The 56,442-nt window shown below is 43.1% G+C and carries 61 protein-coding genes, 9 tRNA genes, 5 rRNA genes and 2 other annotated features (2 of these 77 running past the window's edge); all 75 genes read right to left on the bottom strand.

Annotated elements, in window-relative coordinates:
• Positions 1-745, bottom strand: partial view of a DNA-directed RNA polymerase subunit alpha gene (locus AAEM60_RS00875; protein ID WP_034765941.1) — the 5' portion only. Its footprint begins 200 nt before the window's first position; 745 of the gene's 945 nt are visible here — the first part of the coding sequence; the start codon lies at positions 743-745; the stop codon falls past the left edge of the window.
• A 171-nt stretch (positions 746-916) separates the two neighbouring features.
• Positions 917-1,306: a 30S ribosomal protein S11 gene (gene rpsK, locus AAEM60_RS00870; protein ID WP_032085294.1), complete on the bottom strand. Its 390-nt coding sequence runs from the start codon at positions 1,304-1,306 to the stop codon at positions 917-919.
• Between the two features lie 25 nt (positions 1,307-1,331).
• Entirely contained in the window at positions 1,332-1,697 is a 366-nt protein-coding gene (gene rpsM, locus AAEM60_RS00865; RefSeq protein WP_034765943.1) for a 30S ribosomal protein S13, read from the bottom strand.
• Between the two features lie 24 nt (positions 1,698-1,721).
• Positions 1,722-1,835, bottom strand: a complete 114-nt coding sequence (gene rpmJ, locus AAEM60_RS00860; RefSeq protein ID WP_003156543.1) for a 50S ribosomal protein L36 — start codon at positions 1,833-1,835, stop codon at positions 1,722-1,724.
• Positions 1,836-1,873: 38 nt separating this feature from the next.
• A complete protein-coding gene (infA, locus tag AAEM60_RS00855; RefSeq protein WP_034765945.1) occupies positions 1,874-2,092 on the bottom strand; it encodes a translation initiation factor IF-1 in 219 nt (72 codons plus the stop codon).
• A complete protein-coding gene (locus AAEM60_RS00850) occupies positions 2,085-2,408 on the bottom strand; it encodes a KOW domain-containing RNA-binding protein (protein WP_201716425.1) in 324 nt (107 codons plus the stop codon). The genes infA and AAEM60_RS00850 overlap by 8 nt, the downstream gene beginning before the upstream one ends.
• A 15-nt stretch (positions 2,409-2,423) precedes the next feature.
• A complete protein-coding gene (map, locus tag AAEM60_RS00845) occupies positions 2,424-3,170 on the bottom strand; it encodes a type I methionyl aminopeptidase (protein ID WP_341357230.1) in 747 nt (248 codons plus the stop codon).
• Complete coding sequence (locus tag AAEM60_RS00840) at positions 3,170-3,820, bottom strand: adenylate kinase (protein WP_299746202.1); 651 nt, start codon at positions 3,818-3,820, stop codon at positions 3,170-3,172. Before AAEM60_RS00840 ends, map begins: the two co-directional genes overlap by 1 nt.
• Positions 3,821-3,881: 61 nt before the next feature.
• Complete coding sequence (secY, locus tag AAEM60_RS00835) at positions 3,882-5,174, bottom strand: preprotein translocase subunit SecY (protein WP_044340534.1); 1,293 nt, start codon at positions 5,172-5,174, stop codon at positions 3,882-3,884.
• Entirely contained in the window at positions 5,174-5,614 is a 441-nt protein-coding gene (gene rplO, locus AAEM60_RS00830; RefSeq protein WP_113970897.1) for a 50S ribosomal protein L15, read from the bottom strand. Before rplO ends, secY begins: the two co-directional genes overlap by 1 nt.
• Positions 5,615-5,646: 32 nt before the next feature.
• On the bottom strand, positions 5,647-5,829 hold the full coding sequence (gene rpmD, locus AAEM60_RS00825) for a 50S ribosomal protein L30 (RefSeq protein WP_044340532.1): 183 nt from the start codon (positions 5,827-5,829) through the stop codon (positions 5,647-5,649).
• A 13-nt stretch (positions 5,830-5,842) separates the two neighbouring features.
• Positions 5,843-6,343 (bottom strand): 30S ribosomal protein S5, encoded by a 501-nt coding sequence (rpsE, locus tag AAEM60_RS00820; RefSeq protein ID WP_044340531.1) that lies wholly within the window; start codon positions 6,341-6,343, stop codon positions 5,843-5,845.
• Between the two features lie 23 nt (positions 6,344-6,366).
• Positions 6,367-6,729 (bottom strand): 50S ribosomal protein L18, encoded by a 363-nt coding sequence (rplR, locus tag AAEM60_RS00815; protein WP_044340530.1) that lies wholly within the window; start codon positions 6,727-6,729, stop codon positions 6,367-6,369.
• A 33-nt stretch (positions 6,730-6,762) separates the two neighbouring features.
• A complete protein-coding gene (gene rplF / locus AAEM60_RS00810) occupies positions 6,763-7,302 on the bottom strand; it encodes a 50S ribosomal protein L6 (RefSeq protein WP_044340529.1) in 540 nt (179 codons plus the stop codon).
• A 30-nt stretch (positions 7,303-7,332) separates the two neighbouring features.
• Positions 7,333-7,731: a 30S ribosomal protein S8 gene (rpsH, locus tag AAEM60_RS00805; protein WP_299746197.1), complete on the bottom strand. Its 399-nt coding sequence runs from the start codon at positions 7,729-7,731 to the stop codon at positions 7,333-7,335.
• Between the two features lie 30 nt (positions 7,732-7,761).
• Positions 7,762-7,947, bottom strand: coding sequence for a type Z 30S ribosomal protein S14 (locus AAEM60_RS00800; protein WP_044340528.1), 186 nt, complete (start codon positions 7,945-7,947; stop codon positions 7,762-7,764).
• 24 nt (positions 7,948-7,971) lie between these two features.
• A complete protein-coding gene (gene rplE, locus AAEM60_RS00795) occupies positions 7,972-8,511 on the bottom strand; it encodes a 50S ribosomal protein L5 (protein ID WP_034765967.1) in 540 nt (179 codons plus the stop codon).
• A gap of 26 nt (positions 8,512-8,537) precedes the next feature.
• A complete protein-coding gene (rplX, locus tag AAEM60_RS00790) occupies positions 8,538-8,849 on the bottom strand; it encodes a 50S ribosomal protein L24 (RefSeq protein WP_341357229.1) in 312 nt (103 codons plus the stop codon).
• A gap of 39 nt (positions 8,850-8,888) precedes the next feature.
• A complete protein-coding gene (rplN, locus tag AAEM60_RS00785; protein WP_032085280.1) occupies positions 8,889-9,257 on the bottom strand; it encodes a 50S ribosomal protein L14 in 369 nt (122 codons plus the stop codon).
• 44 nt (positions 9,258-9,301) lie between these two features.
• Positions 9,302-9,565 carry a 30S ribosomal protein S17 gene (rpsQ, locus tag AAEM60_RS00780; RefSeq protein WP_032085279.1) on the bottom strand — a complete coding sequence of 88 codons (264 nt, stop codon included), beginning with the start codon at positions 9,563-9,565 and terminating at the stop codon, positions 9,302-9,304.
• A gap of 20 nt (positions 9,566-9,585) precedes the next feature.
• Positions 9,586-9,789 (bottom strand): 50S ribosomal protein L29, encoded by a 204-nt coding sequence (gene rpmC, locus AAEM60_RS00775; RefSeq protein WP_032085278.1) that lies wholly within the window; start codon positions 9,787-9,789, stop codon positions 9,586-9,588.
• Positions 9,779-10,213: a 50S ribosomal protein L16 gene (gene rplP, locus AAEM60_RS00770; protein WP_044340527.1), complete on the bottom strand. Its 435-nt coding sequence runs from the start codon at positions 10,211-10,213 to the stop codon at positions 9,779-9,781. The genes rpmC and rplP overlap by 11 nt, the downstream gene beginning before the upstream one ends.
• A 2-nt stretch (positions 10,214-10,215) precedes the next feature.
• Entirely contained in the window at positions 10,216-10,872 is a 657-nt protein-coding gene (rpsC, locus tag AAEM60_RS00765) for a 30S ribosomal protein S3 (protein ID WP_034765973.1), read from the bottom strand.
• Between the two features lie 3 nt (positions 10,873-10,875).
• Positions 10,876-11,217, bottom strand: a complete 342-nt coding sequence (rplV, locus tag AAEM60_RS00760) for a 50S ribosomal protein L22 (protein WP_034765976.1) — start codon at positions 11,215-11,217, stop codon at positions 10,876-10,878.
• Between the two features lie 19 nt (positions 11,218-11,236).
• Positions 11,237-11,515, bottom strand: coding sequence for a 30S ribosomal protein S19 (gene rpsS / locus AAEM60_RS00755; protein ID WP_044340526.1), 279 nt, complete (start codon positions 11,513-11,515; stop codon positions 11,237-11,239).
• A gap of 60 nt (positions 11,516-11,575) precedes the next feature.
• Positions 11,576-12,406 (bottom strand): 50S ribosomal protein L2, encoded by an 831-nt coding sequence (rplB, locus tag AAEM60_RS00750; protein ID WP_044340525.1) that lies wholly within the window; start codon positions 12,404-12,406, stop codon positions 11,576-11,578.
• 31 nt (positions 12,407-12,437) lie between these two features.
• The gene (gene rplW, locus AAEM60_RS00745) at positions 12,438-12,722 is read right to left on the bottom strand and encodes a 50S ribosomal protein L23 (RefSeq protein ID WP_098353388.1); all 285 of its coding nucleotides are present in this window, start codon (positions 12,720-12,722) and stop codon (positions 12,438-12,440) included.
• On the bottom strand, positions 12,722-13,345 hold the full coding sequence (gene rplD / locus AAEM60_RS00740) for a 50S ribosomal protein L4 (protein ID WP_299746166.1): 624 nt from the start codon (positions 13,343-13,345) through the stop codon (positions 12,722-12,724). The genes rplW and rplD overlap by 1 nt, the downstream gene beginning before the upstream one ends.
• Positions 13,346-13,375: 30 nt before the next feature.
• Positions 13,376-14,005, bottom strand: a complete 630-nt coding sequence (gene rplC, locus AAEM60_RS00735) for a 50S ribosomal protein L3 (protein ID WP_044340523.1) — start codon at positions 14,003-14,005, stop codon at positions 13,376-13,378.
• Positions 14,006-14,040: 35 nt separating this feature from the next.
• Positions 14,041-14,349 carry a 30S ribosomal protein S10 gene (gene rpsJ / locus AAEM60_RS00730; RefSeq protein ID WP_007085291.1) on the bottom strand — a complete coding sequence of 103 codons (309 nt, stop codon included), beginning with the start codon at positions 14,347-14,349 and terminating at the stop codon, positions 14,041-14,043.
• 732 nt (positions 14,350-15,081) lie between these two features.
• The gene (gene tuf / locus AAEM60_RS00725) at positions 15,082-16,272 is read right to left on the bottom strand and encodes an elongation factor Tu (RefSeq protein ID WP_299746155.1); all 1,191 of its coding nucleotides are present in this window, start codon (positions 16,270-16,272) and stop codon (positions 15,082-15,084) included.
• A gap of 130 nt (positions 16,273-16,402) precedes the next feature.
• A complete protein-coding gene (gene fusA, locus AAEM60_RS00720) occupies positions 16,403-18,481 on the bottom strand; it encodes an elongation factor G (RefSeq protein ID WP_299746152.1) in 2,079 nt (692 codons plus the stop codon).
• Positions 18,482-18,532: 51 nt separating this feature from the next.
• A complete protein-coding gene (rpsG, locus tag AAEM60_RS00715) occupies positions 18,533-19,003 on the bottom strand; it encodes a 30S ribosomal protein S7 (protein WP_034765993.1) in 471 nt (156 codons plus the stop codon).
• A gap of 44 nt (positions 19,004-19,047) precedes the next feature.
• Positions 19,048-19,470 (bottom strand): 30S ribosomal protein S12, encoded by a 423-nt coding sequence (rpsL, locus tag AAEM60_RS00710; protein WP_032085266.1) that lies wholly within the window; start codon positions 19,468-19,470, stop codon positions 19,048-19,050.
• Between the two features lie 99 nt (positions 19,471-19,569).
• Positions 19,570-19,818: a 50S ribosomal protein L7ae-like protein gene (locus tag AAEM60_RS00705; RefSeq protein WP_148971237.1), complete on the bottom strand. Its 249-nt coding sequence runs from the start codon at positions 19,816-19,818 to the stop codon at positions 19,570-19,572.
• Positions 19,819-19,978: 160 nt separating this feature from the next.
• Positions 19,979-23,578, bottom strand: a complete 3,600-nt coding sequence (gene rpoC, locus AAEM60_RS00700) for a DNA-directed RNA polymerase subunit beta' (RefSeq protein ID WP_219166393.1) — start codon at positions 23,576-23,578, stop codon at positions 19,979-19,981.
• Between the two features lie 51 nt (positions 23,579-23,629).
• The gene (rpoB, locus tag AAEM60_RS00695) at positions 23,630-27,187 is read right to left on the bottom strand and encodes a DNA-directed RNA polymerase subunit beta (RefSeq protein WP_299746140.1); all 3,558 of its coding nucleotides are present in this window, start codon (positions 27,185-27,187) and stop codon (positions 23,630-23,632) included.
• A 232-nt stretch (positions 27,188-27,419) separates the two neighbouring features.
• Positions 27,420-28,028 carry a class I SAM-dependent methyltransferase gene (locus AAEM60_RS00690; protein ID WP_299746137.1) on the bottom strand — a complete coding sequence of 203 codons (609 nt, stop codon included), beginning with the start codon at positions 28,026-28,028 and terminating at the stop codon, positions 27,420-27,422.
• A gap of 157 nt (positions 28,029-28,185) precedes the next feature.
• The gene (rplL, locus tag AAEM60_RS00685; protein ID WP_299746135.1) at positions 28,186-28,545 is read right to left on the bottom strand and encodes a 50S ribosomal protein L7/L12; all 360 of its coding nucleotides are present in this window, start codon (positions 28,543-28,545) and stop codon (positions 28,186-28,188) included.
• A 57-nt stretch (positions 28,546-28,602) separates the two neighbouring features.
• Positions 28,603-29,103 carry a 50S ribosomal protein L10 gene (gene rplJ / locus AAEM60_RS00680; protein WP_299746133.1) on the bottom strand — a complete coding sequence of 167 codons (501 nt, stop codon included), beginning with the start codon at positions 29,101-29,103 and terminating at the stop codon, positions 28,603-28,605.
• Positions 29,104-29,145: 42 nt separating this feature from the next.
• Positions 29,146-29,290 (bottom strand) — a sequence feature (ribosomal protein L10 leader region).
• Between the two features lie 50 nt (positions 29,291-29,340).
• A complete protein-coding gene (gene rplA, locus AAEM60_RS00675) occupies positions 29,341-30,087 on the bottom strand; it encodes a 50S ribosomal protein L1 (protein WP_299746265.1) in 747 nt (248 codons plus the stop codon).
• A 74-nt stretch (positions 30,088-30,161) separates the two neighbouring features.
• The gene (gene rplK, locus AAEM60_RS00670) at positions 30,162-30,587 is read right to left on the bottom strand and encodes a 50S ribosomal protein L11 (protein ID WP_032085258.1); all 426 of its coding nucleotides are present in this window, start codon (positions 30,585-30,587) and stop codon (positions 30,162-30,164) included.
• 175 nt (positions 30,588-30,762) lie between these two features.
• Positions 30,763-31,296: a transcription termination/antitermination protein NusG gene (gene nusG, locus AAEM60_RS00665; protein ID WP_098353402.1), complete on the bottom strand. Its 534-nt coding sequence runs from the start codon at positions 31,294-31,296 to the stop codon at positions 30,763-30,765.
• Between the two features lie 171 nt (positions 31,297-31,467).
• Positions 31,468-31,647, bottom strand: a complete 180-nt coding sequence (gene secE, locus AAEM60_RS00660) for a preprotein translocase subunit SecE (RefSeq protein WP_044340513.1) — start codon at positions 31,645-31,647, stop codon at positions 31,468-31,470.
• A gap of 48 nt (positions 31,648-31,695) precedes the next feature.
• On the bottom strand, positions 31,696-31,842 hold the full coding sequence (gene rpmG / locus AAEM60_RS00655) for a 50S ribosomal protein L33 (protein WP_079534455.1): 147 nt from the start codon (positions 31,840-31,842) through the stop codon (positions 31,696-31,698).
• Between the two features lie 72 nt (positions 31,843-31,914).
• Positions 31,915-32,520 (bottom strand): RNA polymerase sporulation sigma factor SigH, encoded by a 606-nt coding sequence (gene sigH, locus AAEM60_RS00650; RefSeq protein WP_229597131.1) that lies wholly within the window; start codon positions 32,518-32,520, stop codon positions 31,915-31,917.
• Between the two features lie 116 nt (positions 32,521-32,636).
• Complete coding sequence (locus tag AAEM60_RS00645; RefSeq protein WP_299746109.1) at positions 32,637-33,146, bottom strand: NYN domain-containing protein; 510 nt, start codon at positions 33,144-33,146, stop codon at positions 32,637-32,639.
• A gap of 6 nt (positions 33,147-33,152) precedes the next feature.
• Positions 33,153-33,896, bottom strand: coding sequence for a 23S rRNA (guanosine(2251)-2'-O)-methyltransferase RlmB (gene rlmB, locus AAEM60_RS00640; RefSeq protein WP_148971229.1), 744 nt, complete (start codon positions 33,894-33,896; stop codon positions 33,153-33,155).
• Between the two features lie 2 nt (positions 33,897-33,898).
• Complete coding sequence (locus AAEM60_RS00635) at positions 33,899-34,318, bottom strand: Mini-ribonuclease 3 (RefSeq protein WP_113970873.1); 420 nt, start codon at positions 34,316-34,318, stop codon at positions 33,899-33,901.
• Positions 34,318-35,718 (bottom strand): cysteine--tRNA ligase, encoded by a 1,401-nt coding sequence (gene cysS / locus AAEM60_RS00630; RefSeq protein ID WP_299746090.1) that lies wholly within the window; start codon positions 35,716-35,718, stop codon positions 34,318-34,320. The genes AAEM60_RS00635 and cysS overlap by 1 nt, the downstream gene beginning before the upstream one ends.
• Positions 35,715-36,365 (bottom strand): serine O-acetyltransferase, encoded by a 651-nt coding sequence (gene cysE, locus AAEM60_RS00625; protein WP_148971226.1) that lies wholly within the window; start codon positions 36,363-36,365, stop codon positions 35,715-35,717. Before cysE ends, cysS begins: the two co-directional genes overlap by 4 nt.
• A gap of 72 nt (positions 36,366-36,437) precedes the next feature.
• Positions 36,438-36,659 (bottom strand) — a binding site (T-box leader).
• 43 nt (positions 36,660-36,702) lie between these two features.
• Entirely contained in the window at positions 36,703-38,160 is a 1,458-nt protein-coding gene (gene gltX, locus AAEM60_RS00620; protein WP_299746086.1) for a glutamate--tRNA ligase, read from the bottom strand.
• Between the two features lie 87 nt (positions 38,161-38,247).
• Positions 38,248-38,724: a 2-C-methyl-D-erythritol 2,4-cyclodiphosphate synthase gene (gene ispF, locus AAEM60_RS00615; protein ID WP_299746083.1), complete on the bottom strand. Its 477-nt coding sequence runs from the start codon at positions 38,722-38,724 to the stop codon at positions 38,248-38,250.
• Positions 38,717-39,421 (bottom strand): 2-C-methyl-D-erythritol 4-phosphate cytidylyltransferase, encoded by a 705-nt coding sequence (gene ispD / locus AAEM60_RS00610; protein WP_299746080.1) that lies wholly within the window; start codon positions 39,419-39,421, stop codon positions 38,717-38,719. The genes ispF and ispD overlap by 8 nt, the downstream gene beginning before the upstream one ends.
• Positions 39,422-39,497: 76 nt before the next feature.
• A complete protein-coding gene (locus AAEM60_RS00605; protein ID WP_299746078.1) occupies positions 39,498-40,589 on the bottom strand; it encodes a PIN/TRAM domain-containing protein in 1,092 nt (363 codons plus the stop codon).
• 214 nt (positions 40,590-40,803) lie between these two features.
• Positions 40,804-41,877 carry a DNA integrity scanning diadenylate cyclase DisA gene (disA, locus tag AAEM60_RS00600; protein WP_113970866.1) on the bottom strand — a complete coding sequence of 358 codons (1,074 nt, stop codon included), beginning with the start codon at positions 41,875-41,877 and terminating at the stop codon, positions 40,804-40,806.
• A gap of 3 nt (positions 41,878-41,880) precedes the next feature.
• Positions 41,881-43,257 carry a DNA repair protein RadA gene (radA, locus tag AAEM60_RS00595; RefSeq protein WP_044340501.1) on the bottom strand — a complete coding sequence of 459 codons (1,377 nt, stop codon included), beginning with the start codon at positions 43,255-43,257 and terminating at the stop codon, positions 41,881-41,883.
• A gap of 607 nt (positions 43,258-43,864) precedes the next feature.
• Positions 43,865-46,312 (bottom strand): ATP-dependent protease ATP-binding subunit ClpC, encoded by a 2,448-nt coding sequence (gene clpC, locus AAEM60_RS00590; RefSeq protein ID WP_299746073.1) that lies wholly within the window; start codon positions 46,310-46,312, stop codon positions 43,865-43,867.
• Between the two features lies 1 nt (position 46,313).
• On the bottom strand, positions 46,314-47,396 hold the full coding sequence (locus AAEM60_RS00585; RefSeq protein ID WP_299746070.1) for a protein arginine kinase: 1,083 nt from the start codon (positions 47,394-47,396) through the stop codon (positions 46,314-46,316).
• Entirely contained in the window at positions 47,393-47,941 is a 549-nt protein-coding gene (locus AAEM60_RS00580; protein ID WP_299746067.1) for a UvrB/UvrC motif-containing protein, read from the bottom strand. Before AAEM60_RS00580 ends, AAEM60_RS00585 begins: the two co-directional genes overlap by 4 nt.
• A gap of 19 nt (positions 47,942-47,960) precedes the next feature.
• Entirely contained in the window at positions 47,961-48,422 is a 462-nt protein-coding gene (locus AAEM60_RS00575; RefSeq protein WP_148971217.1) for a CtsR family transcriptional regulator, read from the bottom strand.
• Positions 48,423-48,881: 459 nt separating this feature from the next.
• Positions 48,882-48,998 (bottom strand): 5S ribosomal RNA (gene rrf / locus AAEM60_RS00570).
• Positions 48,999-49,102: 104 nt separating this feature from the next.
• A 23S ribosomal RNA gene (locus AAEM60_RS00565) occupies positions 49,103-52,037 on the bottom strand.
• A 202-nt stretch (positions 52,038-52,239) separates the two neighbouring features.
• A 16S ribosomal RNA gene (locus AAEM60_RS00560) occupies positions 52,240-53,791 on the bottom strand.
• Positions 53,792-53,951: 160 nt separating this feature from the next.
• A tRNA-Ala gene (locus AAEM60_RS00555) sits at positions 53,952-54,027 on the bottom strand.
• A gap of 8 nt (positions 54,028-54,035) precedes the next feature.
• Positions 54,036-54,112, bottom strand: a tRNA-Pro gene (locus AAEM60_RS00550).
• Between the two features lie 7 nt (positions 54,113-54,119).
• Positions 54,120-54,196, bottom strand: a tRNA-Arg gene (locus AAEM60_RS00545).
• Positions 54,197-54,226: 30 nt separating this feature from the next.
• A tRNA-Leu gene (locus tag AAEM60_RS00540) sits at positions 54,227-54,315 on the bottom strand.
• A 9-nt stretch (positions 54,316-54,324) separates the two neighbouring features.
• Positions 54,325-54,399, bottom strand: a tRNA-Gly gene (locus AAEM60_RS00535).
• A gap of 9 nt (positions 54,400-54,408) precedes the next feature.
• Positions 54,409-54,493, bottom strand: a tRNA-Leu gene (locus AAEM60_RS00530).
• A 35-nt stretch (positions 54,494-54,528) separates the two neighbouring features.
• Positions 54,529-54,604 (bottom strand) — tRNA-Lys (locus tag AAEM60_RS00525).
• Between the two features lie 33 nt (positions 54,605-54,637).
• Positions 54,638-54,713, bottom strand: a tRNA-Thr gene (locus AAEM60_RS00520).
• A 23-nt stretch (positions 54,714-54,736) separates the two neighbouring features.
• A tRNA-Val gene (locus AAEM60_RS00515) sits at positions 54,737-54,812 on the bottom strand.
• A gap of 12 nt (positions 54,813-54,824) precedes the next feature.
• A 5S ribosomal RNA gene (gene rrf, locus AAEM60_RS00510) occupies positions 54,825-54,941 on the bottom strand.
• 104 nt (positions 54,942-55,045) lie between these two features.
• Positions 55,046-56,442: ribosomal RNA gene (locus AAEM60_RS00505) — 23S ribosomal RNA — on the bottom strand (it continues 1,538 nt past the right edge of the window).
• The 16S, 23S and 5S rRNA genes sit together here with 9 tRNA genes alongside, the layout of an rRNA operon.

The raw sequence follows: 56,442 nt of genomic DNA, 5'->3' as shown, positions 1-56,442 counted from the left end.
GAACTTTCTCTTTTTGGTCTTCTTCTTTTTCTACCATGATTTCAGCATTCTGCGCTTCATCTGTAAGGCCAACGAAAATATTTAAGTGTTCTGTTAGAATCTTAGCACCTAAAGAAATCGCTTCTTTTGGTCCAATACTTCCATCAGTCCATACATCAAGAGAAAGTTTATCGTAGTTCGTCATTTGACCAACACGAGTATTTTCTATTTGATAGTTAACGCGTGAAACTGGAGTGTAAATAGAATCGATTGGGATCACGCCAATAGGAAGATCCTCACGTTTGTTCTGGTCTGCTGGTCTGTATCCACGTCCACGTGATGCGCTTAAACGCACACGGAAGTGTCCACTCTTAGATAATGTTGCGATGTGCAAATCAGGATTTAACACTTCTACATCACTATCATGAGTAATATCAGCAGCCGTTACAACTCCTTCGCCCTGTACATCAATTTCTAGCGTTTTCTCTTCATCAGAGTAAATCTTTAACGCTAGCTTCTTGATATTCAAAATGATGGATGTGACATCCTCTACGACGCCTTCAATTGTTGAAAACTCATGCAGTACTCCATCTATTTGAATAGATGTGACAGCAGCACCTGGGAGTGACGATAGTAGGATACGACGTAAGGAGTTACCCAAAGTTGTACCATATCCACGCTCAAGTGGTTCTACGACGAACTTTCCATATGTGGCATCATCGCTGATCTCAACCGTTTCAATTTTTGGCTTTTCAATTTCGATCATTAATATTTACCCTCCTTCAAAACGTCGAAACTCCGGGCTAAATAAGTTAAAGTCCGAAATTCCCCATGTTTACGTTCCCTATTGTGCACCAACAACTGGTTACTTTTCTGAATGAACGTATCTTGTATCATATCCCATTATAGACAACGATACAAAATTTATACAGAAAAATTAAACGCGGCGACGTTTTGGTGGACGGCATCCATTATGAGGAACTGGAGTAACGTCTCTGATTGCAGTAACTTCTAGACCTGCTGCTTGAAGAGCACGGATAGCTGCTTCACGACCAGCACCAGGACCTTTAACTGTTACTTCAAGAGTTTTTAAACCATGTTCTTGAGAAGCTTTCGCTGCAGTTTCAGCTGCCATTTGCGCTGCGAATGGAGTGGATTTACGAGAACCTCTGAATCCTAGTGAACCTGCACTTGACCAAGCAACAGCATTTCCGTGAACATCAGTAATAGTTACGATTGTGTTATTGAATGTAGAACGAATGTGTGCAATACCAGCTTCGATATTCTTTTTCACACGACGTTTACGAGTGTTTGTTTTACGTGCCATACTAAGAAGTAACCTCCTTTACCTATTATTTTTTCTTGTTAGCTACAGTCTTACGAGGACCTTTACGTGTACGAGCATTGTTCTTCGTATGTTGTCCACGAACAGGTAGTCCACGACGGTGACGAAGACCGCGGTATGAACCGATTTCCATAAGACGTTTGATGTTTAGTGATACTTCACGACGAAGATCACCTTCTACTTTTAATTTATCAACGATATCACGAATCTTTCCTAGTTCGTCGTCAGTAAGATCGCGAACGCGAGTATCCTCAGATACACCAGCTTCAGATAAGATTTTCGCTGCAGTATTTTTACCAATACCGTAGATGTATGTTAATGAAATGACAACACGTTTGTCACGTGGAATGTCTACACCAGCAATACGTGCCATAGTGATAGCGCACCTCCTTTAAGATTAGCCTTGTTTTTGTTTATGTTTAGGGTTTTCACAGATAACCATAACTTTACCTTTTCTACGAATAACTTTACATTTTTCGCAGATTGGTTTAACAGATGGTCTAACTTTCATCTTATTCTAACCTCCTTAATAGTACGGAGTGCAATAGATTATTTATAACGATAAGTGATTCTACCACGAGTTAAGTCATACGGTGATAATTCTACTGTTACCTTGTCACCAGGTAGGATACGAATGAAATGCATACGGATCTTTCCTGAAACATGTGCCAGTACTGTATGACCATTTTCTAATTCTACCTTAAACATCGCATTGGGCAAAGTCTCAGCGACCTTACCTTCAACTTCAATTACATCATCCTTAGCCATCGAACATGTCTCCCTTCTTCTCATCATTTAAAACTTCGTTAACAAACTTTGAAACAGCATAACGCAGTTTACCGTTCGTTACTCTGCCTGATTCAATAATACTGTTTTGAACTTCTGGAGAAACATAGTCACACAAGTGAAGATGAGCGATGTTCTTTCGCTTGGCGCGATCAAACTTTCGTCTATCCCCATCTGCTATGAGTACAAAACGTTCATCCAATTGCTGAACAACGACCGAGTAGCTTCCTGTTTCTCTCCCTTTAAGGGTTTGAACAATCTGACCAATCCTCGGTATCGTCGAATCTGACTCGATCAATCCAATCACCTTCACTTAGGCTTTCGTCAATATCTCATAGCCGTCTTCAGTAATTGCAATGGTGTGTTCAAAGTGCGCACACATTTTATCATCTACTGTGACGACTGTCCAGTTATCTGATAACGTTCTAACATATCGACTTCCTGCATTAACCATTGGTTCAATAGCCAGTACCATGCCAGGCTTTAAACGAGGACCTTTGTTGGGTGGTCCATAATGAGGAATTTGAGGATCCTCATGTAAGTCTTGACCAACTCCGTGTCCCACATACTCTCGAACGATAGAAAAGCCATTAGCCTCAACAAAAGTTTGTATACTATGAGAGATATTCGACAGACGCTCGCCTGGTTTAGCTTCTTTAAGCCCCAGAAATAATGATTCTTCTGTAACATTGAGAAGCTTCTGGGTTTCATCATCTATTGTTCCAACTGGATACGTCCAAGCGGAGTCACCGTGATAACCGTTATATTTAGCACCGATATCGATACTGATTATATCGCCATCCTTCAATACCCGATCGCCTGGAATTCCATGAACCAACTCATTGTTGACTGAAGCACAGATGCTGCCACGAAACCCATTATACCCTTTAAAAGATGGAATTGCATCATGTTTACGAATGAATTTTTCAGCAATTGCATCCAATTCCTTCGTCGATATTCCCGGAGAAATATACTTTCGCAATTCCGCATGAGTTAATGCCACAATCTTTCCAGCCTGCCGCATAATCTCAATCTCTCTCGGAGTTTTAGAAATGATCATTATGAAAGGCCTCCAAGTAGTTCATCAATGTCATCAAACACTCTATGGATGTCTTGTTGACCGTCAATGTTTTTCAGATAGCCTTTGTCTTCGTAGTAAGCCAATAGTGGTTGAGTTTGTTTAATGTTTACGTCTAAACGATTTTGTACCGTTTCTTCGTTGTCATCTGCGCGTTGATATAACTCGCCGCCGCAGCGATCACAAACGCCCTCTTCTGTTGGCGGATTAAAGACAAGATGATAAGTAGCGCCGCACTCTTTACAGATCCTGCGACCTGTCAAGCGCTCCATCAGGATGTCCTTATCTACATTTATATTAATGACATAATTCATTTTTTTACCAAGATCAGCCAGGATGTTTTCAAGTGCTTCTGCCTGAGCAACCGTTCTTGGAAACCCATCCAGTAAGAAGCCCTTTTCACAGTCCTCTTTGCTTAAACGTTCACGAACAATACCGATTGTTACTTCATCAGGAACAAGATCGCCATTATCCATGAATGATTTAGCCTTCAAGCCTAGCTCAGTACCGCCTTTGATAGCTGCACGGAACATGTCTCCTGTAGAGATATGGGGGATACCATATTTTTCTACGATCTTTTCAGCTTGAGTGCCTTTTCCTGCGCCTGGTAAGCCCATAAGAACTATATTCACTCGAACTCCCCCTAATTGTCTATAAAATGGTCTCAGGAACAAAATGTTCCCGAAAACCCTCTTATTTAATAAATCCTTTGTAGTGACGTTTCACTAACTGTGCTTCAAGTTGCTTCATTGTCTCAAGTGCAACACCCACTACGATTAGTAAGCTTGTTCCACCGATTTGAGCTGCAGGAGGTAATCCTGCAAAGTTAATGAAGAAAACAGGAAGAATTGAGATAACAGCTAAGAAGATTGCCCCAACAAATGTTAGACGATACAGAACGCGAGTGAGATACTCTTGTGTGGTTTTACCTGGACGAATACCAGGGATATATCCACCTTGCTTCTTCAAGTTTTCAGCCATTTGTTCTGGATTCACTTGAATGAAAGCATAGAAATACGTAAAGGCAACGATCAGAGCTACATAGATGATCATACCAACTGGTTTAGTGTAATCAAAAATGTACTGTATTGTACTAGTCACATCATTTTCTCCAAAGAAGGATGAAATGGTCTGTGGCGTGATAATGAAAGAAATCGCAAAGATAACTGGAATAACACCCGCAGCATTCACCTTTAATGGTAGATGTGTTGATTGTCCACCAACCGGACTACGCCCCACTAAACGTTTTGCATATTGAATCGGAATTTTACGAAGTGCTTGCTGAATAAACACAACACCAACTACGATTGCAATAACTGCTAAAACAAGAAGTGCAAGAACCACAATTCGAAGGAAGAGCTGTTCGCCTGCTCCTTCAATTTGTTGAGCATAGATTTGGTTTACTGTGTTAGGGATAGCGGCAACGATACCTGCAAAGATCAGGATCGAGATACCATTCCCCACACCTTTAGCCGTGATTTGTTCACCTAACCACATAAGAAAAGCCGTACCAGCTGTCAGAACTAACGCTATTAGTAGGTACGTACTAACTCCAGGGCTTTGGATAAGCATTCCACCATATATTCTGTTGAAACCATAGGACATACCTAAAGCTTGGATAAACCCTAGAACGATGGTGAAATAACGTGTAAACTGAGCTAACTTACGGCGTCCGACTTCACCTTGCTTAGACCACTCTGTAAACTTCGGAACAACATCCATTTGAAGGAGCTGTACGATGATTGAAGCGGTAATGTAAGGCATGATACCCATCGCAAAGATGGAGAAGTTTTGAAGAGCACCGCCACCAAATGTATTCAGGAATCCAAGAATTCCTGCTTGGTCTTGCATTTTCAACACATTAGCGTCTACGTTTGGCACCGGAATAAAGGTACCAAGACGGAAGACTATTAACATTAGAAGGGTGAAAATAATTTTATTTCTTATATCACCCACGCGCATAAAATTGGAGACAGTTTGAAACATTAGATCACCTCGGATGTACCGCCAGCAGCTTCGATAGCTTCTTTAGCAGTGGTTGAGAATTTCTGTGCTTTTACAGTAAGCTTTTTCTCGATTGAACCTTTACCAAGAATCTTAATTCCTGCTTTTTCGTTACTTACAACGCCAGTTTCTACAAGTAGCGCTGGAGTAACTTCTGTACCATCTTCGAAGCGATTCAATGCGTCAAGATTGACGATTGCGTATTCTTTACGGTTGATGTTCGTGAATCCACGTTTCGGTAGACGTTGGAACAATGGTGTTTGACCACCCTCAAAGCCAGGACGAGTTCCGCCACCTGAACGAGCGTTTTGTCCTTTATGACCTTTACCAGAAGTCTTTCCATTACCTGAACCAATACCACGTCCTACACGATTGCGGACTTTACGTGAACCTTCTGTAGGTTTTAACTCATGTAATTTCATGTCGGCACCTCCTTTTTTTCGAAAGAAATCGATTATTTTTCTGTAACCGTTACAAGGTGAGCAACTTTATTGATCATACCGCGGATAGCAGCATTATCTTGTTGTTCAACAGTTTGATGCATTTTGCGAAGTCCTAAAGCTTCAACAGTTTTACGTTGATCTTGTGGACGACCAATTGTACTGCGAGTGAGGGTAATTTCTAGTTTGTTAGCCATCGTTATCCCTCCCTTATCCTAATATCTCTTCTACTGATTTACCACGTAGTTTTGCAACGTCTTCAGCACGCTTTAATTGTTTTAAACCTTCGATAGTAGCGCGAACCATGTTAATTGGAGTGTTAGATCCTAAAGATTTAGATAGGATGTCTTGAACACCAGCTAATTCAAGTACGGCACGAACAGGTCCACCAGCAATAATTCCTGTACCCGCAGAAGCAGGTTTGATAAGAATTTGACCAGCACCAAATCGTCCAGTTACCAGGTGAGGAGTTGTACCTTCAACCATAGGAACTTCAATTAGATTTTTCTTCGCATCTTCAATCGCTTTACGGATTGCATCAGGTACTTCCTGAGCTTTACCAGTTCCGAAACCAACGTGACCGTTTTTGTCGCCTACTACTACAAGAGCAGCGAAACGGAAACGACGTCCACCTTTTACAACTTTCGCAACACGATTGATTGTAACTACGCGTTCTTCAAATTCTAGTTTACTTGGATCAATACGACGCATCTGGATTGTCCCTCCTTTTTTTATTAAAATTCTAAGCCGTTTTCACGAGCTGCTTCAGCCAAAGCTTTGATACGGCCATGATATAAATATCCACCACGGTCAAATACTACAGATTTTAATCCTTTTTCTACTGCACGTTTCGCAACTAGTTCTCCAACTTTCGCTGCTGCATCGATAGTAGCAGCTGAGTCTAGATCGAAATCTTTATCTTGAGAAGATGCACTTACTAGAGTAACACCGTTCATATCATCGATAAGTTGAGCGTAGATATTTTTGTTAGAACGGAAAACGTTCAAACGAGGACGAGTTTCAGTTCCAGTAATTTTTGAACGGACACGAGCATGTCTCTTCTTACGTGTTTTGTTCTTATCTGGCTTAGTAATCACCTACGGTCACTCCTTTCTTTTGCCTACGCGGCATTATTTACCTGTTTTACCTTCTTTACGACGAACATATTCACCTTCGTAGCGAATACCTTTTCCTTTGTAAGGCTCAGGAGAGCGTACAGCACGAATGTTAGCAGCTAATGCTCCAACACGTTCTTTGTCGATACCTTTGATAGATATCTTTGTGTTTGCCGGTACTTCGATCTCAATACCTTGTTCTGGTTCGATCTCAACTGGGTGAGAGTAACCAACGTTAAGTACAAGCTTAGTACCTTGTTTTTGAGCACGGTAACCAACACCGACTAGCTCAAGATTTCTTTGGAATCCTTTAGATACACCTTCAACCATGTTCGCGATTAGGGCACGAGTTGTACCGTGTAACGCGCGGTGTTCTTTTGCATCAGAAGGACGAGTAACTGTTGCTACGTTTCCTTCTAATTCTACTTTAATATCAGAATTGAATGTACGAGAAAGTTCCCCTTTAGGTCCTTTTACAGTTACAGTGTTGTTTTCACCTACTGTTAGAGTAACGTCAGATGGAATTTCGATTGGTAGTTTTCCTACACGTGACATCCTGTTGCACCTCCATTCATATAAAAAATATTACCAAACGTAAGCTAGTACTTCTCCGCCTACTTGTTGAGCACGAGCTTCTTTATCAGTTAAAACACCTGAAGAAGTTGAAACAAGTGCGATACCTAATCCGTTTAATACTTTAGGTACTTCAGTTGATTTTGCATATACACGTAAACCAGGTTTAGAGATACGCTTTAATCCAGTAATTACGCGTTCGTTGTTTGCTCCATATTTTAAGAAAATGCGGATAACACCTTGCTTGTTATCTTCTACATATTCTACGTCACGTACGAAACCTTCACGTTTAAGGATTTCTGCAATTTCTTTCTTGATGTTAGAAGCAGGAACTTCTAATCTTTCGTGACGAACCATGTTCGCATTACGGATGCGAGTTAGCAAATCTGCAATTGGATCTGTCATTGTCATAATAATTTACCTCCTTCCCAATATAGGGTATTACCAACTAGCTTTCTTAACGCCAGGAATCTGACCCTTGTATGCAAGTTCACGGAAACAAATACGGCAAAGCTTGAATTTACGGATTACTGAATGAGGACGTCCGCAACGTTCGCAACGTGTGTACGCTTGAACATTATGCTTTGGCGCGCGTTTTTGTTTCGCAATCATAGATTTTTTAGCCACATTTTCGCCTCCCTTATATAGCGATTACTTTTGGAATGGCATTCCGATTTGTGTCAATAATTCACGAGCTTCTTCGTCTGTGTTCGCAGTTGTTACGATTACGATATCCATACCACGTACTTTAGACACTTTATCATAGTCAATCTCAGGGAAAATCAATTGCTCTTTAACTCCTAATGTGTAGTTACCGCGACCGTCGAATGCTTTTTTAGAAACACCACGGAAGTCACGTACACGTGGAAGTGAAACAGAAATTAATTTATCTAAGAATTGGTACATACGCTCTCCGCGTAGAGTAACTTTTGCACCGATTGGCATACCTTCACGTAGACGGAAGCCTGCGATAGATTTTTTAGCTTTAGTTACAACTGGCTTTTGACCAGTGATTTGAGTTAATTCATCAACAGCTACATCAAGAGCTTTTGAGTTTTGAACAGCATCACCGATACCCATGTTGACAACGATCTTTTCAACTTTAGGTACTTCCATTACTGATTTGTAATTGAATTTGCTCACTAGAGCTGGACTGATTTCTTGTTGAAATTTTTCTTTTAGGCGGTTCATTCAGAATACCTCCCTTCTTAATCGTACTATTTATCTAGAACTTCACCTGATTTTTTTGCTACACGTACTTTCTTGCTGTCTTCTGTCTTATAACCTACACGAGTTGGCTCGTTAGATTTCGGATCTAGAAGCATAACATTTGATACATGGATAGATGCTTCTTGGCTGATGATACCGCCTTGCGGGTTCATCTGTGAAGGCTTAGCGTGTTTTTTTACAACGTTGATTCCTTCAACTAGCACTCGGTCTTTCTTAGGGAATGAAGCAAGAACAACACCTGTTTTGCCTTTATCTTTCCCAGTAATGACCATTACTTTATCGCCTTTTTTTACATGCATTTCATCGCACCTCCTTGAATGGCCCAATGCTAATATCTATTAAAGAACTTCTGGAGCTAAAGATACAATTTTCATAAAGTTGCTGTCACGTAGTTCACGAGCAACAGGTCCGAAGATACGAGTTCCACGTGGTCCCTTATCGTCACGGATAATTACACAAGCGTTCTCGTCGAACTTAATGTAAGTACCGTCTTGACGACGTACACCAGATTTAGTACGTACAACAACCGCTTTTACTACGTCACCTTTTTTAACAACGCCACCTGGTGTTGCTTGTTTTACTGTACACACGATAACATCACCGATGTTAGCTGTTTTGCGTCCAGAACCACCAAGTACTTTGATAGTTAATACTTCACGAGCACCAGAGTTGTCAGCAACTTTTAAACGTGATTCTTGTTGAATCATGTAGGTAACCTCCCTTCGGAATATAAAATATCCGAACAAATATATTAGATAATAACTGCTTTTTCAACAACTTCTACTAAACGGAAACGTTTTGTAGCAGATAGTGGACGAGTCTCCATGATACGTACGATATCGCCTACTTTTGCTTCGTTGTTCTCATCATGAGTTTTAAACTTCTTAGAGTACTTAACGCGCTTGCCGTATAGAGAATGCTTTTTATAAGTTTCTACCATAACCGTTACTGTTTTATCCATTTTGTCGGAAACAACACGGCCAGTGTATACCTTACGTTGGTTGCGGTCACTCATTTAAGCAAACCTCCTCTCATTTATCGATTGTTAACCCCGATCTCTCTTTCACGGATTACAGTTTTCATACGAGCGATCCCTTTGCGGACTTCACGGATGCGAGCTGTGTTTTCTAATTGCCCAGTCGCAAGTTGGAAGCGAAGGTTAAATAACTCTTCTTTCAGAGTTTTTACTTTTTGTTCAATTTCAGCAGTGGTTAGGTCACGAATTTCATTAGTTTTCATTTGATTCACCACCAATTTCCTCACGTTTTACAAACTTCGTTTTGATTGGAAGTTTGTGTGATGCTAAACGAAGTGCTTCACGAGCTACCTCTTCAGATACACCAGCGATTTCAAACATGATTTTTCCAGGCTTAACTACTGCTACCCAACCTTCTGGAGCACCTTTACCTGAACCCATACGTACTTCTAAAGGTTTTGCAGTGTAAGGTTTATGAGGGAAGATTTTAATCCATACTTTACCGCCACGTTTCATGTAACGAGTCATAGCGATACGAGCTGCTTCGATTTGACGGTTTGTGATCCAAGAAGCTTCCACTGCTTGTAAACCGTATTCACCGAACGCTACCTCTTGACCGCCTTTAGCACGTCCACGCATTTTTCCGCGGTGTTCGCGACGATGTTTAACGCGTTTAGGTAATAACATAATTATTTGCCTCCTTCCTCAGATTTCTTTCTTGTAGGAAGAACTTCTCCACGGTAGATCCATACTTTAACGCCAAGCTTACCATAAGTTGTGTCAGCTTCTGCATGAGCATAGTCAATGTCAGCGCGTAGAGTATGAAGTGGAACAGTACCTTCACTGTAATGTTCTGCACGAGCGATATCTGCTCCGCCTAAACGACCAGATACTTGTGTTTTGATTCCTTTTGCACCAGCACGCATAGCGCGTTGGATCGATTGCTTTTGAGCACGACGGAAAGAAACACGGTTTTCTAATTGACGAGCGATGTTTTCAGCTACTAATTTAGCATCAACGTCTGCTCTTTTAATTTCAACGATGTTGATGTGTACACGCTTTGAAGTTAACTCGTTTAAAGCTTTACGAAGTGCTTCAACTTCTGTACCACCTTTACCGATAACCATACCAGGCTTAGCTGTATGAACAGTAATGTTAATACGATTTGCAGCGCGCTCGATTTCTACTTTAGAAACGGAAGCGTCTACTAAACGTTTTGCAATATATTCACGTACTTTAATGTCTTCGTGTAATAGATTAGCGTAATCTTTATCTGCGTACCATTTAGATTCCCAATCACGGATTATACCGACACGAAGTCCGACCGGATGTACTTTTTGACCCACAGCTTATCCCTCCTTCTTTTCTGATACGACAAGTGTAATGTGACTTGTACGTTTGTTAATTTGACTTGCACGTCCCATCGCACGAGGACGGAAACGTTTAAGTGTTGGTCCTTCATTTACATAAGCCTCAGTTACCACTAGGCTATTAATATCCATATCAAAGTTGTGCTCTGCGTTCGCAATAGCAGACTTAAGTACTTTTTCGATTACTGGTGAAGCAGCTTTAGGTGTGTGCTTTAAGATAGCAACCGCTTCTCCAACTTGCTTACCTCGGATTAGATCAACGACTAAACGTACTTTACGAGGAGCAATACGTACTGTTCTTGCAACAGCTTTTGCTTGCATTAGGATACCCTCCTCTCAATTAGCGTCTTGTTTTCTTATCATCACTTGCATGACCTTTGTAAGTACGAGATGGTGCGAATTCACCAAGCTTGTGTCCTACCATGTCTTCAGTGACGTATACAGGTACATGTTTACGACCATCGTAAACTGCGATAGTGTGACCGATGAATGCTGGGAAGATCGTTGAGCGACGAGACCAAGTTTTAACAACTTGTTTGCCTTCAGTTTCGTTCAATTTCTCGATCTTATTCATTAAATGATCATCAACAAAAGGTCCTTTTTTTAAGCTACGACCCATGTTTGAACCTCCCTTCGTGATTGATCTACGGCTCTTTTCAGGAACCGTAGTACAATCCCGTTATTTTTTGCGACGACGCACAATAAATTTATCAGATTTGTTGTTTTTCTTACGTGTCTTGTATCCAAGAGTAGGTTTACCCCATGGAGACATTGGTGATTTACGTCCGATTGGAGCGCGTCCTTCACCACCACCGTGTGGGTGATCGTTAGGGTTCATTACAGAACCACGAACTGTTGGGCGTTTACCTAACCAACGAGAACGTCCGGCTTTACCAATGTTGATTAATTCGTGTTGTTCATTTCCAACTTGACCTACAGTAGCACGACAAGCAGAAAGGATCATACGAGTTTCACCAGAGTTAAGACGTACAAGTACATATTTACCTTCTTTACCAAGTACTTGAGCAGATGTTCCAGCAGAACGTACTAACTGGCCACCCTTACCTGGTTTAAGTTCGATATTGTGTACGATTGTACCAACAGGGATGTTGATAAGTGGTAATGCGTTACCCACTTTAATATCTGCTTCAGGACCAGACATTACTTCCATACCTACTTCGATTGTTTTCGGTGCAAGAATGTAACGTTTTTCCCCATCAGCGTAGTTAATTAGTGCAATGTTTGCTGAGCGGTTTGGATCGTATTCGATCGTAGCAACGCGTCCAGGTATACCATCTTTTTCACGTTTGAAGTCGATGATACGGTATTGGCGCTTGTGACCGCCACCTTGATGACGAACTGTTAACTTACCTTGGTTGTTACGGCCACCCTTTTTGTGTAGGGGTGCTAAAAGTGACTTTTCCGGAGAATCCGTAGTGATTTCAGCGAAATCAGAACTAGTCATGCCGCGACGACCATTAGAGGTAGGTTTATACTTTTTAATCGCCATGTTTTTCCCTCCTCTTCTTAATTAAAAGATTTTATACTTCAAAGAATTCGATTTCTTTACTATCTGCAGTAAGTTTAACGATTGCTTTACGACGCTTGTTAGTGTAACCAGCGTGTTTACCCATGCGTTTGAACTTACCTTTGTAGTTCATGATGTTAACTTTTTCTACTTTCACGTCAAAGATTTCTTGAACAGCGTCTTTTACTTGAGTTTTGTTCGCTCTAGTATCAACTTCGAAAGTATATTTTTTCTCAGACATAAGATCAGTTGAAGCCTCAGTAATTACGGGGCGCTTAATGATTTCACGTACATCCATTATGCAAGCACCTCCTCTACTTTTTCAACAGCTGATTTAGTCATCACTAGTTTGTCATGTCCTAATACGTCCAGAACGCTAATTCCATCAGCAGGAACAACAGTTACACCAGGGATGTTACGAGCTGAAAGTGCTACGTTTTCGTCAAGACCATCAGTGATTACTAATGTTTTAGAGTTAACTGAAAGACCTTTAAGAACGTTAGCAAATTCTTTTGTTTTAGGAGCATCGAATGATAATGCTTCTAATACTAAAATGTTTTCTTCTACTACTTTAGAAGAAAGAGCAGATTTAATCGCTAAGCGACGAACCTTCTTAGGAAGTTTGTAGCTGTAGCTGCGTGGAACTGGTCCAAATACAGTACCACCACCGCGCCATTGTGGAGAACGGATTGACCCTTGACGAGCACGACCTGTTCCTTTTTGACGCCAAGGCTTACGCCCACCGCCACGTACTTCAGAACGATTTTTTACTTTGTGATTACCTTGACGTAAAGAAGCTCTTTGCATCAATACTGCTTCAAACATTACATGTTTGTTTGGTTCAATACCAAAAACAGTGTCATTAAGTTCGATATCACCAACTTTAGAACCGCTTTGGTTAAATAATGCTACTTTCGGCATTCTTGTTTCCTCCTTTCTTGAAAAGTTCTATTAGTTTGCTTTAATAGCTGACTTTACTTTGATTAGTTGTTTCTTAGGTCCAGGTACATTACCTTTAACTAAGATAAGGTTACGTTCAGCATCAACTTTTACAATTTCAAGGTTCTGAATTGTAATTTGCTCTCCGCCCATACGTCCAGGTAGTAATTTACCCTTGAATACACGGTTTGGATCAACAGGACCCATTGAACCAGGACGACGGTGGTAACGAGAACCATGGGACATAGGTCCGCGAGATTGGTTATGACGCTTGATAGCACCTTGGAATCCTTTACCTTTTGATACTCCTGTTACATCTACGATTTCGCCTGCTGCGAAAATATCAACTTTGACTTCTTGACCAACTTCGTACTCTTCTACGTTTACACCGCGGATTTCACGGATGAAGCGCTTAGGAGCAGTTTCAGCTTTAGCAACGTGGCCTCTCTCTGGTTTGTTAGAAAGCTTTTCACGTTTGTCTTCAAAACCTACTTGGATAGCTTCGTAGCCATCAACATCGATAGATTTCTTTTGAAGTACCACGTTTTGAGCAGCTTCGATAACAGTTACAGGGATAAGATCACCGTTTTCAGCGAAAACTTGAGTCATACCGATCTTTCTTCCTAAGATTCCTTTGGTCATAAGTCACACCTCCTAATAATTATGGTTTTTATGAATTAAAGTTTGATTTCGATATCTACACCTGATGGTAAGTCTAAACGCATAAGCGCATCAACTGTTTGAGGTGTTGGGTTTACAATGTCGATTAAGCGTTTATGAGTACGCATTTCGAATTGCTCACGAGAATCTTTGTATTTGTGCACAGCACGTAAGATTGTGTAAACAGACTTTTCTGTTGGTAGTGGGATCGGTCCAGAAACCGCCGCACCAGAACGTTTTGCTGTTTCAACAATTTTCTCAGCTGATTGATCAAGAATTCTGTGATCATAAGCCTTTAAACGGATACGAATCTTTTGTTTTGCCATTATTTTCCCTCCTTTATCGCCTATTTTTGAATAGACATTCTCCACAGAAATTTCCCACACACTCGCCATGGCAAAGCGGCCGTGTGTGTCAGCAACCTTCTGTTTCATCGCAGTCAAAGACCAACATTGTCTATTATAACTAAAACACCTAGAAGATGCAACTGTTTCTTGCAAATTCTTTATGTTTTGCACACTTTCTCTATTATACAAACGAACCGTGTTGTTTTCAAGGTTTTGTGGTATTTTCACAATATTTAATATAACGGTTATAGTGAATTAAAGAAAACATTAATTCAAAGGGAACTAGTATTCATTCTATATTAGAACTTATTTCTACTACCTCCTAAAGAGTGAGTGCTTGTTGATTTACGCTCCAGGATGTTCGCTTTCCGCGGGGCGGGCGGTGAGCCTCCTCTGCTTCGCCTGCGGGGTCTCACCTGTCCCGCTATTCCCGCAGGAGTCGAACATCCTTCCGCTCCAATCAACTTAGTGTTTCAATTATTTATTCATGAAGAAATATAATTAATATGAAGGGTGAGTCATAATCGACATTTTTCAACTTTTTATAATTCATACTGGAGGTTGATCAACATAAATATACAAGTACTATACTATATAGAAGAAACTCGACAACACCATTATCATATTCGTGGTAGTACGTCCAAGTGGTATAGCAATTTAAACACAAAAAAACAGATGGACATGGTGTCCATCTGTTTTTGATATCAATGATTACTCAGTGATTGTAGCTACTACTCCAGCACCTACAGTACGTCCACCCTCACGGATAGAGAACTTAGTACCTTCTTCGATAGCGATTGGAGCGATAAGCTCAACAGTCATTTCGATGTTATCGCCAGGCATAACCATTTCTACACCTTCAGGAAGGTTACAGATACCAGTTACGTCAGTTGTACGGAAGTAGAACTGTGGGCGGTAGTTAGTGAAGAATGGAGTGTGACGTCCACCCTCTTCTTTAGAAAGAACATAAACTTCTGCTTTGAACTTTGTGTGTGGAGTGATTGTACCTGGCTTAGCAAGTACTTGTCCACGTTGGATATCTTCACGAGCTACACCACGAAGTAGTGCACCGATGTTGTCTCCAGCTTCAGCATAGTCAAGAAGCTTACGGAACATTTCTACACCTGTTACAGTAGTAGATTTTGGTTCTTCAGAAAGACCGATGATGTCGATAGTGTCTCCAACTTTAACTTGTCCACGCTCAACACGACCAGTAGCAACTGTACCACGACCTGTGATTGAGAATACGTCCTCAACAGGCATCATGAATGGTTTTTCAGTGTCACGCTCTGGAGTTGGGATGTAGCTATCTACAGCTTCCATAAGTTCGAAGATTTTCTCTTCCCACTCAGGATCTCCCTCAAGAGCTTTAAGAGCAGAACCTTTGATTACTGGTACGTCATCACCAGGGAAATCGTACTCAGAAAGAAGGTCACGTACTTCCATTTCTACTAATTCAAGTAGCTCTTCGTCGTCTACCATGTCACATTTGTTCATGAATACAACTAGGTAAGGTACACCTACTTGACGAGAAAGAAGGATGTGCTCACGAGTTTGTGGCATTGGGCCGTCAGCAGCAGATACTACTAGGATCCCACCATCCATTTGTGCAGCACCAGTGATCATGTTTTTAACATAGTCAGCATGTCCTGGGCAGTCAACGTGTGCATAGTGACGAGTATCAGTTTCATACTCAACGTGTGCTGTAGAGATTGTGATTCCACGCTCTCTTTCTTCTGGAGCACCGTCAATTTGGTCATATGCCATTGCAGTTCCACGACCATACTTCTTGTGAAGTGTAGTTGTGATTGCAGCTGTTAGAGTTGTTTTACCATGGTCAACGTGACCGATTGTACCGATATTCGCATGTTGCTTGGAACGATCAAATTTTTCCTTACCCATTTGAAAATCCTCCTTTAATTTTAAAGAAAATAAGTATATTAGTTAGGCTAATCCAGAGGCAGTTTATGTCCACCCCTGAACCAGTAATGCTTACAATAGTATTTATACTTTATTAAAGGGAATAAATCAATTATTCACCTTTATTTTTTTTGATGATTTCTTCAGAAATCGATTTAGGTACTTCTTCATAGTGATCGAAGTGCATGGAGTATGTTCCACGTCCTTGTGTGTTAGAACGAAGGGAAGTTGCATATCCAAACATTTCTGATAGAGGTACGAACGCTTTAACGACTTGAGCGTTACCGCGTGCTTCCATACCTTCTACACGTCCACGACGAGAAGTTACATCACCCATGATATCTCCAAGGTATTCCTCAGGGATAACAACCTCAACCTTCATCATTGGCTCTAAGATTACCGGCTTACATTTAGAAGCGGCATTCTTAAGTGCCATAGAAGCAGCGATTTTAAACGCCATTTCAGAGGAGTCAACATCATGGTATGAACCATCGAATAATCTTGCTTTAACATCAACTAGTGGGAAACCAGCTAAGACACCATTTTCTAAAGCGTCAGATAGACCGGCTTGTACTGCAGGGATGTATTCACGAGGAACTACACCACCGACGATACCGTTCTCGAATTCGAATCCTTTACCTTCTTCGTTAGGTGAGAATTCGATCCATACGTGTCCGAATTGTCCACGTCCACCAGATTGACGGGCGAACTTACCTTCAACTTTAGCCGTATCACGGAAAGTCTCACGGTAAGATACTTGAGGAGCACCTACGTTAGCTTCTACTTTGAATTCACGTTTCATACGGTCAACGATGATATCTAAGTGAAGCTCACCCATACCCGCGATGATAACTTGACCTGTTTCCTGGTCAGTATGCGCACGGAATGTTGGATCTTCCTCTTGAAGTTTTTGTAGTGCAGTAGTCATTTTATCTTGGTCGGCTTTTGATTTAGGCTCAACAGATAGAGAGATAACAGGCTCTGGGAATACCATAGATTCAAGAATAACTAGACTCTTTTCATCACATAGCGTATCTCCAGTAGATGTATCTTTCAGACCAACTGCTGCTGCAATGTCTCCAGCATATACTTTAGAGATTTCTTCACGGGAGTTTGCGTGCATTTGCAGGATACGACCCACACGTTCACGTTTCCCTTTTGAAGAGTTTCTTACGTATGAACCTGACTCAAGAACACCAGAGTATACACGGAAGAAAGTTAACTTACCAACATAAGGGTCAGTTGCAACTTTGAACGCTAAAGCAGAGAATGGCGCTTCGTCTGAAGATGGACGAGTTACTTCTTCTTCTGTTTCAGGTACAAAACCTTTGATATCTTCAACGTCTGTTGGCGCTGGAAGATAGTCGATAACTGAGTCAATTAATAATTGAACCCCTTTGTTTTTGAAGGCAGATCCACAAACTACCGGGTAGAACTCTACAGTTAGAGTTGCTGTACGGATAGCCGCTTTAAGCTCATCATTTGTAAGCTCTTCGCCTTCTAGGTATTTCATCATAAGCTCTTCATCAAGTTCAGATACTGCTTCAATTAACTTTCCGCGGTATTCATCAGCTTGATCTTTGTACTCTTCAGGAATGTCACGAGCTTCTGCACGCGTTCCAAGGTCATCTTCATAGAAGTAAGCTTTCATTTCTACTAAGTCGATGATACCTTCGAAGTCATCCTCAGCACCGATTGGAAGCTGAATAGGATGCGCATTCGCTTGTAAACGTTCATGAAGTGTCCCAACAGAATAAAGGAAGTCAGCACCGATTTTGTCCATTTTGTTAACGAACACAACACGGGGAACCCCGTAAGTTGTTGCTTGGCGCCATACTGTTTCAGTTTGAGGCTCAACACCAGATTGAGCATCAAGTACTGCTACTGCACCATCAAGTACACGTAATGAACGCTCAACTTCAACAGTGAAGTCTACGTGTCCCGGTGTATCGATGATGTTAATACGATGGCCTTTCCATTGAGCTGTTGTCGCAGCAGAAGTGATAGTGATACCACGTTCTTGCTCTTGCTCCATCCAGTCCATTTGAGAAGCACCTTCGTGAGTTTCTCCAATTTTATGGATACGACCTGTATAAAATAGGATACGCTCAGTTGCAGTTGTTTTACCAGCATCGATGTGAGCCATGATACCGATATTACGAGTGTTTTCTAAGGAGAACTCTCTAGGCATGCGGTCTTTCTCCTTCCTTATATGAGAATGATTTGTTTGTTTAAGATCAGATTACCAACGATAGTGAGCAAACGCTTTGTTCGCTTCAGCCATCTTGTGTGTATCTTCACGCTTCTTAACAGAAGCTCCAGTGTTATTAGCTGCATCAAGGATTTCGTTAGCTAAACGCTCTTCCATTGTCTTCTCACCGCGAAGACGAGAGTAGTTTACTAACCAACGAAGACCTAATGTAGTACGACGCTCTGGACGTACCTCTACAGGTACTTGATAGTTTGAACCACCAACACGACGAGCTTTAACTTCTAATACCGGCATGATATTTTTTAGAGCTGCATCGAATACTTCCATTGCATCTTTACCTGAACGCTCGCTAATGATATCAAACGCAGCGTATAGTTTCTTTTGAGCTTTACCTCTTTTACCGTCAATCATGATTTTGTTGATTAAACGAGTAACTAATTTTGAATTGTACATTGGATCAGGTAAAACGTCTCTTTTTGCTACAGGACCTTTACGTGGCATGTGATTTCCTCCTTTCAACGAGAAATGAATTTATGATTTTTAAATTATTTTTTAGCTGCTTTAGGGCGCTTAGTTCCGTATTTAGAACGTCCTTGCATACGGCCTTCAACTCCAGCTGTATCAAGCGCACCACGTACGATGTGATAACGTACCCCTGGTAAATCCTTTACACGTCCTCCACGGATAAGAACAACACTGTGCTCTTGAAGGTTATGTCCGATACCAGGAATGTAAGCAGTAACCTCGATTCCATTCGTTAAACGAACACGAGCATATTTACGTAGCGCCGAGTTCGGTTTCTTTGGAGTCATTGTACCAACACGAGTACATACACCACGTTTTTGTGGAGATGACAAGTTCGTGTGCACTTTCTTAAAGCTGTTATAACCTTTGTTAAGTGCAGGTGACTTTGATTTAGTTGATTTAGACTGACGAGGCTTGCGAACTAATTGGTTAATAGTTGGCATTTTGTTTTCCTCCCTTCTTATTTGGTAAGCCCACACATCCAGGTGGTTCTTTTTTGGGTAAAAGTAAAGTTTTTGCAGATAGCTTCTACAAAAACTATTTTACTGTATAATCGCAACAGCTGCTGCTCCAACATCTATTCCGCACGATTTACCAAGTTTCTTCATTGAATCCACTTTGTTAACCGGTACTTTAAGATCAATAGCGGCCTGGACTACTTTTGCTGTAACTTTGGGATCAGCATCCTCCGCAATAACAACTTCTAGTACATGACCTGTTTTCAGAGCTTTCACTGCTTGCTTTGTTCCTACAATAATTTCTTTAGCCTGCGCTACTTTTTCATAAGACATTTCATATCCTCCAAAGTAACAGGTTATTAATAGGAGCAACCTTGAATATATTATCATCTTAAAATCTCTATGTCAACATAGATTTAAAAGATTTATAAAAGCTAACTCTTAGAGCTTATGATTGAGCAATCAAACGCGCCTAAGAGTTAGCCTAAATAGATTACTCTACTGTTACTGTTTCTTCACTAGTATCTTCTGCCAATACCGGCTCTGCCTTGCGGTAACGTTGCATACCCGTACCGGCAGGAACCAATTTACCGATGATAACATTTTCTTTCAGTCCAAGTAACTCATCACGTTTTCCTTTTATGGCAGCGTCCGTTAACACACGAGTTGTTTCCTGGAACGATGCTGCGGATAAGAAGGAATCTGTTTCAAGTGAAGCTTTGGTGATCCCGAGCAATACAGGGCGTCCTGTTGCCGGAAGCTTACCGCCAAATAGAGCTTTTTCGTTCGCATCCCTGAATTGATGGATGTCCATAAGAGTACCTGGTAGTACCTCAGATTCACCTGCATCAATAACACGAACCTTGCGTAACATTTGACGAACCATAACCTCAACGTGTTTGTCGCCGATTTCAACCCCTTGCATACGGTATACTTTTTGTACCTCACGCAGCAAGTATTCCTGAACGGCTGACACATCACGTACTTTAAGAAGTTCTTTTGGATCGATTGAACCTTCTGTGATCTCCTGACCGCGTGCTACTTTATCGTTCACAGCGAATTTCAGGCGAGCTGTGTATGGAGCTGTGTAACTTCTCGTTTCCACATCACCTTGAACGGTAATTTCGTACTGACGATCTTTTCCTTCACTGATGGAAGTAATGACACCATCGATTTCAGAAATAACGGCTTGACCTTTAGGATTACGCGCTTCGAAGATCTCTTGGATACGCGGTAAACCTTGAGTGATATCGTCTCCTGCAACCCCACCAGTATGGAAGGTACGCATCGTTAACTGTGTACCCGGTTCCCCGATGGATTGAGCAGCGATGATCCCAACAGCTTCCCCTACTTCGACTTTTTGTCCTGTTGCCAAGTTCGTACCGTAACATTTCTCACAAACACCATGTCTAGTGTTACATGTGAAAGCAGAACGGATCGAAACATGTTCGACACCAGCATCAATGATCGTCTTAGCTAAGTCTTCTGTGATCAGCTGATTTTCTGTGATGATGATTTCATCTGTCTCAGGATGACGTAATGTTTTACGTGAATAACGACCAAGTAAACGTTCTTCAAGAGGCTCGATGATTTCTGTACCCTCTTTAATGGATCCTACAAGTAGTCCTCTGTCCGTTCCACAGTCTTCTTCACGAACGATTACATCCTGGGCCACATCAACAAGACGACGTGTCAGGTAACCTGAGTCAGCTGTTTTCAGTGCTGTATCGGCAAGACCTTTACGGGCACCATGTGTAGAAATAAAGTACTCAAGGACCGTTAATCCTTCACGGAAACTTGATTTGATCGGTAACTCAATGATACGACCAGCCGGGTTGGCCATCAGTCCACGCATACCAGCAAGCTGAGTAAAGTTAGATGCGTTACCACGGGCACCTGAATCACTCATCATGAAGATCGGGTTGCGTTTATCCAGTGTCGCCATTAATTTACCTTGAATGGTATCTTTCGCAGCACTCCAGATTGAGATAACACGATCGTATCTTTCATCTTCTGTAATAAGACCACGTTTAAATTGTTTTAATACGTTGTCTACTTTACTTTGTGCTTCGATTAAGATTTCTTCTTTTTCCGCTAGTACGACGATATCTGCGATACCAACCGTAATACCGGCTTTAGTAGAGTATTTGAATCCTAAGTCTTTCATTTTATCAAGCATACGAGACGTCTCAGTGATAGCAAACTTCTTGAATACTTCTGCAATGATATTCCCTAAGAAACCTTTTTTAAATGGGTTGATTAACTCACGATTTTGGAATACTTCTTTAACGTCCGTTGACGGATCAACAAAGTAGTTCTCAGGAGTAGCTACTTCCAAGTTCGTTCTTGTTGGTTCGTTAATGAACGGGAATGTATCAGGTAAGATCTCGTTAAAGATTACTTTACCTACCGTTGTTAATAATAATTGTTTATTTTGCTTATCGGTGAACGTTTTGTTGTTGATGGTGCTGGCATGGATCGCAATACGGGTATGCAAGTGTACATAACCATTTTGATATGCAAGGATAACTTCATTTGCATCATTGAAGATCATACCTTCACCAACAGCATTTTCACGCTCAAGTGTCAGGTAATAGTTACCTAATACCATATCCTGGGACGGAGTAACAACTGGCTTACCGTCTTTCGGATTTAGGATGTTTTGGGCAGCAAGCATCAGCATGCGAGCTTCAGCTTGTGCTTCAGAAGATAGAGGTACGTGAACCGCCATTTGGTCACCATCAAAATCCGCGTTGTATGCCGTACATACAAGTGGGTGAAGACGGATCGCTCTACCTTCGACTAGAGTTGGTTCAAATGCTTGAATACCAAGTCTGTGAAGAGTAGGTGCACGGTTTAAAAGAACTGGATGTTCCTTAATAACCCCTTCTAATACATCCCATACTTCCGGCTGAACGCGTTCAATCTTGCGCTTAGCACTCTTAATGTTGTGAGCCAATCCTTTTTCAACGAGCTCTTTCATTACAAATGGTTTGAATAACTCAAGTGCCATTTCTTTAGGAAGACCACATTGATACATCTTAAGGTTAGGTCCAACAACGATTACAGAACGACCGGAATAGTCAACACGTTTACCGAGAAGGTTTTGACGGAAACGCCCCTGCTTCCCTTTAAGCATATGTGAAAGGGATTTTAATGGGCGGTTACCCGGTCCTGTAACAGGACGGCCGCGACGACCATTGTCAATTAAAGCGTCGACCGCTTCTTGAAGCATACGCTTCTCGTTTTGAACGATGATACTTGGAGCACCAAGGTCCAATAAACGTTTCAAACGGTTATTACGGTTAATAACACGACGATATAAATCATTTAAGTCAGAAGTCGCAAAGCGTCCACCGTCAAGCTGAACCATCGGGCGAAGCTCTGGAGGAATGACAGGTAATACATCAAGAATCATCCAATCCGGATCATTACCTGAGTTTCTGAAAGATTCCACTACTTCTAAACGTTTAATTGCACGGGTACGGCGTTGACCTTGAGCTGTTTTCAGTTCTTCTTTAAGGAAATCAGCTTCTTTATCCAGGTCAATGTCTTGAAGAAGCTTTTTAATCGCTTCAGCTCCCATTGCAGCTTGGAATTTGACTCCGTATTTCTCACGGTAGGCACGGTACTCTTTCTCAGAAAGAAGTTGCTTTCTTTCCAGAGCCGTGTCACCTGGTTCTGTTACAACATAGGAAGCGAAGTAGATCACTTCTTCTAAAGCACGGGGAGACATGTCTAAAACAAGTCCCATACGGCTTGGGATTCCTTTGAAGTACCAAATATGAGATACAGGAGCAGCCAGTTCAATGTGACCCATACGTTCACGGCGAACTTTAGCCTTTGTTACTTCTACACCACAGCGGTCACAAACGACGCCTTTATAGCGTACACGTTTGTATTTACCACAGTGACATTCCCAGTCCTTCGTAGGACCGAAGATACGTTCACAGAACAAACCATCTTTTTCTGGTTTTAACGTACGATAGTTAATCGTTTCGGGCTTTTTGACTTCCCCGAAAGACCACGAACGGATCTTATCGGGGGAAGCTAAACCAATTTTCATATACTCAAAATTATTTACATCTAGCAAGGGGCCTACCTCCCTTTTAATCTACAGGCTCTAACCCTAATTGCTCTAAATTTATTCTTTAGACCCTACTGTCTCGGATTCTTGTGCATTAGATTCAGAGATATTTAGCGTGTCTGCTTGTTGTACTTCTTCTTCATCCTCTAAGTCACGCATTTCGATTTCTTCTTCGGTACTAGAGAGGATCTTAACATCCATACCTAAACTTTGAAGCTCTTTGATCAGAACTTTGAATGATTCCGGAACTCCTGGTTCAGGAACGTTTTCACCTTTGACAATGGCTTCGTATGTTTTCACACGACCCACAACATCATCAGACTTAACCGTTAGAATTTCTTGTAGAGTGTAAGCAGCACCATAAGCTTCAAGTGCCCATACCTCCATCTCACCGAAACGCTGTCCACCGAATTGAGCTTTACCTCCAAGTGGCTGCTGCGTAACAAGTGAATAAGGACCAGTTGAACGAGCGTGAAGTTTGTCATCAACCATGTGAGCAAGCTTGATCATATACATGATACCAACTGATACACGGTTATCAAACGGTTCACCTGTTCTACCATCATAAAGAACGGTTTTCGCATCACGTGCCATACCTGCTTCTTCAATGGTTGCCCATACGTCTTCCTCACGCGCTCCATCAAATACCGGTGAAGCGACATGAACACCAAGATATCTTGCTGCCATACCTAAGTGAAGCTCCAGCACCTGTCCGATATTCATACGAGATGGTACCCCTAACGGGTTTAACATGATATCGATCGGTGTACCGTCTGGTAAGAACGGCATGTCTTCTTCAGGAAGAATTCTTGAAATAACACCCTTGTTACCGTGACGACCAGCCATTTTGTCACCTTCAGAAATCTTACGTTTCTGAACGATGTATACACGGACAAGCTGGTTTACACCTGGAGGCAATTCGTCGCCGTCTTCACGATTGAAGACTTTAACATCGAGGATGATTCCCCCGCCACCATGTGGTACACGAAGAGATGTATCCCGCACTTCGCGAGCTTTCTCACCGAAGATTGCATGTAATAAGCGTTCTTCAGCAGTCAACTCTGTTACACCTTTAGGCGTTACTTTACCAACAAGTAGGTCGCCGTCTTTCACTTCAGCACCGATGCGGATGATTCCACGTTCATCAAGATTGCGAAGTGCATCTTCACCAACGTTTGGAATATCACGAGTGATTTCTTCTGGTCCTAATTTCGTATCACGGGATTCAGACTCATATTCTTCAATATGAATAGAAGTATATACATCGTCCTTTACAAGACGTTCACTCATGATGATCGCATCTTCATAGTTGTAACCGTCCCAAGTCATGAATCCAACCATTACGTTACGTCCTAAGGCGAGTTCTCCCTTTTCCATTGAAGGACCATCAGCAAGGATTTCTCCTTTTACGACACGGTCGCCTTCACTTACGATTGGACGCTGGTTGTAACATGTTCCCTGGTTTGAACGGATGAATTTTTGCATACGATATTTATCGAGGTCACCTTTTACTTCTTGACCGTCGATTTCTTTCACACGACGCACCCAAACTTGTTTCGCTTCAACCTTTTCTACAATACCTTCATATTTACAAATCACGGCGGCACCAGAGTCTTTGGCTGATACGTGTTCCATACCTGTTCCGACGATCGGTGATTCTGGATTCATTAAAGGTACTGCTTGACGCTGCATGTTCGCTCCCATAAGAGCACGGTTGGAGTCATCGTTCTCTAAGAAAGGAATACATGCTGTCGCAGCTGATACTACTTGTTTAGGAGATACATCCATGTAGTCCAGACGTTCACGCTTGATGACCGTGTTTTCACCACGGAAACGAGCAATGACTTCTTCATCAAGGAATGCACCGTCATCACCTAGACGTGCGTTTGCTTGTGCCACTACATAGTTATCTTCTTCGTCTGCTGTCAAGTAATCGATACGATCGGTTACTTTCCCGGTATCAGGGTCAACACGACGATACGGCGTTTCGATAAAGCCGAATTTATTCACTTTCGCAAATGAAGAAAGTGAGTTGATCAGTCCGATGTTTGGTCCCTCAGGCGTTTCAATCGGACACATACGACCATAGTGGGAGTAATGTACGTCACGCACTTCGAATCCTGCACGTTCACGCGTTAATCCACCAGGTCCTAAAGCAGAAAGACGACGTTTGTGCGTTAACTCTGCAAGAGGATTCGTTTGATCCATAAATTGAGACAATTGAGAGCTTCCAAAGAACTCTTTAATTGATGCGATAACAGGACGAATGTTGATCAGTTGTTGAGGCGTGATCGTGTTCGTATCCTGAATGGACATTCTTTCACGAACGACACGCTCCATACGTGATAAACCGATGCGGAATTGGTTTTGAAGCAATTCACCTACCGAACGTAAACGACGGTTTCCTAAATGGTCAATATCATCCGTTAGTCCTACTCCGTGTAATAAGTTAAAGAAGTAAGAAATAGAAGAGATGATATCTGCAGGTGTAATGTACTTAACCTCTTCTTCAACATACGCATTGCTGATGACATTAATCTCAAATTCTCCCTCTTCGTTAGGAGAATAGATTTTGATAGATTGAAGAACGACGTCTTCTTCTAACACGCCACCTGACTGTTGGTAGTTCTTAAACCCGATGCCATTTTCTAAATAAGGAATGACCTTATCAAGAGCGCGGCGATCAAGAACCGTGCCTTTCTCCGCCAGAATCTCACCCGTTTCCGGATCTGCTAGAGTTTCTGCTAGAGTTTGACCGAATAAACGGTTCTTAATGTGAAGCTTTTTGTTCATTTTGTAACGTCCAACGTTTGCTAAGTCATAACGCTTAGGATCAAAGAAACGAGAAACGAGTAAACTTTTAGCATTTTCTACTGTAGGAGGCTCTCCCGGACGCAGACGCTCGTAAATCTCGAGCAATGCCTTGTCGATACCTTCCGTGTTGTCTTTCTCGAGCGTGTTACGAATGTACTCATTATCACCGATCAAATCGATGATTTCTTGATCAGAGCCAAACCCAAGGGCACGTAAAAGAACCGTTACCGGTAGTTTGCGAGTTCGATCAATTCGCACATATACAACATCTTTCGCATCTGTTTCATACTCAAGCCAAGCTCCGCGGTTTGGTATAACGGTAGCAGTAAACCCTTTCTTTCCGTTCTTATCTACTTTTCCGCTAAAGTAAACACTAGGTGAACGTACTAACTGAGATACGATAACGCGCTCAGCACCATTAATGACAAAAGTACCTGTGTCTGTCATTAATGGGAAATCACCCATAAATACGTCTTGATCTTTTACTTCTCCTGTTTCCTTGTTCACAAGACGGACTTTCACTCTAAGCGGTGCAGAGTAAGTAACATCTCTTTCCTTTGATTCTTCCACCGAGTACTTTGGCTCTCCCAGACTATAATCAATAAATTCTAAAGAGAGATTACCAGTGAAGTCCTCAATCGGAGAAATGTCACGGAACATTTCTCTTAACCCCTCATCAAGAAACCATTGATACGAGGAAGTTTGAATTTCGATTAAATTCGGTAATTCTAAAACTTCACTGATACGCGCAAAACTTCTGCGTTGGCGGTGTCGTCCATACTGAACTAGTTGACCTGTCAACTGATTCACCCCTCAAATCAAGCGTTTTGGTTGTGTCTATATGCCTTCAAGTAGGAATGCTACTCTACACAAGACAAAAAGAAAAAGGGTTTTAATGATAAAACCTCATTTTCATATTACGAACTATTATTTTATAATCTTTTCCAATTTATCCAATATGTATACATATGGACATAATACCGGAAAATAATATTTTTGCATTTTATAATGTTATCATAGCAGTAAAGCTACGTCAACGGATTTCTTTTACCGATTTCAAGATGTAGTAACCCTTTTTCCTGGCGACAATTTCTACATTTGTAAACAATTCTTCCATTTTATCCATGGCAGATGGAGCGCCTTGTTTCTTCTGTATAACGGCCCACAATTCACCATTCTCCTTCAGGTAGTCATAACTAGTTTCAAGAATCGAATGAACCGTTTCTTTCCCTGCTCTTATCGGCGGGTTTGTTAAAATGGCCGCAAATTCCGTTTCAACGACATTCGTAAATCGGTCACTTTGGTAGATGCTCACGTTTTGAACTTTATTCTCTCTAGCATTTTCTTTTGCTAAAGACAACGCTCTCTCGTTTACATCAATCATATGAACCATACGATTATCATTTTCTTTCGCTAAAGACAAACCGATTGGACCATACCCGCAACCGACATCCAGTAACGGACCCGTTACGTCTGGTAATTTAAACGTTTCAATCAAAGCTCTTGAACCAAAGTCAACTTCCTTCTTCGAAAAAACACCTTGATCCGTTTTAAAACGGAACGCATGTCCTCTCAATTCAAAGGCGATCGTTTGGGGGTTACTCTCTACATCAGGGTTATGAGAATAATAGTGATCGGTCATTATATCATCTCCATCCTTTGGTACATCAAGTCTATTAACCATCTTTCCCAAAAGGAAATGAAGGTAACGGACGATAAACGCAATTGTTTACTTACTGTTAGGTGCCAGACAAGAAAAAAGCCCGCCAAATATAGCGAGCTTTTCATCTATACAATCATTACTTAACTTCTACGCCAGCTCCAACTTCTTCAAGTTTAGCTTTAAGTTCTTCAGCTTCCTCTTTAGAAATACCTTCTTTAAGAGCTTTTGGAGTGTTATCAACCATTTCTTTCGCTTCTTTAAGGCCAAGACCTGTGATTTCACGAACAACTTTGATAACTTTGATTTTTTGAGACCCAGCGCTCTCAAGGATTACGTCGAATTCAGTTTTTTCTGCAGCAGCGTCTCCGCCACCAGCAGCTACAGCTACAGGTGCAGCAGCAGTTACTCCGAATTCTTCTTCGATTGCTTTAACTAGATCATTTAATTCAAGAACTGACATTTCTTTAATCGCGTCAATGATTTGCTCTTTACTCATTTTAAATTTCCTCCTTGTAATGTTTGCTTAATTTTTATTTAAACGACTTGCTTTAACTTACGCGCCTTGCTCTTCTTTTTGATCTGCAACGGCTTTTGTCGCCAATGCAAAGTTGCGCATTGGAGCTTGAAGCACGCTGAGTAGCATAGAAAGAAGTCCTTCACGGTTTGGAAGTTCAGCGATCGCTTTAACATCCTCAACTGAAGTGATTGTTCCTTCAATGACACCCGTCTTGATTTCAAGTGCTTCGTGTTCTTTAGCAAAGCTGTTAAGAATCTTTGCAGGTGCAACTACTTCTTCAGTACTGAACGCGATCGCGTTAGGACCCGTTAAGAATTCGTTTAACCCTTCAAGACCAGCTTCTTCTGCCGCACGACGAACCATAGTGTTTTTGTACACTTTGAAGTCGATGCCAGCTTCACGAAGTTGTTTACGAAGCTCAGTTACTTCGGAAACATCCAGACCACGGTAATCTACAATGATTGTAGATACACTGTTTTTTAGCTTGTCAGAGATTTCTCCAACGATATGTTTCTTTTGTTCTAGAATGCTGCTCATCATTACACCTCCTGTAGATTGACTGATGAACATTTATACCGTCATCCAATAAAAAATGCCCTTATATCAAGGTAGACATAAGGGCATTGCAAACACGCTATAAGCGGTTATTTTATCGCAATTACCTCGGCAGGACATTAAGCTCTGAATGAGCACCTACTGTCTACGGTACAAATGTATTCGTTTTTAACAACAGAACTAATTATAATCATTAGCTCAAGGTAAGTCAATACCAAATTATGCCTTAACTGCGAAAGTTGAAGGATCGACTTTAACGCCAGGTCCCATTGTAGAAGTTACAGAAACGTTTTTCATGTAAGTTCCTTTTGCAGCTGCAGGTTTAACTTTAAGCATTGTTTCATACATTGTAGCAAAGTTTTCAACAAGCTTTTCGTTGTCGAAAGAAATCTTTCCAACAGGAACGTGTACGTTACCTGATTTGTCAGCACGGTATTCAACTTTACCAGCTTTGATTTCATTGACAGCTTTAGTCACGTCGAATGTAACTGTTCCAGTTTTAGGGTTTGGCATTAAACCTTTAGGTCCTAATACACGACCAAGCTTACCAACTTCACCCATCATGTCAGGAGTGGCTACGATAACATCGAACTCGAACCAACCTTGGTTGATTTTGTTGATTAGTTCTGCATCACCTACGAAATCAGCGCCAGCAGCTTCTGCTTCTTTTGCTTTATCGCCTTTAGCGAACACAAGAACTTTTTGAGTTTTACCAGTTCCGTGTGGAAGTACAACTGCTCCACGGATTTGCTGGTCATTCTTACGAGTATCTACACCTAAGCGGAACGCTACTTCGATCGTTGCGTCAAACTTAGCGAAGTTTGTTTTCTTTACTAATTCGATTGCTTCTTCAACTGAGTAAGCTGTAGTACGATCTACAAGCTTTTGAGCTTCAAGAAACTTTTTGCCTTTTTTTGCCATTTTAAATTTCCTCCTATATGTGGTTTTAGCGGAATAACCTCCCACGAAATAAGGTTGCGAGTGAAACGTACATTTCATCATCGCAACCTCGTTCAACAGGACCTTTAACGAAGCAGGGATTAGTCTTCGATGACGATACCCATGCTGCGCGCAGTTCCTTCTACCATGCGCATAGCTGATTCAACACTAGCTGCATTTAAGTCAGGCATTTTTGTTTCAGCAATTTCACGTACTTTGTCGCGTTTAAGTGTTGCCACTTTCTTGCTGTTTGGTTCGCCTGAACCAGACTCGATACCAGCTGCTTTTTTAAGTAAAACTGCAGCGGGTGGAGTTTTTGTGATGAATGTAAATGAACGGTCTTCAAATACCGTAATTTCAACAGGAATGATTAAGCCAGCTTGATCTGCTGTACGAGCATTGAATTCCTTACAGAATCCCATGATGTTAACACCTGCTTGACCTAGTGCAGGACCAACTGGTGGAGCTGGATTAGCTTTACCGGCAGGAATCTGCAATTTAACCATTTTAATAACTTTTTTAGCCACGAGACACACCTCCTTAAGTCCGTGATGTGGTTATTGGGTTTTTCACCCTCCCACTCATGTAAAAAATGTCTTTATCAACATAAAGAACGTCTATTAGTTTCAGTATCTCTTTGCGGAGACGCACTGACTTATGAAATAGTACCATTTTTTCAGAATGATTTCAAGTTCTTTTCCATTATAATTTATCAATTTGGGAGAAATCCAGTTCTACCGGGGTATCTCTGCCAAACATATTAACATGAACTTTCACTTTTGCTTTCGCATTATCAATCTCTTCGATTGAGCCGGTAAAGTTCGCAAACGGACCTTCGTTTACTTTTACTGTTTCTCCTAATTCGAAGTCGATCTCTACCTTTTTCTCTGTCATACCCATTTGCTTCAGAAGATTTGTCACTTCTTCGGGTAATAAAGGAGTAGGCTTTGAACCTGAACCTGATGAACCGACAAACCCGGTAACTCCAGGCGTGTTACGAACAACGTACCAGGAATCATCCGTCATGACGATTTCCACGATCACATAACCAGGGAAGACCTTCTTCTTAACGACTTTCTTCTTACCGTTCTTGAAATCTGTCTCTTCTTCTTCAGGTACGATCACGCGGAAGATTTTGTCTTGCATCCCCATCGTTTCAACACGTTTCTCAAGGTTCGCTTTAACCTTGTTCTCATATCCTGAATAAGTATGAACTACATACCAATTTTTCTCCATTTAATAGGACTAAACGTCCGTCCCTCCTCGCTGTTTAAGAATACTTATCCGCCTTTTTTTCTCCAAATGAAAAAACCCGTAAAAAGATAACGGGCTCTAAGGTCATGTACTCTATTAACATTCATTATACCATGATTTCACGGTATATATACAACTAATTCTATGTTTCTCTTACTTAGAACCAATGATCAATCGCATAAGTTCTGAGATGCCCAGGTCAATGACAGCAAAGAAAAGGGCAACAAATACCACTGTCGTAATAACGGTAATCGTATAGCGTGTTAACTCTTTACGTTTAGGCCAGCTGACCTTTCTCATTTCTGATGCAACATTGCGAAAGAATTTAAACATCCGTTTGTAACCTCCAACTAATATCAATACGCAAGACTTGGTGCTCCACTATTTTGTTTCTTTGTGTAGGGTGTGAGCATTACATGTATTACAGAATTTCTTCAATTCTAATCGAACTGCTTGATTACGATTACCCGGTACACTATAATTCCTGGAACCACACACCGTACAAGCAAGTATTAATTTAGTAGTCATATATTCCACCTATACTATCCATAGTAAGTCCTATCAAAAATAACACGACCACCAATTTGTGTCAATATGACTTTACATCGTTATTTCGCGAACTTCCAAGTATCGTTCGAGCTTTCTTTTCACTCGCTGCAAGGCATTGTCGATGGATTTCACATGGCGGTTCAGTTCTTCAGAGATCTCCTGATAGGATTGACCGTCTAAATAGAGAGCCAGTACTTTCCTCTCAAGATCACTTAATAACTGAGCCATCTTGTCTTCCATATTATCGAATTCTTCACGATTGATTATCAGCGCTTCCGGATCCATTACTTTCGCACCTGAAATAACATCTAAGAGCGTTCGGTCTGACTCGTCGTCATAAATGGGCTTGTCCAATGAAACATACGAATTCAATGGTATATGCTTCTGTCTCGTGGCTGTCTTAATGGCTGTAATGATTTGTCTTGTGATACAAAGCTCTGCAAACGCTTTAAAAGAAGTCAGCTTGTCCTCTTTATAATCACGGATCGCCTTGTATAATCCAATCATACCCTCCTGGACGATATCTTCCTTATCTGCCCCAATTAAGAAATACGAGCGGGCTTTCGCTCTTACAAAATTACGATATTTCCTGATTAAGAAATCTAACGCTTCGCTGTGACCCTGATGGACGGCTTCTATGATCTCTTCATCATCCATGCCTTCTAATCGATTATCAAATGCTTCTGTCCTGGTGATATTGCTCACACACATCCCCCCGCGCAAAACAATAGATAGAAATATTATACATTACAGAAAATTCAATCGTCAACCTCTCATTGTTCCCCGCGGCGCCATTTTTCGAAAATTTCAGCAACTTCATCTGATAATTGGATCTTGGAAGCCGGCCTTTTATCACTTGAATTCCGTACTTTTCTTTCAATCTTTTTTTCGATGACTTTTACTTCTGTGTGCAGCTCCCTTGCTGATTTACGGAGGGCTCCCTGGCCAAAGATCGCCCATTGCTCCGTGAAATCAGAAGTGGCTACATGAATTTGAGTTTTAATATTACTTAACTCAATGGCTAATTTTTCAATTCGTTCATCCGCTGTTTCATTTTCTTTCGTGAAAATGACTTCCACCTTATAATTTCTATATTTACGGGCAATTCCCTGAACGTAATAAGCATCAAAAACGACAATGACCCGGTAGCCGGTATATCCTTGATATTCAGCCATTAGTTCTACAAGGCGATCTCTCGCTGCGGCCAAATCCTTATGTTTCAACTCATTCAGCTCTGACCAGGCACCGATTATGTTATAGCCGTCCACAAGGAGAATATCCATGTCTCTCTATTCTCCCAACGGGTGGCGTTTACGATAGACCTCATACATTAAAATACTAGCTGCCACCGAAGCGTTTAATGATGTTACATGACCGACCATTGGCAACTGAACAAGGAAATCACATTTATCTCTAAGTATTCGGCTCATCCCTTTACCTTCACTTCCGATAATCAAGCCGATAGGCAGCGTACCATCCAATTGGCGGAAATCCTGCTTTCCTTTCGCATCCGTTCCTGCCACCCATACACCACGTTCTTTCAGTTCATCAACCGCTCTGGACAGGTTGGTTACACGTGCAACCGGAATGTGCTCAATGGCACCCGTTGAAGCTTTCGCTACCGTTGACGTCAGCCCCACTGCTCTCCTCTTCGGGATGATGATTCCATGGGCACCAGCAGCATCCGCTGTTCTCATGATCGAACCCAGGTTATGAGGATCCTCTAATTCATCCAGGATCAGTATGAATGGATCTTCCCCTTTTTGTTCGGCCCTATGAAACAAATCATCAATTTCCGCATACTGATAAGCAGCTACAGAGGCCACGACCCCTTGATGATTTTCCGCTACCATTTGTTCTATCTTCTTCTTCGGAACGTATTGAACCATCACATTCGATTCTTTGGCAAGTCCAACAATTTGCTGGATGGAGCCTTTCTGGGAACCTTCTGCAATCCAAATCTTATTGATATCCCTTCCCGACTTCAATGCTTCCATAACCGGATTTCTTCCTCCGATAAAATCTTTACTCATTTCTACTCCTCCTTTCCTGCCTGGGCTTGTTCAAATATCATCTTCAACAGTTCCTCTAATCGCTCTGTCCGATTAAGTAAAAACAAATATCCAATAAGCGCCTCAAAAGCAGTGCTGTGTTTATACGTTTGTACATCCGTATTTTTTGGCGTTGTTCCGGATTTCGCATTCCGGCCGCGCTTGACAATCGATATCTCTTCTTCCGTTAAGACGTCCTGATCGAACAACGTTCTGAGAATAGCCGCTTGAGCTTTAGCAGACACATACTTCGTCGCCGCTCTGTGAAGCTGATTCGGCTTGATTTTTCCTTTTGTTAAGAGGAGCTGCCGTACATACGTTTCATATACAGCATCCCCCATATAAGCCAGTGCAAGTGCATTGATTTGTTTCGCATCGATTTGTTCATTTATCTCGTGAAGCATTAAGACCCTCTTTTCCAGCGAATGCCTTGAGGAGTATCTTCCAAGATGATATTCATCTCTTTTAATGTGTCACGAATTTCATCTGCTAATTGGAAGTTCCGATCTTTACGTGCCTGAACGCGTTTCTCGATCAGTTCTTCCACTTCTTCGTCCAACAGTTCTGCTTCCTGAAGGCTTAGCCCCAGGACAGAGAAGAAGTCTTCGAATTGGCTCAAGAACATATCAATCACTTCTGTAGCTGTATTTTTCTCCATTAAATAATAATTGGCTTGCTTGGATAATTCGAATAAGACGGAAATTCCGTTGGCTGTGTTAAAATCATCATCCATTTCAGAGATGAACTGCGCTTTTAATTCAGCGATTTTGTCCAGCCATTCCCGGTTGTTATCCGTCAGGTCTGTACTCGATTCCTTACGGTGCTTCAAGTTCTCATAAGCTGTCTTAATTCTATCTAAAGCGGACTCTGCATTTTGAAGAAGCTCTAAATTGTAGTTGATAGGATGACGATAATGAACAGATAGCATAAAGAAACGAAGGACTTGTGGATCCTGTTCTTTAATGATGTCATGAACCAATACAAAATTCCCAAGTGATTTAGACATTTTCTCATTATCAATATTAATATATCCATTGTGCATCCAGTACTTTGCGAATGGCTTTCCTGTAAGTGCTTCTGATTGTGCGATTTCATTCTCGTGATGAGGGAAGGTTAAATCCTGGCCCCCGGCGTGAATATCGATGGTATCCCCCAAGTAGCGCTTTGCCATGGCAGAGCACTCAATATGCCAGCCGGGACGGCCTTCACCCCAAGGGCTTTCCCAAGAAATTTCCCCTTCTTTCGCCGCTTTCCATAATACGAAATCAAGAGCATCTTCTTTTTTATCCCCTACATCTATGCGGGCGCCTGCTTTAAGCTCATCGATCGGCTGATGAGAAAGCTTACCGTATCCATCAAACTTTCTTGTACGATAATAAACGTCACCTTGTGATTCGTAAGCAAACCCTTTCTCCACAAGAGCAGAGATAAAATCAATGATGGCATCAATATTGTCTGTTACAGTCGGATGAACATCCGCTTTCTTGCATCCAAGTGCTCCGGTATCTTCAAAGTACGCCTGGATAAAGCGCTGGGCAACCGTCGGAACATCCACTCCCAGCTCATTTGCCGCACGAATCAATTTATCATCCACATCTGTGAAGTTAGAGACAAAGTGAACATCAAAGCCTCTGTATTCCAAATAGCGTCTCACCGTATCGAAGACAATGGCCGGGCGTGCATTTCCTATATGAATATAGTTATAAACCGTCGGCCCGCACACATACATTTTGACTTTACCCTCTTCCAGGGGTATAAATTCCTCTTTTTTTCTTGTCAATGTGTTATATAAACGAATCGTCAATATGATCGACTCCTTCCTTCATATTCCCTTAATAATGATTTTACCTCGTTCAATTCCATTTCCAGTTGCTTCATACGATCATTCATCGGATCGGGGAGATCACAGTGATTCAGATCCTTCTGTATCTTGACGCCATCCTGAATGACGACCTTCCCCGGAATACCGACGACGGTTGAATTTGGGGGAACATCTTTCAGCACGACCGATCCAGCCCCTACCTTAGAATTTTCCCCAACTACAATCGATCCTAATACTTTCGCTCCCGTGGCGATAAGAGCATTATCCTGAATCGTAGGATGCCGCTTCCCTTTTTCTTTGCCTGTTCCACCAAGGGTCACCCCTTGAAAGAGCGTAACATTATCTCCGATTTCACACGTTTCACCAATCACGACTCCCATACCATGATCAATGAAAAATCGGCGGCCGATTTTTGCCCCTGGGTGAATCTCAACCCCGGTGAAAAAGCGGCTTACCTGCGAAATAACGCGAGCGATAAAAAAGAATTTCCTTTTGAAAAAAGCATGGGCTATGCGATGGGCCCATATGGCATGAAGACCCGAATACGTAAGGATGACCTCGAGATAATTCCTGGCAGCCGGATCCTGATCAAACACTACTTCTATATCTTCCCTAAATGACTTAAACATTCGGATCCATCCCCCTTCCTTTTTTAAAAATATAAGCACTTAACAATAAAAAAACGCCTCTGTCAATAAACTGACAGAGACGCTTAGGTAGCGCGGTTCCACTCTGATTGAGAAGAAAAATACCCTTCTCCAACTCGAATCCTGTTAACGGTAGGAAGCCGCCTTTACCTACTATATTTCAGTAACGGGCTCAGAGGTGCATTTCAGAATCGGAGGGGCTTAAACCACTTTCAGCCGGTGATGGTTCTCTCTACTAAGCATCCTTTTCTTACTTCTCCTCATCAACGCGATATCATTTATTGTGATACTCTTACTATATTACATAACATCCAAAATGTTAACCTAAAAGACTTTGAAGACGATGTTTAACGGTATCTTTCCCTAAAAGCTCAATCGCATTCGGTAATTCAGGACCATGTGTCTGTCCTGTTACCGCTACACGGATCGGCATAAACAGCTTCTTCCCTTTATGACCAGTCGACTTTTGCACCGCTTTGATAGACGATTTGATTTCTGCTGCTTCATAATTTTCAAGAGCTTCAATCTCGTTCAAGAAAGCTTGAAGTACTTCAGGGACCTGCTCCTCTTCCAACACCGCTTTCGCCTCTTCATCATATTCAAGATCTGTTTTGAAGAACATTTCAGACAGCTCCACGATTTCAGCACCGAAGCTCATTTGCTCCTGGTATAAAGAAATGACGCGACTCGTCCATTCACGCTGCTCGTCAGACATATTCTCTTCTAATTTACCAGCGCTGATTAAGTGAGGAAGGGATAACTCCACCACTTGCTCTAATTCTAAATTCTTCATGTATTGATTGTTCATCCATGTTAGCTTCTGGTTATCGAACAGGGCAGAAGAAGTAGATAGACGCGCCGGATCAAAGATTTCAATAAACTCATCTTTAGAAAATATCTCTTCTTCTCCTTTAGGAGACCAGCCGAGTAGCGCTATGAAGTTGAATAAAGCTTCTGGTAAATAACCCAATGCTTCGTATTGTTCGATGAACTGAATGATACTTTCATCACGCTTACTCAGTTTCTTACGGCTTTCATTAACGATTAATGTCATATGCCCGTAAACAGGAGCTTCCCATCCAAGAGCTTCAAAAATCATTAATTGCTTTGGTGTATTGGAAATATGATCTTCTCCACGTAGAACGTGTGAAATTTTCATCAGGTAATCGTCTACTGCAACGGCAAAGTTATATGTAGGTGTACCGTCTTTTTTCGCGATGACAAAATCACCGATTCCGTCTGATTCAAATGCCACATCTTCTTTCACAATATCATTGAAAGAATATACTTTCCCTGCAGGCACACGGAAACGAATACTTGGTTGACGTCCTTCTGCAGCTAATCTCTCTTGATCTTCTTTTGTCAGGTTACGGCATTTACCGGAATAGCGGGGCATTTGGCCTGATGCTGATTGAGCTTCGCGTTCCGCTTCCAGCTCTTCTTCCGTACAGTAGCATTTATAAGCTTGTCCGCTTTCTAACAGCTCATTTAAATATTGCTCATAAATATGATTACGCTCTGATTGGCGATAAGGGCCATAGTCACCAGGCTTATCTACGCTTTCGTCCCAATCAATTCCAAGCCATTGAAGATATTTAAGCTGACTTTCTTCTCCGCCTTCAATATTACGTTTCTTATCCGTGTCTTCAATACGGATGATGAACTTTCCACCTACACTGCGAGCGTATAAGTAATTAAATAAAGCGGTTCTTGCATTCCCAATATGTAAATGACCCGTTGGACTTGGAGCATAACGGACGCGTACTTCTTTTGTCATTTGATTTCCTCCTCTTTGTATTCCTGCATTAAAGTCTCTGACCTATTTTAACACCGTTATGAAAGGGAATAAAGCGAATTTGTCCCCTTACTTCTTTTTGATCAACACGGTGGTTTGCGCTGCGATCCCTTCGCCTCTTCCAGTAAAACCAAGCTTCTCTGAGGTTGTGGCTTTCACGTTCACTTGCGTACTATCCGCTTCTAATAGGGTTGCGATGCTTTGTCTCATTTCGTCGATATAAGGAGCCATCTTTGGTTTCTGAGCAATGATCGTGCAATCGATATTCCCTAATTCATAGCCTTCCTCTTTCACAAGAGCCCATACATGCTCGAGAAGCTTAGCTGAATCTGCATCCTTGAATTCAGGATCTGTGTCTGGAAAGTGTTTTCCGATATCCCCAGCGGCAATCGCCCCCAAACATGCATCCGCTACAGCATGTAATAGTACATCTGCATCTGAATGACCTAATAACCCTTTTTCATATGGTATGGTTATGCCTCCCATAATAAGGGGTCTGTCTTCTACTAATTGATGAACATCAAATCCTTGTCCGATCCTAAACATGGTTGTCTCCTCCACTCATTTCCTCTTGCTTCTTCAAAATGGCCTCAGCAAAATATAAGTCCTCAGGTGTTGTCAGTTTAATATTGTCATAATCACTCTCCACAACAGCAACCATAACATCCATTCTTTCTACTAGAGAAGCATCGTCTGTGCCAAGGAAACCATCTTGCTCCGCTTCCCCGTGCGCTCTTTTCAACAATGAAACACGAAAAGCTTGTGGAGTTTGAACCATCCACAAGCTTGAGCGTTCAATCGTTTCCTCGACTTCTCCATCCATCACTTTTTTGATCGTATCTTTAACAGGAACAGCGGCAATGGCGGCTCCTGTTGATTGAGTTTTTTCTACTAATTGGTGAATCGTGGATTCTTTAATAAAAGGTCTTGCCCCGTCGTGTACAAGAACAATTTCATGATCAACCTCAAGCAATGCGTTGTATACACTATGCTGTCTTTCTTCCCCGCCATCTACAAGCTTAACGACCTTTTTAATACCAAAGCGGTCTAATAAACTTTTGAACTCATCTCGCTCCGATGGATGAATCGCTAAATAGATACCCTGACAATGGGAGTCAAGTTCAAAAACGCGCAGTGTATGAATAATGACTGGACAGCTATTCAGCTCGAGGAGCAGTTTATTCTTGCCTGCTTTCATTCGTTTCCCTTGCCCTGCAGCCGGAATGACAACTTCATATTCCATACGATAACTCCTTTAACACTCGAGTAATACTATTTATTATACCTCACTGAATCAATAGAGTCAGGGCAAAGATTACTTATAAAGCTTTTTCTAATTGCTTCGGCTTCGCAAAGATCATTCGACCCGCAGAGGTTTGAAGAACAGACGTCACAAGTACATCGATATACTTGCCGATATAATTGCGTCCCTCTTCCACTACAATCATCGTACCATCATCGAGATAGGCGATTCCTTGATTATGTTCTTTACCGTCTTTGATTACCTGAACCTTCAATTCTTCTCCAGGTAATACAACTGGCTTAACGGCATTGGCCAAGTCATTGATATTTAATACTTGTACACCTTGAAGATCGCATACTTTATTCAAGTTGAAATCATTCGTGACAACGATCCCATTCGTAAGCTTCGCTAATTTCACAAGCTTCGAATCAACTTCCTGAATTTCCTCAAAGTCACCTTCATAAATCTGAACCTCTACAGGGAGCTCCTTTTGAATTCGATTCAGGATATCAAGTCCACGCCTGCCACGGTTTCGTTTCAACACATCTGAAGAATCCGCAATATGCTGAAGCTCTTCCAGCACAAACTGTGGAATGACGACAATTCCTTCTAAAAATCCAGTTTGACAGATATCTGCGATACGACCATCGATAATCACACTCGTATCCAGTATCTTCAGCGTTTTCACACCCGCTTCATCAGAATCTTCGTCAGTCCCTTTTTTCTTGCCTTTATTTGTAGTACCAAACAGACCGACCAGCTCATCCCTTTTCTTAAAGCCAACTTGAAAGCCTAAATAACCAAGAATCAGCGTTAATAGAATCGGAACCACTGTGTTGACAATCGGGATCTCCATTTGATTGAAAGGAATCCCAAACAGATACGCAACAAAAAGACCGATAATAAGTCCTAAACTGCCAAATAACAGATCCGTTACTGGAGCTTTTACTAAACTATCTTCAAACCACTTGACGAAATTGACGACATACTCGACTGCCCAAAACGAAAGAATATAAAAAATAATGGCACCAAATATAGCAGTCATATAAGGGTTATTAATTAAAGGAATGTCTGATAAATTTATGACGGTAAATAATTCGGGAAGCAGAAATATCCCCAGTGTTCCCCCGACTATAAGGAAGCACGCTTGAACGATTCTTTTTAACATTCCCTCACCTCCTCCTATTCATTATAAACAATTTGCTATTTTTGAAACGTCTTAGCCCTTGAAAATTTTAAATTTAATACTTTGGAAACCATTTTGATATACTTATCCCATTTTACTAGCTTCCTTAAGTGAAGGCTAACATGTCTCTTAAAGACTGTCAATTTTTTGAAAATGCTTCAATTATCCCCTGTATGGCAAATACAGGACCACATACCTATAACTGTCGATCGGCAAACGTTTGTTCTTTGATCAGTTTTAATCCCTCTTTGATTTTCCGTGCCCTGACCTCTCCTATTCCTTCCACTTCATCCAAATCATCCACTGAAGCACTCACTACATGGGGAAGGGTTTCGAACCTGGTAATAAGGTTTTCGATGATCACAATCGGTAACCGTGGGATCTTATTCAACACGCGATATCCTCTTGGATAGATGGCATCATCGTGATGAACATACCCATGATAGCCTAATAATTTTAATAGGACATTATCCTCTAATACTTCTGAATGGACAAGCTCCTGAAATTTATAGAGTAGTTCGAACGGCTTTATATTTCTTTCCTGAGAATAATCCCTAATAATGAGCATCGCCTCATCTTCAATATCTGCCAATAGCTCATTCATCTGAAGGCGTATCAATCTTCCTTCGACACCCAGCTCGCTTAAATAGGTCAATAACTCGTTTTTAATCCTTAATACCATTTCGAATCTGTGAAGAACTTGCAGTAGGTCGCTTTGTGTCACAAGCTCCTCAAACTCCAGAACCGATAGATTAGAGATACTCTGATCGAGAACCACCTTATACTTCTCCAGAGTTTGAATCGCCTGGTTGGCCTTCGTTAAGATGACAGAGATATCCTTTAAAGCATATCGAAAATTCCCTTGATACAACGTGATCACGTTTCTACGTTGCGAAATAGCGATGACAAGGGCATTGGTCTGCCTGGCAACCCGCTCTGCCGTGCGGTGTCTCATTCCCGTTTCGGTAGAGGGAACGTACACATCGGGAGCCAACTGAGCGTTTGCCAAAATGATCTTCGTACCCGCTTCATTCAGGATGATGGCCCCATCCATCTTGGCAAGCTCATACAGATAGCTTGGTGAAAAAGCACAATTGATATGAAATCCGCCATCCAGTACAGATTTCACCTTATCATTGTAACCAACGACAATAAGGCCGCCCGTATTGGCTCTCAGAACATTATCGATGCCATCTCTTATCGGAGCACCTGGAGCAACAAATTGCAATATATCCGACATGGACTTTTCTCTTGCCTTCTTATCTTCCATTTCTTATCCTCCTAAAATAATAGCCAGCGCTTCGTTTATATTTGACACTCCTGTGACCTCTATATCCGAAGGCGGCTGCCATCCACTTAAGTTATTTTGGGGAATAATCACACGTCTAAAGCCTAGTTTAGCCGCTTCTTGAACACGTTGCTCAATTCTTGACACCCTTCTTATTTCACCCGTTAATCCGACCTCTCCGATAATACAATCATGAGCACTGGACGCTTTATCACGGAAGCTGGACGCAATACTCGCGGCAACAGCCAAATCAATCGCAGGTTCATCCAGTTTGACCCCTCCTGCCACTTTTAAATAAGCATCCTGCTGCTGCAATAGCATTCCTGCGCGTTTCTCCAACACGGCCATAATGAGTGAAACACGGCTATGATCGATCCCCGTCGCCATTCGTCTAGGGTTATTGAAGCTGGTCGGGGTGACAAGGGCTTGTATCTCCACCAGAACAGGTCTTGTACCTTCCATGGATGCAACGACCGTTGAGCCTGCCGCGCCTTGTGAGCGCTCCTCCAGGAATATCTCAGAAGGATTTGCGACTTCCTCCAGACCAAGCTCTTTCATTTCAAAAATCCCCATCTCATTCGTGGAACCGAAGCGATTCTTCACGGCTCTTAAAATACGATATGAATGATGGCGCTCCCCTTCAAAGTACAGTACGGTATCTACCATATGCTCCAGCAAACGAGGTCCGGCAATGGATCCTTCCTTTGTAACATGCCCTACTATGAAGATGGCAATGCCTTTTGTTTTTCCTATTCTCATTAATTCAGCTGTACACTCCCTCACCTGGGAAACACTACCGGGAGCAGACGTCACTTCAGGATGAAAAATCGTTTGAATCGAGTCGATGATGACAAAATCAGGAGAGATTTGTTCAATCGTTTGATGGATCAATTCAAGATTCGTTTCCGCAAATATATATAAATCATCCGACTTAATACTTAATCGATCTGCCCGAAGTTTTGTTTGCTTGATCGATTCTTCTCCGGATATATATAGCACCTTCTGCTTTTGATCGGCAAGCTGGGAAGATACCTGAAGCAATAAAGTAGATTTCCCGATCCCGGGATCTCCACCGATCAACACAAGTGAACCCGGAACTACTCCTCCACCTAACACCCGATTCAGCTCTTTCGATTCAGTCAATACTCTTGGTTCTTGCTTTGTTTCGATTGAGATAAGTTTTTCTGCTTTAGTGGGCCCGCTATTTTCAGAATGCATAAATGATCCTCGAGGCTTTTTCCCCGTCATCTCAACTTCTTCCACCATCGTGTTCCACTCGTTACAACCTGGACATTTGCCCATCCATTTAGCAGACTCATAACCACATGATGAACATACAAACTTTGTCTTTTTCTTTGCCAATCTATTCTTCTCCTCTTTCACTCTATTTGTTCTTTTTACATTTCATGACAATACCCATTCGAAATGATTGTATCGGTTTTATGTACTGTATTCAATTTAGGACCCTTCGAAAAGCACAGGTGGCTTGCTTAGAGGCGACAAGCATAAGACGAGTTAACCGGAAAGGCGTTTTTTGCCTTTTTGGTTAACTTGGCTTATGACCTCGAGCCTCTAGCCACCGGAGCTAGACAATAAGAAAAGCGCAGGTGGCTTGCCCAGAGGCGACAAGCATAAGACGAGTTAACCGGAAAGGCGGTTTTTTGCCTTTTTGGTTAACTTGGCTTATGACCTCGAGCCTCTAGCCACCGGAGCTAGACAATAAGAAAAGCGCAGGTGGCTTGCCCAGAGGCGACAAGCATAAGACGAGTTAACCGGAAAGGCGTTTTTTGCCTTTTTGGTTAACTTGGCTTATGACCTCGAGCCTCTAGCCACCGGAGCTAGACAATAAGAAAAGCGCAGGTGGCTTGCCCAGAGGCGACAAGCTTTTCCAGAGCTCATCAAAGGTATCCATTATTATAAAAGAGGTACACGAAAAACATAAACGTGTACCTCTTTTTTCACCTTTGTATTAAGTAGGAGTATTAGCTGCTTCTTCTTCTTTTACCTTTACAACAAACTCACTATCTTCTACATCAATAACAATATTCTGACCTGTCAGCACCTTGCCTCTTAATAACTCCTCTGACAGTTTATCCTCTACATGTTTCTGAATGGCCCGACGCAGTGGGCGCGCACCGTATTCAGGATCGAATCCTTCATCTGCTATTTTTTCTTTAGCAGCAGCAGATAGCTCTAAATGAATATCCTGCTCTTTCAAGCGACTTGTCAGTTGGTTTGACATTAGTGTCACAATCTCTTTCAGGTGATCTTTTTCAAGTGAGTGGAAGACAATGATTTCATCGATACGGTTAAGGAACTCTGGTCGGAACGCACGTTTCAGCTCTTCCATTACCTTACCTTTCATATCCTTATAATCCTGCTTTCCATCTTGAATATTGAACCCAACATATTTGTTGCTCTTAAGGGACTGGGCGCCAACGTTGGATGTCATGATCAACACCGTGTTTCTGAAGTCTACCGTTCTTCCTTTTGAGTCTGTCAAACGACCATCTTCCAAGACTTGAAGGAGGATGTTAAATACATCAGGATGTGCCTTTTCAATTTCATCTAAAAGTACGACGGAATATGGCTTACGGCGAACTTTTTCTGTTAACTGACCGCCTTCTTCATATCCTACATACCCTGGAGGAGAACCTACTAAACGTGAAGTCGAATGCTTCTCCATGTACTCAGACATATCGATGCGGATCATGGCATCCTCGTCACCGAACATAGATTCCGCTAATGCACGGGCAAGTTCCGTTTTCCCTACTCCTGTCGGTCCTAAGAAAATAAAGGAACCAATCGGACGCTTCGGATCTTTCAGCCCTGCTCTTGCACGACGGACCGCTTTCGATACTGCTACGACTGCTTCAGATTGACCAATGACTCTGGAATGAAGGATCTCTTCTAACTTAAGTAATCGATCCGTCTCAGTCTGGGCAAGTTTCGATACCGGCACTCCCGTCCAGTTCGATACAACCTTCGCAATATCTTCTACCGTCACTTCCGTATTTTCCTGACCTTGCTTTTCTTTCCATGTGTTCTTCGTTTCTTCCAGCTCTTCACGAAGCTTTTGCTCTGAATCTCTTAGAGAAGCTGCTTTTTCAAACTCTTGGCTTTGAACCGCTGCATCCTTCTCTTTACGGATTTCTTCCAGCTTTGCTTCAAGCTCTTTCAGGTTTGGCGGCGTTGTATAAGAACGTAAGCGCACCTTAGACCCAGCTTCATCAATTAAATCAATTGCCTTATCCGGTAAGAAGCGGTCTGAAATGTAGCGATCAGACAGTTTCACTGCCGCATCAATCGCTTCATCTGTGATCGATACGCGGTGATGGGCTTCATAACGATCGCGTAAGCCCTTGAGAATCTGAATAGACTCTTCTGCCGTTGGCTCATTGACTTGAATTGGTTGGAAACGACGCTCCAGCGCAGCATCCTTTTCAATATATTTACGGTACTCATCTAATGTTGTCGCACCGATACATTGTAACTCTCCACGAGCAAGAGATGGTTTTAAAATGTTCGATGCATCGATGGCGCCTTCAGCTCCGCCTGCTCCGATTAACGTATGAAGCTCATCGATGAACAGGATGATATTACCTGCCTGACGAATTTCATCCATTACTTTCTTTAATCGATCCTCGAATTCACCGCGGTATTTCGTACCGGCTACCACTGTACCCATATCCAGGGTCATTACGCGTTTATCCCGAAGGATTTCAGGCACTTCATTTGCAATGATCTGTTGTGCAAGGCCCTCGGCAATCGCTGTCTTACCTACACCAGGCTCACCGATTAACACCGGGTTATTCTTCGTACGGCGACTTAAAACTTCAATGACACGCTGAATTTCTTTGCTTCGTCCGATAACCGGATCTAAGCTTCCTTCACGGGCGATTGCCGTTAAGTCCCGGGCTAAGCTATCAAGGGTAGGCGTATTGGCATTGGCATTGCCCGCGCCCTGGTGGTTGCTTGAGTCATTACTTCCTAGTAACTGCAATACTTGCTGTCTTGCTTTATTTAAGCTGACACCAAGATTTCCGAGTACACGAGCGGCTACTCCTTCACCTTCACGAATTAACCCTAATAAAATATGTTCTGTTCCTACATATGAGTGTCCCAGTTTACGAGCCTCATCCATAGAAAGCTCAATCACTTTCTTCGCTCTGGGTGTATAATGAATCGTTTGAGATTTCTCGGTTCCTTTCCCGATCAACCCCTCCACTTCTTTCTGAATCTTTTCAGGGCTCAGTCCCAACGCCGTAAGTGCTTTAGCGGCAATTCCTTCACCCTCGCGGACAAGTCCCAATAAAATATGTTCAGTACCAATATTACTGTGCGCCAAACGAATCGCTTCTTCTTGAGCTAACGCTAATACCTTTTGTGCTCTTTCTGTAAATCGACCAAACATCATATTATTTTTCCTCCTCACATGTATCCTTATCTAACTTAATTCGCTCTCGAATCAAAGAAGACCTTCTTATATCTCTTTCATTTGGTCTCAATGGACCTCCAGAATATTGTTGTAAAAATCCCGGTTGGGTTAAAATCATTAGTTCATTCAATATATTCTTAGATATGACTTTGATGTATCCTAAATCAATCCCAAGCCTGACATCCGATAAACACTTAGCTGCTTCCTTGGACTCAATAATTCGACTGTGCTCCAACACACCAAGTGAACGAAAGATCCTATCTTCTAATTGTATGTTAGACGTTTTAACTAATGCGTCCCTTGCCGATTGTTCTTTATCGATGATCTGTTTCACAACACTTAACAAATCTTCCACAATATCTTCCTCTGACTTACCGAGTGTCGTCTGATTCGAAATCTGGAAGATGTTTCCCAACGCCTCGCTGCCTTCTCCATAAATCCCTCTTACCACCAGACCTAATTGGTTAATGGCAGGAATGATACGATTTAACTGCTGGGTCAGGACCAGACCAGGCAAGTGCATCATGACAGAAGCTCTAAGCCCCGTTCCTACATTGGTAGGACAAGTCGTTAAATATCCATGTTTCTCATCAAAAGCAAAATCAAATTCGCTTTCAAACCAATCATCAATCTGATTCGCTCTCTGTAAAGCTTCCTTCAATTGTAAACCTGGATATAAACACTGTATTCGAATATGATCCTCTTCGTTTACCATTATGCTAATATCTTCTTCACTGGATAAAAGGACAGCCCCATAGTTCGTGTCCTCTGCCAAGTTAGGGCTAATAAGGTGTTTCTCCATCAATACCCTCTTTTGGAGTGGCTGAATCTCACTTGTAGGTAAAAATTCTAATTCACCTAATTTCTTCGGGTATAAAGAGAGCTTATCCTTCACGCGATCCACAATTTCTTTTGCTTCCTCAGAAGAATAAAGAGTAGAGAATCGAAAGTCTGTCAGGTTCCTCGCGAGGCGAACCCGTGAGCTGAGAACAATATCCGAATTCGGTCCCTCTTCATTCATCCAAGAACTAACAGCATTTTGTAAAAATCTCTCTAGACTCATCCTTTATCTCCTCCCTCTTTTTTAACATCTTTCTCCAGGGAGCGAATTTCGTCTCGTATCTCTGCTGCTTTTTCAAACTCTTCATCCGCAATCATCGTTTGCAGTTCTGACTTCAACTGCTGAATTTTTTTCTTCACATGAATGGCCCCGCCCATGCGTTCCGGAACCTTCCCGTGATGCTCCACATTTCCACTATGAACACGTTTTAATAGAGGAGTCAGCTCATCTTTGAACGTCTCATAACAATGAGCACACCCAAATCTTCCCACATTAATGAATTGCTGCAAGGTCATTTTACACTTTTCACACTGTAAAACCTCTGTCTTGGGTATTTCCGCTTCCTTTGCCTGCTTAAATGCAGGGGCTATATTAAGAAGACCTGCCAATAGATTGTTCACTGAGAAGCCGGAAGAAGAATCAAACATAAACATTTCACCCTTATCCTGAGCGCATTGCTCGCATAAATGAACCTCTGTCTTTTCCCCATTTATCACCTTGGTAAAATGAAGGGTTGCAGGTCTTTCATTACACTCTTGACAAATCATCCTACTCACCTCTCAAAACTTACTCGTACTTCAATGTATCCAGCATGGCCCTGAGCATTCTTCCCCTCAATACGTCCCGTTCAGGTAAATCGACCATGATCACCGAACGGTCCATTACGCTCAGCATGATCTTTGCTTCCCGTTCAGAGATAATATCCTCTTCTACTAATCGAAACACAATATCAGCTGCCGTATTCTGGCTGATCGTCTGAGTAATGAGTGCTACCAGCTGGTCAATTAGATGAACTTGATCGTGGGCCTTTACTTTCATAATTCTGATATAGCCCCCGCCACCTCGTTTACTCTCTACTACATACCCTCTTTCTATCGTGAACCGGGTATTGATCACATAATTAATTTGAGAAGGAACACATTGAAACTTATCAGCGATCTCGCTTCTTTTAATCTCGACTATCTCACTTTCACTCAGTTCTAAAACATTCTTTAAATAACGTTCAATGATGTCGGATATGTTCCTCATCAAACCTCCTCCTCATTTTGACTTTGACTATATTTGACTATAATTATACAACCGTGTTTTAAACTTTGCAATTATGAAGTTTGACCTTAGAAGTTTTCCTGTTTTAGGAAGGTTTTAAACGTGAAAATGTGAGTTTGTTGGATAGATTTTAGGAAATGGGGCATTGAGAGGGAGTGTTTTTTTATACGGGGAGGGCAGTGATAAGGGTCGGGAGTTGATTTTTGGAGAGGGGTGGAAGGATGGTCGACCTGTGATGTGATGGAATGGTGAATGGTCTATTGGTGTGATTGAGGAAGAGTGAAAGTTAGTAATTTGGATGGATTACTTACACTAAAAAGTTGGATTTATTGGGAATTAGTTTATCTTTTCAGCTGTATAGAGGAGTGATGTTCAATCCACAATCTCAAAAATTCAAACGACAAAAAAAGCAGCTCCTAAGAGCTACTCTTTTTCATATTTGCCTGGCGACGTCCTACTCTCACAGGGGGAGATCCCCCAACTACCATCGGCGCTGAAGAGCTTAACTTCCGTGTTCGGCATGGGAACGGGTGTGACCTCTTCGCCATTGTCACCAGACGAATTATTCAATTGAAGGATTGTTCCTTCAAAACTAGATAAAGAATTGATGTCAAGAAAGCCGAATACCGACCAATTGTTGTTCATTTAAAAAATGACTCTTTGTGGTTAAGTCCTCGATCGATTAGTATCAGTCAACTCCACATGTCGCCATGCTTCCATCTCTGACCTATCTACCTAGTCATCTTCTAGGGATCTTACTCACATACGTGATGGGAAATCTCATCTCGAGGGGGGCTTCATGCTTAGATGCTTTCAGCACTTATCCCTTCCGCACATAGCTACCCAGCGATGCCTTTGGCAAGACAACTGGTACACCAGCGGTGCGTCCATCCCGGTCCTCTCGTACTAAGGACAGCTCCTCTCAAATTTCCTGCGCCCACGACGGATAGGGACCGAACTGTCTCACGACGTTCTGAACCCAGCTCGCGTACCGCTTTAATGGGCGAACAGCCCAACCCTTGGGACCGACTACAGCCCCAGGATGCGATGAGCCGACATCGAGGTGCCAAACCTCCCCGTCGATGTGGACTCTTGGGGGAGATAAGCCTGTTATCCCCGGGGTAGCTTTTATCCGTTGAGCGATGGCCCTTCCATGCGGAACCACCGGATCACTAAGCCCGACTTTCGTCCCTGCTCGACTTGTAGGTCTCGCAGTCAAGCTCCCTTGTGCCTTTACACTCTGCGAATGATTTCCAACCATTCTGAGGGAACCTTTGGGCGCCTCCGTTACTCTTTAGGAGGCGACCGCCCCAGTCAAACTGCCCACCTGACACTGTCTCCCACCCCGATAAGGGGCGCGGGTTAGAATTTCAATACAGCCAGGGTAGTATCCCACCGATGCCTCCACCGAAGCTGGCGCTCCGGCTTCCAAGGCTCCTACCTATCCTGTACAAGCTGTACCAAAATTCAATATCAGGCTACAGTAAAGCTCCACGGGGTCTTTCCGTCCTGTCGCGGGTAACCTGCATCTTCACAGGTACTATAATTTCACCGAGTCTCTCGTTGAGACAGTGCCCAGATCGTTACGCCTTTCGTGCGGGTCGGAACTTACCCGACAAGGAATTTCGCTACCTTAGGACCGTTATAGTTACGGCCGCCGTTTACTGGGGCTTCGATTCGCACCTTCGCTTGCGCTAAGCACTCCTCTTAACCTTCCAGCACCGGGCAGGCGTCAGCCCCTATACTTCGCCTTACGGCTTCGCAGAGACCTGTGTTTTTGCTAAACAGTCGCCTGGGCCTATTCACTGCGGCTCTCTCGGGCTTGCACCCTACCAGAGCACCCCTTCTCCCGAAGTTACGGGGTCATTTTGCCGAGTTCCTTAACGAGAGTTCTCTCGCTCACCTTAGGATTCTCTCCTCGCCTACCTGTGTCGGTTTGCGGTACGGGCACCTTTTTCCTCGCTAGAGGCTTTTCTTGGCAGTGTGGAATCAGGAACTTCGCTACTATAATTCGCTCGCTATCACAGCTCAGCCTTCACGATGATGGGATTTGCCTCATCATCAGCCTAACTGCTTAGACGCACATATCCAGCAGTGCGCTTACCCTATCCTCCTGCGTCCCCCCATTGCTCAAACGGAAAAGAGGTGGTACAGGAATATCAACCTGTTGTCCATCGTCTACGCCTATCGGCCTCGACTTAGGTCCCGACTAACCCTGAGCGGACGAGCCTTCCTCAGGAAACCTTAGGCATTCGGTGGATGGGATTCTCACCCATCTTTCGCTACTCATACCGGCATTCTCACTTCTAAGCACTCCACCAGTCCTTACGGTCTAGCTTCGCAGTCCTTAGAACGCTCTCCTACCACTGACACCTAGAGGTGTCAATCCACAGCTTCGGTGATACGTTTAGCCCCGGTACATTTTCGGCGCAGAGTCACTCGACCAGTGAGCTATTACGCACTCTTTAAATGGTGGCTGCTTCTAAGCCAACATCCTGGTTGTCTAAGCAACTCCACATCCTTTTCCACTTAACGTATACTTTGGGACCTTAGCTGGTGGTCTGGGCTGTTTCCCTTTCGACTACGGATCTTATCACTCGCAGTCTGACTCCCATGGATAAGTCTTTGGCATTCGGAGTTTGTCTGAATTCGGTAACCCGATGAGGGCCCCTAGTCCAAACAGTGCTCTACCTCCAAGACTCTTACACATGAGGCTAGCCCTAAAGCTATTTCGGAGAGAACCAGCTATCTCCAAGTTCGATTGGAATTTCTCCGCTACCCACACCTCATCCCCGCACTTTTCAACGTGCGTGGGTTCGGACCTCCATTCAGTGTTACCTGAACTTCATCCTGGACATGGGTAGATCACCTGGTTTCGGGTCTACGACCACATACTCATTCGCCCTATTCAGACTCGCTTTCGCTGCGGCTCCGTCTCATCGACTTAACCTTGCATGGGATCGTAACTCGCCGGTTCATTCTACAAAAGGCACGCCATCACCCGTTAACGGGCTCTGACTACTTGTAGGCACACGGTTTCAGGTTCTATTTCACTCCCCTTCCGGGGTGCTTTTCACCTTTCCCTCACGGTACTGGTTCACTATCGGTCACTAGGGAGTATTTAGCCTTGGGAGATGGTCCTCCCAGCTTCCGACGGGATTTCACGTGTCCCGCCGTACTCAGGATCCACTCAAGAGGGAATGAAGTTTCAACTACAGGGTTGTTACCTTCTTTGACGAGCCTTTCCAGACTTCTTCGTCTACTTCATTCCTTTGTAACTCCGTATAGAGTGTCCTACAACCCCAAGAGGCAAGCCTCTTGGTTTGGGCTACATCCCGTTTCGCTCGCCGCTACTCAGGGAATCGCAATTGCTTTCTCTTCCTCCAGGTACTTAGATGTTTCAGTTCCCTGGGTCTGCCTTCCATACTCTATGTATTCAAGTAAGGATATTGTTCCATTACGAACAATGGGTTCCCCCATTCGGAAATCTCTGGATCAAAGCTCACTTACAGCTCCCCAAAGCATATCGGTGTTAGTCCCGTCCTTCGTCGGCTCCTAGTGCCAAGGCATCCACCGTGCGCCCTTCATAACTTAACCGAATTGGTTGTTACATCAGGTTTAAAACCTAAAATGGCGATACTCGGTAATTTCTTGACTATCAATTATATCTTTATCTAGTTTTCAAAGAACAAACACAACTTCTATCTCGTAAGAGATAAAAAATGTTTTGACGGTAATTAAACCATCAAAACTGAACAAAACTTCGACGTGTCAAACGTTTTAGTTAAATCTTCCTTAGAAAGGAGGTGATCCAGCCGCACCTTCCGATACGGCTACCTTGTTACGACTTCACCCCAATCATCTGTCCCACCTTAGGCGGCTGGCTCCAAAAGGTTACCTCACCGACTTCGGGTGTTACAAACTCTCGTGGTGTGACGGGCGGTGTGTACAAGGCCCGGGAACGTATTCACCGCGGCATGCTGATCCGCGATTACTAGCGATTCCAGCTTCATGTAGGCGAGTTGCAGCCTACAATCCGAACTGAGAACGGTTTTATGGGATTGGCTAAACCTCGCGGTCTTGCTGCCCTTTGTACCGTCCATTGTAGCACGTGTGTAGCCCAGGTCATAAGGGGCATGATGATTTGACGTCATCCCCACCTTCCTCCGGTTTGTCACCGGCAGTCATCTTAGAGTGCCCAACTGAATGCTGGCAACTAAGATCAAGGGTTGCGCTCGTTGCGGGACTTAACCCAACATCTCACGACACGAGCTGACGACAACCATGCACCACCTGTCACTCTGTCCCCCGAAGGGGAAAGCCCTATCTCTAGGGTTGTCAGAGGATGTCAAGACCTGGTAAGGTTCTTCGCGTTGCTTCGAATTAAACCACATGCTCCACCGCTTGTGCGGGCCCCCGTCAATTCCTTTGAGTTTCAGTCTTGCGACCGTACTCCCCAGGCGGAGTGCTTAATGCGTTAGCTGCAGCACTAAGGGGCGGAAACCCCCTAACACTTAGCACTCATCGTTTACGGCGTGGACTACCAGGGTATCTAATCCTGTTTGCTCCCCACGCTTTCGCGCCTCAGTGTCAGTTACAGACCAGAAAGTCGCCTTCGCCACTGGTGTTCCTCCAAATATCTACGCATTTCACCGCTACACTTGGAATTCCACTTTCCTCTTCTGCACTCAAGTTCCCCAGTTTCCAATGACCCTCCACGGTTGAGCCGTGGGCTTTCACATCAGACTTAAGAAACCACCTGCGCGCGCTTTACGCCCAATAATTCCGGACAACGCTTGCCACCTACGTATTACCGCGGCTGCTGGCACGTAGTTAGCCGTGGCTTTCTGGTTAGGTACCGTCAAGGTACCGCCCTATTCGAACGGTACTTGTTCTTCCCTAACAACAGAGTTTTACGATCCGAAAACCTTCATCACTCACGCGGCGTTGCTCCGTCAGACTTTCGTCCATTGCGGAAGATTCCCTACTGCTGCCTCCCGTAGGAGTCTGGGCCGTGTCTCAGTCCCAGTGTGGCCGATCACCCTCTCAGGTCGGCTACGCATCGTCGCCTTGGTGAGCCGTTACCTCACCAACTAGCTAATGCGCCGCGGGTCCATCTGTAAGTGATAGCAAGAAGCCATCTTTCAACCTTTCCTCATGCGAGGAAATGAGTTATCCGGTATTAGCCCCGGTTTCCCGGAGTTATCCCAGTCTTACAGGCAGGTTACCCACGTGTTACTCACCCGTCCGCCGCTGACTGATGGGAGCAAGCTCCCATCAATCCGCTCGACTTGCATGTATTAGGCACGCCGCCAGCGTTCGTCCTGAGCCAGGATCAAACTCTCCGATAAAAGTTTGAATAGCTCTTAAAAATAAATCTAGAATTAACGTTGACGTATTGTCTTGTTTTGTTCAGTTTTCAAGGTTCAATGTGTAAGTGCTTCTGTTTGAAGCGACTTGATAATCATATCATTTCCACCCAATCAGTGTCAATGATTTTTTTAAAAATTTTGGTGGAGCCTAGCGGGATCGAACCGCTGACCTCCTGCGTGCAAAGCAGGCGCTCTCCCAGCTGAGCTAAGGCCCCAAATAAGGTGGTCGGGAAGACAGGATTCGAACCTGCGACCCCTTGGTCCCAAACCAAGTGCTCTACCAAGCTGAGCTACTTCCCGATCTATATGGCGCGCCCGAGAGGAGTCGAACCCCTAACCTTTTGATCCGTAGTCAAACGCTCTATCCAATTGAGCTACGGGCGCTAAATATGTTGTTTTCTTCCGAAAAATCAATGGTGCCGAGGACCGGAATCGAACCGGTACGGTAGTCACCTACCGCAGGATTTTAAGTCCTGTGCGTCTGCCAGTTCCGCCACCCCGGCAAAATTTTCTGGAGCGGAAGACGGGATTCGAACCCGCGACCCCCACCTTGGCAAGGTGGTGTTCTACCACTGAACTACTTCCGCGAAATATAATGGTGCGGGTGAAGGGACTTGAACCCCCACGCCTTGCGGCGCCAGATCCTAAGTCTGGTGCGTCTGCCAATTCCGCCACACCCGCATGTATGATTGATATTTTGCTAATGCAAAAATCAATGGTGAGCCATGAAGGACTCGAACCTTCGACCCTCTGATTAAAAGTCAGATGCTCTACCAACTGAGCTAATGGCTCCCAAAATATAATGAGACAAAATAAAAAAACCAATGGTGCCGGCAAGAGGACTTGAACCCCCAACCTACTGATTACAAGTCAGTTGCTCTACCAGTTGAGCTACACCGGCATATTGAATTATTCATAAAAAAATGGTGGAGGATGACGGGATCGAACCGCCGACCCTCTGCTTGTAAGGCAGATGCTCTCCCAGCTGAGCTAATCCTCCGAAATATATATCGCCTGGCGACGTCCTACTCTCACAGGGGGAGATCCCCCAACTACCATCGGCGCTGAAGAGCTTAACTTCCGTGTTCGGCATGGGAACGGGTGTGACCTCTTCGCCATTGTCACCAGACGAATTATTCAATTGAAGGATTGTTCCTTCAAAACTAGATAAAGAATTGATGTCAAGAAAGCCGAATACCGACCAATTGTTGTTCATTTAAAAAATGACTCTTTGTGGTTAAGTCCTCGATCGATTAGTATCAGTCAACTCCACATGTCGCCATGCTTCCATCTCTGACCTATCTACCTAGTCATCTTCTAGGGATCTTACTCACATACGTGATGGGAAATCTCATCTCGAGGGGGGCTTCATGCTTAGATGCTTTCAGCACTTATCCCTTCCGCACATAGCTACCCAGCGATGCCTTTGGCAAGACAACTGGTACACCAGCGGTGCGTCCATCCCGGTCCTCTCGTACTAAGGACAGCTCCTCTCAAATTTCCTGCGCCCACGACGGATAGGGACCGAACTGTCTCACGACGTTCTGAACCCAGCTCGCGTACCGCTTTAATGGGCGAACAGCCCAACCCTTGGGACCGACTACAGCCCCAGGATGCGATGAGCCGACATCGAGGTGCCAAACCTCCCCGTCGATGTGGACTCTTGGGGGAGATAAGCCTGTTATCCCCGGGGTAGCTTTTATCCGTTGAGCGATGGCCCTTCCATGCGGAACCACCGGATCACTAAGCCCGACTTTCGTCCCTGCTCGACTTGTAGGTCTCGCAGTCAAGCTCCCTTGTGCCTTTACACTCTGCGAATGATTTCCAACCATTCTGAGGGAACCTTTGGGCGCCTCCGTTACTCTTTAGGAGGCGACCGCCCCAGTCAAACTGCCCACCTGACACTGTCTCCCACCCCGATAAGGGGCGCGGGTTAGAATTTCAATACAGCCAGGGTAGTATCCCACCGATGCCTCCACCGAAGCTGGCGCTCCGGCTTCCAAGGCTCCTACCTATCCTGTACAAGCTGTACCAAAATTCAATATCAGGCTACAGTAAAGCTCCACGGGGTCTTTCCGTCCTGTCGCGGGTAACCTGCATCTTCACAGGTACTATAATTTCACCGAGTCTCTCGTTGAGACAGTGCCCAGATCGTTACGCCTTTCGTGCGGGTCGGAACTTACCCGACAAGGAATTTCGCTACCTTAGGACCGTTATAGTTACGGCCGCCGTTTACTGGGGCTTCGATTCGCACCTTCGCTTGCGCTAAGCACTCCTCTTAACCTTCCAGCACCGGGCAGGCGTCAGCCCCTATACTTCGCCTTACGGCTTCGCAGAGACCTGTGTTTTTGCTAAACAGTCGCCTGGGCCTATTCACTGCGGCTCTCTCGGGCTTGCACCCTACCAGAGCACCCCTTCTCCCGAAGTTACGGGGTCATTTTGCCGAGTTCCTTAACGAGAGTTCTCTCGCTCACCTTAGGATTCTCTCCTCGCCTACCTGTGTCGGTTTGCGGTACGGGCACCTTTTTCCTCGCTAGAGGCTTTTCTTGGCAGTGTGGAATCAGGAACTTCGCTACTATAATTCGCTCGCTATCACAGCTCAGCCTTCACGATGATGGGATTTGCCTCAT

It is taken from the genome of Rossellomorea sp. y25 (genome assembly GCF_038049935.1).
Lineage (GTDB): Bacteria > Bacillota > Bacilli > Bacillales > Bacillaceae_B > Rossellomorea.
Note: the sequence above shows the minus strand (reverse complement) of the source record. Positions and strands in the feature narration are given on the sequence as shown.

Excerpts from the sequence above, each read along its gene's own strand:
- rplV (WP_034765976.1), bottom strand. The coding sequence starts at position 11,217 with ATGCAAGCAAAAGCTGTTGCAAGAACAGTACGTATTGCTCCTCGTAAA.
- rplO (WP_113970897.1), bottom strand. The coding sequence starts at position 5,614 with ATGAAATTACATGAGTTAAAACCTACAGAAGGTTCACGTAAAGTCCGC.
- rpsL (WP_032085266.1), bottom strand. The coding sequence starts at position 19,470 with ATGCCAACTATTAACCAATTAGTTCGCAAGCCTCGTCAGTCTAAATCA.
- AAEM60_RS00690 (WP_299746137.1), bottom strand. The coding sequence starts at position 28,028 with ATGACCGATCACTATTATTCTCATAACCCTGATGTAGAGAGTAACCCC.
- AAEM60_RS00635 (WP_113970873.1), bottom strand. The coding sequence starts at position 34,318 with ATGCTTCACGAGATAAATGAACAAATCGATGCGAAACAAATCAATGCA.
- rpsG (WP_034765993.1), bottom strand. The coding sequence starts at position 19,003 with ATGCCACGTAAAGGTCCTGTAGCAAAAAGAGACGTTTTACCTGATCCA.
- rplP (WP_044340527.1), bottom strand. The coding sequence starts at position 10,213 with ATGTTATTACCTAAACGCGTTAAACATCGTCGCGAACACCGCGGAAAA.
- rlmB (WP_148971229.1), bottom strand. The coding sequence starts at position 33,896 with ATGAGTAAAGATTTTATCGGAGGAAGAAATCCGGTTATGGAAGCATTG.
- rpmC (WP_032085278.1), bottom strand. The coding sequence starts at position 9,789 with ATGAAAACTAATGAAATTCGTGACCTAACCACTGCTGAAATTGAACAA.
- rplW (WP_098353388.1), bottom strand. The coding sequence starts at position 12,722 with ATGGATGTACGTGAAATCATTAAGCGCCCCGTAATTACTGAGGCTTCA.
- fusA (WP_299746152.1), bottom strand. The coding sequence starts at position 18,481 with ATGCCTAGAGAGTTCTCCTTAGAAAACACTCGTAATATCGGTATCATG.
- AAEM60_RS00705 (WP_148971237.1), bottom strand. The coding sequence starts at position 19,818 with ATGTCTTATGAAAAAGTAGCGCAGGCTAAAGAAATTATTGTAGGAACA.
- secY (WP_044340534.1), bottom strand. The coding sequence starts at position 5,174 with ATGTTTCAAACTGTCTCCAATTTTATGCGCGTGGGTGATATAAGAAAT.
- disA (WP_113970866.1), bottom strand. The coding sequence starts at position 41,877 with ATGGAAGATAAGAAGGCAAGAGAAAAGTCCATGTCGGATATATTGCAA.
- rpsE (WP_044340531.1), bottom strand. The coding sequence starts at position 6,343 with ATGCGTCGTATTGATCCAAGTAAACTAGAATTTGAAGAACGCGTAGTT.
- rplX (WP_341357229.1), bottom strand. The coding sequence starts at position 8,849 with ATGCATGTAAAAAAAGGCGATAAAGTAATGGTCATTACTGGGAAAGAT.
- cysE (WP_148971226.1), bottom strand. The coding sequence starts at position 36,365 with ATGTTTAAGTCATTTAGGGAAGATATAGAAGTAGTGTTTGATCAGGAT.
- rpsH (WP_299746197.1), bottom strand. The coding sequence starts at position 7,731 with ATGACAATGACAGATCCAATTGCAGATTTGCTAACTCGCATCCGTAAT.
- rpmJ (WP_003156543.1), bottom strand. The coding sequence starts at position 1,835 with ATGAAAGTTAGACCATCTGTTAAACCAATCTGCGAAAAATGTAAAGTT.
- clpC (WP_299746073.1), bottom strand. The coding sequence starts at position 46,312 with ATGATGTTTGGTCGATTTACAGAAAGAGCACAAAAGGTATTAGCGTTA.
- secE (WP_044340513.1), bottom strand. The coding sequence starts at position 31,647 with ATGTTTAAATTCTTTCGCAATGTTGCATCAGAAATGAGAAAGGTCAGC.
- AAEM60_RS00580 (WP_299746067.1), bottom strand. The coding sequence starts at position 47,941 with ATGATTTGTCAAGAGTGTAATGAAAGACCTGCAACCCTTCATTTTACC.
- sigH (WP_229597131.1), bottom strand. The coding sequence starts at position 32,520 with ATGGATGATGAAGAGATCATAGAAGCCGTCCATCAGGGTCACAGCGAA.
- rplE (WP_034765967.1), bottom strand. The coding sequence starts at position 8,511 with ATGAACCGCCTAAAAGAAAAATTTCAACAAGAAATCAGTCCAGCTCTA.
- nusG (WP_098353402.1), bottom strand. The coding sequence starts at position 31,296 with ATGGAGAAAAATTGGTATGTAGTTCATACTTATTCAGGATATGAGAAC.
- AAEM60_RS00645 (WP_299746109.1), bottom strand. The coding sequence starts at position 33,146 with ATGGATATTCTCCTTGTGGACGGCTATAACATAATCGGTGCCTGGTCA.
- rplN (WP_032085280.1), bottom strand. The coding sequence starts at position 9,257 with ATGATTCAACAAGAATCACGTTTAAAAGTTGCTGACAACTCTGGTGCT.
- rpmG (WP_079534455.1), bottom strand. The coding sequence starts at position 31,842 with ATGACTACTAAATTAATACTTGCTTGTACGGTGTGTGGTTCCAGGAAT.
- rpmD (WP_044340532.1), bottom strand. The coding sequence starts at position 5,829 with ATGGCTAACAAACTAGAAATTACCCTCACTCGCAGTACAATTGGTCGT.
- map (WP_341357230.1), bottom strand. The coding sequence starts at position 3,170 with ATGATCATTTCTAAAACTCCGAGAGAGATTGAGATTATGCGGCAGGCT.
- rpsS (WP_044340526.1), bottom strand. The coding sequence starts at position 11,515 with ATGGGTCGTAGCTTAAAAAAAGGACCTTTTGTTGATGATCATTTAATG.
- AAEM60_RS00585 (WP_299746070.1), bottom strand. The coding sequence starts at position 47,396 with ATGAGTCTAGAGAGATTTTTACAAAATGCTGTTAGTTCTTGGATGAAT.
- rpsQ (WP_032085279.1), bottom strand. The coding sequence starts at position 9,565 with ATGAGTGACCGCAACCAACGTAAGGTATACACTGGCCGTGTTGTTTCC.
- rpsJ (WP_007085291.1), bottom strand. The coding sequence starts at position 14,349 with ATGGCAAAACAAAAGATTCGTATCCGTTTAAAGGCTTATGATCACAGA.
- AAEM60_RS00605 (WP_299746078.1), bottom strand. The coding sequence starts at position 40,589 with ATGTTAAAAAGAATCGTTCAAGCGTGCTTCCTTATAGTCGGGGGAACA.
- ispD (WP_299746080.1), bottom strand. The coding sequence starts at position 39,421 with ATGGAATATGAAGTTGTCATTCCGGCTGCAGGGCAAGGGAAACGAATG.
- rplJ (WP_299746133.1), bottom strand. The coding sequence starts at position 29,103 with ATGAGCAGCATTCTAGAACAAAAGAAACATATCGTTGGAGAAATCTCT.
- rpsK (WP_032085294.1), bottom strand. The coding sequence starts at position 1,306 with ATGGCACGTAAAACAAACACTCGTAAACGTCGTGTGAAAAAGAATATC.
- ispF (WP_299746083.1), bottom strand. The coding sequence starts at position 38,724 with ATGTTTAGGATCGGACAAGGATTTGATGTTCATCAATTAGTAGAAGAC.
- infA (WP_034765945.1), bottom strand. The coding sequence starts at position 2,092 with ATGGCTAAGGATGATGTAATTGAAGTTGAAGGTAAGGTCGCTGAGACT.
- rpsM (WP_034765943.1), bottom strand. The coding sequence starts at position 1,697 with ATGGCACGTATTGCTGGTGTAGACATTCCACGTGACAAACGTGTTGTC.
- rplD (WP_299746166.1), bottom strand. The coding sequence starts at position 13,345 with ATGCCGAAAGTAGCATTATTTAACCAAAGCGGTTCTAAAGTTGGTGAT.
- rplL (WP_299746135.1), bottom strand. The coding sequence starts at position 28,545 with ATGAGTAAAGAGCAAATCATTGACGCGATTAAAGAAATGTCAGTTCTT.
- tuf (WP_299746155.1), bottom strand. The coding sequence starts at position 16,272 with ATGGGTAAGGAAAAATTTGATCGTTCCAAGCAACATGCGAATATCGGT.
- AAEM60_RS00575 (WP_148971217.1), bottom strand. The coding sequence starts at position 48,422 with ATGAGGAACATATCCGACATCATTGAACGTTATTTAAAGAATGTTTTA.
- rplB (WP_044340525.1), bottom strand. The coding sequence starts at position 12,406 with ATGGCGATTAAAAAGTATAAACCTACCTCTAATGGTCGTCGCGGCATG.
- gltX (WP_299746086.1), bottom strand. The coding sequence starts at position 38,160 with ATGACAAAAGAAGTACGCGTCCGTTATGCTCCAAGTCCAACGGGTCAT.
- rplC (WP_044340523.1), bottom strand. The coding sequence starts at position 14,005 with ATGACCAAAGGAATCTTAGGAAGAAAGATCGGTATGACTCAAGTTTTC.
- rplF (WP_044340529.1), bottom strand. The coding sequence starts at position 7,302 with ATGTCACGTGTAGGAAAACTACCAATCGAAATTCCATCTGACGTTACT.